The sequence below is a fragment of the Streptomyces sp. HUAS 15-9 genome (assembly GCF_025642155.1).
Lineage (GTDB): Bacteria > Actinomycetota > Actinomycetes > Streptomycetales > Streptomycetaceae > Streptomyces.
The window spans coordinates 3134835-3192505 of record NZ_CP106798.1 but is presented as its reverse complement, the minus strand read 5'-3'; the positions used below and the strand labels follow the sequence as shown (position 1 = coordinate 3192505).

Annotated in this window: 47 protein-coding genes, 1 tRNA gene and 2 pseudogenes (2 of these 50 cut by a window edge); 27 read left to right on the top strand and 23 right to left on the bottom strand. The window is 70.2% G+C overall.

The window, feature by feature from the left end; genetic code table 11:
- The 9 genes from eccCa to N8I87_RS14550 all read right to left on the bottom strand — a co-directional run.
- Positions 1–2940: the 5' portion of a type VII secretion protein EccCa gene (gene eccCa / locus N8I87_RS14590; protein ID WP_263208950.1), read on the bottom strand. Its footprint begins 1035 nt before the window's first position; only the first 2940 of its 3975 coding nucleotides appear in the window; it begins with the start codon at positions 2938–2940; its stop codon lies off the left edge, out of view.
- A 52-nt stretch (positions 2941–2992) separates the two neighbouring features.
- On the bottom strand, positions 2993–3781 hold the full coding sequence (locus tag N8I87_RS14585; protein WP_263208949.1) for a CpaE/TadZ family protein: 789 nt from the start codon (positions 3779–3781) through the stop codon (positions 2993–2995).
- 429 nt (positions 3782–4210) lie between these two features.
- Complete coding sequence (gene eccD / locus N8I87_RS14580; RefSeq protein WP_263216467.1) at positions 4211–5599, bottom strand: type VII secretion integral membrane protein EccD; 1389 nt, start codon at positions 5597–5599, stop codon at positions 4211–4213.
- A 16-nt stretch (positions 5600–5615) separates the two neighbouring features.
- Entirely contained in the window at positions 5616–5900 is a 285-nt protein-coding gene (locus N8I87_RS14575) for a hypothetical protein (protein WP_263208947.1), read from the bottom strand.
- Positions 5897–6643 carry an immunity 49 family protein gene (locus N8I87_RS14570; protein WP_263208946.1) on the bottom strand — a complete coding sequence of 249 codons (747 nt, stop codon included), beginning with the start codon at positions 6641–6643 and terminating at the stop codon, positions 5897–5899. The genes N8I87_RS14575 and N8I87_RS14570 overlap by 4 nt, the downstream gene beginning before the upstream one ends.
- Before the next feature lie 126 nt (positions 6644–6769).
- On the bottom strand, positions 6770–9382 hold the full coding sequence (locus N8I87_RS14565; RefSeq protein WP_263208944.1) for a hypothetical protein: 2613 nt from the start codon (positions 9380–9382) through the stop codon (positions 6770–6772).
- Entirely contained in the window at positions 9379–9780 is a 402-nt protein-coding gene (locus tag N8I87_RS14560; RefSeq protein ID WP_263208942.1) for a DUF6507 family protein, read from the bottom strand. The genes N8I87_RS14565 and N8I87_RS14560 overlap by 4 nt, the downstream gene beginning before the upstream one ends.
- Before the next feature lie 63 nt (positions 9781–9843).
- Positions 9844–10155, bottom strand: a complete 312-nt coding sequence (locus N8I87_RS14555) for a pore-forming ESAT-6 family protein (protein ID WP_263208941.1) — start codon at positions 10153–10155, stop codon at positions 9844–9846.
- A 34-nt stretch (positions 10156–10189) separates the two neighbouring features.
- Positions 10190–10522: a hypothetical protein gene (locus tag N8I87_RS14550; protein ID WP_263208939.1), complete on the bottom strand. Its 333-nt coding sequence runs from the start codon at positions 10520–10522 to the stop codon at positions 10190–10192.
- 354 nt (positions 10523–10876) lie between these two features.
- Between N8I87_RS14550 and N8I87_RS14545 the strand changes: the two genes are divergently transcribed.
- Positions 10877–11317, top strand: a complete 441-nt coding sequence (locus N8I87_RS14545; protein WP_263208938.1) for a hypothetical protein — start codon at positions 10877–10879, stop codon at positions 11315–11317.
- Between the two features lie 232 nt (positions 11318–11549).
- Here N8I87_RS14545 and N8I87_RS14540 read toward each other — a convergent pair.
- A pseudogene (locus tag N8I87_RS14540) lies at positions 11550–12453 on the bottom strand (ribokinase).
- A 673-nt stretch (positions 12454–13126) separates the two neighbouring features.
- Here N8I87_RS14540 and N8I87_RS14535 point away from each other — a divergent pair.
- Positions 13127–14366: pseudogene (locus tag N8I87_RS14535) on the top strand (IS110 family RNA-guided transposase).
- Here the strand turns inward: N8I87_RS14535 and N8I87_RS14530 are convergent.
- Positions 14290–15558, bottom strand: coding sequence for an RNA-guided endonuclease InsQ/TnpB family protein (locus tag N8I87_RS14530; RefSeq protein ID WP_263208937.1), 1269 nt, complete (start codon positions 15556–15558; stop codon positions 14290–14292). The pseudogene N8I87_RS14535 and the gene N8I87_RS14530 sit on opposite strands and share 77 nt — an antisense overlap.
- A gap of 38 nt (positions 15559–15596) precedes the next feature.
- Between N8I87_RS14530 and N8I87_RS14525 the strand changes: the two genes are divergently transcribed.
- From N8I87_RS14525 to N8I87_RS14515, 3 genes are all read left to right on the top strand, one after another.
- Positions 15597–15779 carry an Arc family DNA-binding protein gene (locus N8I87_RS14525; protein ID WP_263208936.1) on the top strand — a complete coding sequence of 61 codons (183 nt, stop codon included), beginning with the start codon at positions 15597–15599 and terminating at the stop codon, positions 15777–15779.
- 62 nt (positions 15780–15841) lie between these two features.
- A complete protein-coding gene (recD2, locus tag N8I87_RS14520; RefSeq protein WP_263208935.1) occupies positions 15842–18100 on the top strand; it encodes an SF1B family DNA helicase RecD2 in 2259 nt (752 codons plus the stop codon).
- A gap of 198 nt (positions 18101–18298) precedes the next feature.
- Positions 18299–19588: a citrate synthase gene (locus N8I87_RS14515; RefSeq protein ID WP_263208933.1), complete on the top strand. Its 1290-nt coding sequence runs from the start codon at positions 18299–18301 to the stop codon at positions 19586–19588.
- Between the two features lie 622 nt (positions 19589–20210).
- On the opposite strand, the gene N8I87_RS14510 is transcribed toward N8I87_RS14515, so the two are convergent.
- The 4 genes from N8I87_RS14510 to N8I87_RS14495 form a co-directional block, all read right to left on the bottom strand.
- Positions 20211–22541 carry a heavy metal translocating P-type ATPase gene (locus N8I87_RS14510; RefSeq protein WP_263208931.1) on the bottom strand — a complete coding sequence of 777 codons (2331 nt, stop codon included), beginning with the start codon at positions 22539–22541 and terminating at the stop codon, positions 20211–20213.
- Positions 22542–22655: 114 nt separating this feature from the next.
- On the bottom strand, positions 22656–22895 hold the full coding sequence (locus N8I87_RS14505; RefSeq protein ID WP_263208929.1) for a heavy-metal-associated domain-containing protein: 240 nt from the start codon (positions 22893–22895) through the stop codon (positions 22656–22658).
- Positions 22896–22968: 73 nt separating this feature from the next.
- On the bottom strand, positions 22969–23919 hold the full coding sequence (locus tag N8I87_RS14500; RefSeq protein WP_263208927.1) for a PrsW family intramembrane metalloprotease: 951 nt from the start codon (positions 23917–23919) through the stop codon (positions 22969–22971).
- A gap of 158 nt (positions 23920–24077) precedes the next feature.
- Positions 24078–24749, bottom strand: a complete 672-nt coding sequence (locus tag N8I87_RS14495; protein ID WP_263208925.1) for a TetR family transcriptional regulator — start codon at positions 24747–24749, stop codon at positions 24078–24080.
- Positions 24750–24909: 160 nt separating this feature from the next.
- On the opposite strand from N8I87_RS14495, the gene N8I87_RS14490 reads away from it, so the two are divergent.
- Together N8I87_RS14490 and N8I87_RS14485 are read left to right on the top strand one after the other, a co-directional pair.
- Positions 24910–27120: an MMPL family transporter gene (locus tag N8I87_RS14490; protein WP_263208924.1), complete on the top strand. Its 2211-nt coding sequence runs from the start codon at positions 24910–24912 to the stop codon at positions 27118–27120.
- Positions 27121–27151: 31 nt separating this feature from the next.
- Positions 27152–28195 carry a zinc-dependent alcohol dehydrogenase family protein gene (locus N8I87_RS14485; RefSeq protein WP_263208922.1) on the top strand — a complete coding sequence of 348 codons (1044 nt, stop codon included), beginning with the start codon at positions 27152–27154 and terminating at the stop codon, positions 28193–28195.
- A gap of 67 nt (positions 28196–28262) precedes the next feature.
- Here N8I87_RS14485 and N8I87_RS14480 read toward each other — a convergent pair whose 3' ends face one another.
- The gene (locus N8I87_RS14480) at positions 28263–28463 is read right to left on the bottom strand and encodes a helix-turn-helix transcriptional regulator (RefSeq protein ID WP_263208920.1); all 201 of its coding nucleotides are present in this window, start codon (positions 28461–28463) and stop codon (positions 28263–28265) included.
- A 307-nt stretch (positions 28464–28770) separates the two neighbouring features.
- Between N8I87_RS14480 and iolC the strand changes: the two genes are divergently transcribed.
- Genes iolC through mmsA form a run of 5 tightly spaced genes read left to right on the top strand, consistent with a single transcriptional unit; the run spans position 28771 to position 34911 of the window.
- Entirely contained in the window at positions 28771–29745 is a 975-nt protein-coding gene (gene iolC, locus N8I87_RS14475) for a 5-dehydro-2-deoxygluconokinase (RefSeq protein WP_263208918.1), read from the top strand.
- 59 nt (positions 29746–29804) lie between these two features.
- Positions 29805–30680, top strand: coding sequence for a Cgl0159 family (beta/alpha)8-fold protein (locus N8I87_RS14470; RefSeq protein ID WP_438829322.1), 876 nt, complete (start codon positions 29805–29807; stop codon positions 30678–30680).
- Positions 30681–30689: 9 nt separating this feature from the next.
- Positions 30690–31514 carry a 5-deoxy-glucuronate isomerase gene (iolB, locus tag N8I87_RS14465; protein ID WP_263208917.1) on the top strand — a complete coding sequence of 275 codons (825 nt, stop codon included), beginning with the start codon at positions 30690–30692 and terminating at the stop codon, positions 31512–31514.
- Positions 31511–33394: a 3D-(3,5/4)-trihydroxycyclohexane-1,2-dione acylhydrolase (decyclizing) gene (gene iolD / locus N8I87_RS14460; protein ID WP_263208915.1), complete on the top strand. Its 1884-nt coding sequence runs from the start codon at positions 31511–31513 to the stop codon at positions 33392–33394. Before iolB ends, iolD begins: the two co-directional genes overlap by 4 nt.
- A gap of 14 nt (positions 33395–33408) precedes the next feature.
- Entirely contained in the window at positions 33409–34911 is a 1503-nt protein-coding gene (gene mmsA, locus N8I87_RS14455) for a CoA-acylating methylmalonate-semialdehyde dehydrogenase (RefSeq protein ID WP_263208913.1), read from the top strand.
- 58 nt (positions 34912–34969) lie between these two features.
- Here the strand turns inward: mmsA and N8I87_RS14450 are convergent, their stop codons facing one another.
- Positions 34970–35821: an SCO4651 family lipoprotein gene (locus tag N8I87_RS14450; RefSeq protein WP_263208911.1), complete on the bottom strand. Its 852-nt coding sequence runs from the start codon at positions 35819–35821 to the stop codon at positions 34970–34972.
- A gap of 360 nt (positions 35822–36181) precedes the next feature.
- Here N8I87_RS14450 and N8I87_RS14445 point away from each other — a divergent pair, with 360 nt between their 5' ends.
- Entirely contained in the window at positions 36182–37582 is a 1401-nt protein-coding gene (locus N8I87_RS14445; protein ID WP_263208910.1) for an APC family permease, read from the top strand.
- Between the two features lie 7 nt (positions 37583–37589).
- Here the strand turns inward: N8I87_RS14445 and N8I87_RS14440 are convergent, their stop codons facing one another.
- A complete protein-coding gene (locus tag N8I87_RS14440) occupies positions 37590–38018 on the bottom strand; it encodes a GNAT family N-acetyltransferase (RefSeq protein WP_263208908.1) in 429 nt (142 codons plus the stop codon).
- 167 nt (positions 38019–38185) lie between these two features.
- Between N8I87_RS14440 and N8I87_RS14435 the strand changes: the two genes are divergently transcribed.
- The 4 genes from N8I87_RS14435 to N8I87_RS14420 all read left to right on the top strand — a co-directional run bounded on the left by N8I87_RS14435 (position 38186) and on the right by N8I87_RS14420 (position 45381).
- A complete protein-coding gene (locus tag N8I87_RS14435) occupies positions 38186–40789 on the top strand; it encodes a CocE/NonD family hydrolase (protein ID WP_263208906.1) in 2604 nt (867 codons plus the stop codon).
- Positions 40786–41658 (top strand): ABC transporter permease, encoded by an 873-nt coding sequence (locus N8I87_RS14430; protein WP_263208904.1) that lies wholly within the window; start codon positions 40786–40788, stop codon positions 41656–41658. Before N8I87_RS14435 ends, N8I87_RS14430 begins: the two co-directional genes overlap by 4 nt.
- A gap of 147 nt (positions 41659–41805) precedes the next feature.
- Positions 41806–43347 (top strand): vWA domain-containing protein, encoded by a 1542-nt coding sequence (locus N8I87_RS14425; protein ID WP_263208902.1) that lies wholly within the window; start codon positions 41806–41808, stop codon positions 43345–43347.
- A 114-nt stretch (positions 43348–43461) separates the two neighbouring features.
- Positions 43462–45381 (top strand): AMP-dependent synthetase/ligase, encoded by a 1920-nt coding sequence (locus N8I87_RS14420; protein WP_263208901.1) that lies wholly within the window; start codon positions 43462–43464, stop codon positions 45379–45381.
- Positions 45382–45438: 57 nt separating this feature from the next.
- Here N8I87_RS14420 and N8I87_RS14415 read toward each other — a convergent pair whose 3' ends face one another.
- Complete coding sequence (locus N8I87_RS14415; protein WP_263208899.1) at positions 45439–45846, bottom strand: rodlin; 408 nt, start codon at positions 45844–45846, stop codon at positions 45439–45441.
- A gap of 224 nt (positions 45847–46070) precedes the next feature.
- Complete coding sequence (locus N8I87_RS14410; protein ID WP_263208897.1) at positions 46071–46481, bottom strand: rodlin; 411 nt, start codon at positions 46479–46481, stop codon at positions 46071–46073.
- A gap of 221 nt (positions 46482–46702) precedes the next feature.
- Here N8I87_RS14410 and N8I87_RS14405 point away from each other — a divergent pair, with 221 nt between their 5' ends.
- The 7 genes from N8I87_RS14405 to N8I87_RS14365 all read left to right on the top strand — a co-directional run bounded on the left by N8I87_RS14405 (position 46703) and on the right by N8I87_RS14365 (position 51180).
- On the top strand, positions 46703–47113 hold the full coding sequence (locus N8I87_RS14405) for a rodlin (RefSeq protein WP_263208895.1): 411 nt from the start codon (positions 46703–46705) through the stop codon (positions 47111–47113).
- A gap of 209 nt (positions 47114–47322) precedes the next feature.
- Positions 47323–47550 carry a chaplin family protein gene (locus N8I87_RS14400; RefSeq protein ID WP_263208893.1) on the top strand — a complete coding sequence of 76 codons (228 nt, stop codon included), beginning with the start codon at positions 47323–47325 and terminating at the stop codon, positions 47548–47550.
- A 177-nt stretch (positions 47551–47727) separates the two neighbouring features.
- Complete coding sequence (locus N8I87_RS44010) at positions 47728–48810, top strand: chaplin (protein ID WP_411577227.1); 1083 nt, start codon at positions 47728–47730, stop codon at positions 48808–48810.
- 361 nt (positions 48811–49171) lie between these two features.
- Positions 49172–49411, top strand: a complete 240-nt coding sequence (locus tag N8I87_RS14380) for a chaplin (protein ID WP_263208891.1) — start codon at positions 49172–49174, stop codon at positions 49409–49411.
- Between the two features lie 213 nt (positions 49412–49624).
- Entirely contained in the window at positions 49625–49915 is a 291-nt protein-coding gene (locus N8I87_RS14375) for a hypothetical protein (RefSeq protein ID WP_263208889.1), read from the top strand.
- A 180-nt stretch (positions 49916–50095) separates the two neighbouring features.
- Entirely contained in the window at positions 50096–50596 is a 501-nt protein-coding gene (locus N8I87_RS14370; RefSeq protein ID WP_263208888.1) for a DUF5949 family protein, read from the top strand.
- Positions 50596–51180, top strand: a complete 585-nt coding sequence (locus tag N8I87_RS14365) for a vitamin K epoxide reductase family protein (protein ID WP_263208886.1) — start codon at positions 50596–50598, stop codon at positions 51178–51180. Before N8I87_RS14370 ends, N8I87_RS14365 begins: the two co-directional genes overlap by 1 nt.
- Positions 51181–51187: 7 nt before the next feature.
- Here the strand turns inward: N8I87_RS14365 and N8I87_RS14360 are convergent, their stop codons facing one another.
- Together N8I87_RS14360 and N8I87_RS14355 are read right to left on the bottom strand one after the other, a co-directional pair.
- Positions 51188–52147 carry a D-2-hydroxyacid dehydrogenase family protein gene (locus N8I87_RS14360; RefSeq protein WP_263208884.1) on the bottom strand — a complete coding sequence of 320 codons (960 nt, stop codon included), beginning with the start codon at positions 52145–52147 and terminating at the stop codon, positions 51188–51190.
- Positions 52148–52199: 52 nt separating this feature from the next.
- The gene (locus tag N8I87_RS14355; protein ID WP_263208882.1) at positions 52200–52916 is read right to left on the bottom strand and encodes a TetR/AcrR family transcriptional regulator; all 717 of its coding nucleotides are present in this window, start codon (positions 52914–52916) and stop codon (positions 52200–52202) included.
- Positions 52917–53161: 245 nt separating this feature from the next.
- On the opposite strand from N8I87_RS14355, the gene N8I87_RS14350 reads away from it, so the two are divergent.
- Positions 53162–53377, top strand: coding sequence for a hypothetical protein (locus N8I87_RS14350; RefSeq protein WP_263208881.1), 216 nt, complete (start codon positions 53162–53164; stop codon positions 53375–53377).
- Between the two features lie 278 nt (positions 53378–53655).
- Here N8I87_RS14350 and N8I87_RS14345 read toward each other — a convergent pair.
- Positions 53656–53728, bottom strand: a tRNA-Arg gene (locus tag N8I87_RS14345).
- Between the two features lie 320 nt (positions 53729–54048).
- Here N8I87_RS14345 and N8I87_RS14340 point away from each other — a divergent pair.
- Both N8I87_RS14340 and N8I87_RS14335 read left to right on the top strand, forming a co-directional pair.
- Positions 54049–55656 (top strand): dynamin family protein, encoded by a 1608-nt coding sequence (locus tag N8I87_RS14340; RefSeq protein ID WP_263208879.1) that lies wholly within the window; start codon positions 54049–54051, stop codon positions 55654–55656.
- A gap of 3 nt (positions 55657–55659) precedes the next feature.
- A protein-coding gene (locus N8I87_RS14335; protein WP_263208877.1) for a YfjP family GTPase crosses the window boundary here: on the top strand, positions 55660–57671 show its 5' portion. 76 nt of this gene lie beyond the right edge of the window; the window shows 2012 of its 2088 coding nt (coding positions 1–2012); it begins with the start codon at positions 55660–55662; its stop codon lies off the right edge, out of view.

Genomic DNA, 57671 nt, shown 5'->3' with positions numbered 1-57671 from the left:
CATGCCCGCCACGACGTGGATTCCGTAGCCGCCGCCCCGCTTGAGCAGGTCGGCCACCGCGTCGTCGAGGTCGGCGAACTCGTCCCGCAGGGCGCCGAATCCGTCGATCGCCAGGACGACGTCGGTGGCGCCCAGGCCGGGCAGCCGGCCCTGGGCCCGCAGCTGGCGCAGCTGGTCGACGGAGTCGATGCCGTGCTCGCGGAACAGTTCCTCACGCTCCGTCAGCATGGCCCGCACCTCGGCGACGGTGCGGGCGGCCCGCTCATGGTCTGCACGGCCGGCGATGCCGCCGACGTGCGGCAGCCCGGCGAGCGCCGACAGGCCGCCGCCGGCCAGGTCGAGGCCGTAGACGGCGACGTCGTCCGGCGTGTGGGTGACGGCGAGCGAGAGGACGAGCGTGCGCAGGAGCGTCGTCTTGCCCGACTGCGGCCCGCCGATCACCGCAGCGTGCCCGCCCGCCACCGTCAGGTCCAGCAGCCACCCGCCCTGCCACTGCCGGGCCGGGTCGTCCAGCACGCCGAGCGGCACGCGCATTCCGCCCGCCGCGCCCGCCAGGTGCAGCCCGCGCTCGGAAACCCGCACCGGCCCGGCGGCCGCGTCGAGGGTGACCGTGTCCGGCAGCGGGGGCAGCCAGATCCGGCGTACCGGGGGTGCGGCCGTGGTGAGCCGGCCGACCATGACCGACAGGACGGTGGGACCGGTCTCGCGTTTGACGGCGACGGGTTCCTCCGCATCGGCCTCGTCGTACTCCTGCGGTGTGTTGTACGCCGGGTAGGGCAGGGCCAGCGGTTCGCCGTCGTGTTCCTCGCGCAGGGCCGGACCCCGGTGGGCGCCGGAGACGTAACCGGCCTTGAACCTCTCGTACGTGGAGGTGTCCACCTTCAGGTAGCCGAAGCCCGGCAACGGCGGCAGATGGAAGGCGTCGGTGGTGTCGAGGACCGTACGGGACTCGTCTGCGGAGAAGGTGCGCAGACCCAGCCGGTACGACAGGTAGGTGTCGAGGCCCTTGAGCTTGCCTCCCTCGATGCGCTGGCTGGACAGCAGCAGATGGACGCCGATGGAGCGGCCGATGCGGCCTATGGACAGGAACAGGTCGATGAAGTCCGGCTTGGCGGTGATCAGTTCGCCGAACTCGTCGATGACGACGAAGAGGTGGGGAAGGGGCGCGAGGTCCGGGCGGCCGGTGGCGCGCAGGGCGGCGTAGTGTCCGATGTCGGCGACGCTCCCGGCGTCCTTGAGCACCTGTTGCCGGCGTTTGACCTCGCCGGCCAGGCTGGTGTGGACGCGTTCGACGAGCCCGGCCTGGTTCTCCAGGTTGGTGATCACGCCGGCCACGTGCGGGAGTTCGCCGAAGGGGGCGAAGGTGGCGCCGCCCTTGTAGTCGACGAGGACGAGTGCGAGGTCCTCGGGGGAGTGCGTGGCCGTCAGGGCGAGGACCAGAGTACGCAGCAGCTCACTCTTGCCGGAACCGGTGGCGCCGACGCACAGTCCGTGCGGGCCCATGCCGAGCTGTGAAGACTCCTTCAGATCGAGCAGCACCGGCTCGTGGCGGTCCGTCAAGCCGATGGGGACACGCAGGAAGTCCCGTTCGCCGTGAGGTGCCCACATCCGGTCCAGGTCGAGGTTGGCCGGGTCGTCGATGCCGAGCAGGCCCGGGAAGTCGACCGGTCCGGCGACCGGCATGCCCTCGGCGGCCGACTCCGCGGACAGCCGCAGCGGAGCCAGCATGCGGGCGATGCCCTCGGCCCCAGCCGCGGTCACGGGGTCGGCCGTGCCCACCGCCGTGCCGCCGTCCAGGTCGTCGACGACGATCCGGTCGCCGTCGACGGTGATGCGCACGCTCACCTGGTCGGGCTCGTGCACCTGCTGCTCCAGCAGATGCAGCACGGTGACGCCCATGTCCGCCAGGCCGACGGCCGAGTCCGGGCGGGGAAGCTCGTCGGCCGGTTCGCCGTATGCGTCGCTGACGACGAGCAGCCGGCCGGCCATCCGCAGCGCGTCCCGGTCGGCGAGCCCACGGCGCACCTCCGCCGCGTATGCGGCCCTCCGCCCCAGCTCGTGCCGGATCCGGGCGGCCAGCTGCGGCAGACTCGGCGCGATCCGGCGGGCGGCGACGGGACCGTCGTACTCCTGAGCGTCGAGGACATGGGGCAGCCACTTGGCCCACTCCCACTCCGCGAGCCGGTCACCGGGTACGGCGAGACCGAGGGCCACGTCGTCCGGAGCGTGCGTCACGGCGGTCTGCAGGAGAAGGGCCCGGGCGACGCACAGGACGCCCTCCCGGTCACCGACGAGGCTCACGTTCCCGGCGCGGTCCAGTGGCACGGTGAGCGGGAAGTCCGAGCCGGTTCCGAAACGGATCTGCAGCGCGCGGGCCTCGTTGAGCATGAAGGGATCCGGCGGCGTCAGCACCCCGCCCATGCTGCTCTGGCCGACTGCCACCTCCTGGACGGGGACCTCACCGGTGCCCAGCCGCGGATGCAGGAAGTCGGCGTCCTGACGGCGGCGCTCCCACAGCCGTGCCGGGTCTCTGACGATGTCGTATAGGGACTCGGGCGGCGGGTTCAACGCACGTGCCGCGAGCCGCTGTTCGCGTTCGCTCGCGCCCAGTTCATCGCGCAGCTTCTCCAGGTACTCCAGATACCGCTCCCGCTGTACCCGACGGGTGCGCTGTGCCTTCCCGCGCTGGGACAGGAACAGGGCCACCGCGCCGAGCAGCGCGAAGACGAGCACGACCGCGCCGAGCACCGCGAACTGACTGTTGCGGACGACCGTCATCATGATCACCGACCCCATGACACCGGCCATGGGGAGCAACGCCGTCGCCGCGTTGCCGAGCTTGCCCTCGGGCAGGTTGGGCGGTGCTTCGATCGTGCGCGGCCCGGCGGGAGCGAGCGGGCGTGTGCTGCGGGCGGGCCGGTGGACGAGCTGCTGGGTCACGGACCGGGCTTTCGGAGTCGGCGGGCAGGTCGGGCGGCAGTGCTGTGCGATGTCACCGGACCCTCACCGCCCTGTGCATCGCCTCCGCCGCCAGTCCGAGTGCCGCGTCCTGGGTGGCACGGCCGAGCAGATCCGTGCGGATGGGCCCGCCGCCGGCGAGATGACGGTCGTATGGCAGGACTACGACGGTGGCCCCCGTCTCCTTCAGATGCGCGGTGGCCGCCTTCACATCCAGGATCATGTCGGGCGAGTTCGCGGTGAGGGCGACCACCGTCGTCGCCAGGGCGGAATGCGGCAGCGTGGCCAGCCAGTCCAGGACCTGACGGGTTCCGTCGACGCCCTCCGCGGTCGTCGGCGCGACCACCACCCGGGCGTGCGCGGTGTCCATCGCGGTGCGGGCCACCTCGCCGGGCAGCGTCTCGCAGTCGACGACCGTCACGGCGAAGTAGCGCCGCAGCGCGAGGGTCACCGTGCGGTACGTCCGTACGTCCAAAGGGGCACCGACCCTTCCCTGGCTCGCGGGCAGCAGCCAGCCGCCCTCGGACACGGGCACCAAGTATCCGGTGATGTCGGTCAGTTGCATGGCCGGTGTCAGGATCCGGGCGAGGTCGCCGCATGACCAGCGGACGGTCTCCGCGCCCATCCGCACCGGCAGGGTGCCCAGCGCGGCGTCCGCCTCCAGGGCGAGCACCGGGTCGTGCCGGTAGTGGTTGAAGGTACGGCCGAGCAGCGCGGCGACAGTCGACTTGCCGACACCGCCGCGGATGGAGGTGACGGCGATGACCCGCCCAGTGGTCACCGGTTGCTGCAACTCCTTGGCGATCCGGGTCTGCTCGGTCACGTCCTGGGAGGTGGAGGAGGCGAGCCGGCGGAGGGTACGGCCGGTGCGGTGGGTGAGGGAGTCGCCGTGCTGGGGGCGGCCGAGGGCTATGGCGAGGCGGGGGTCGACGGTGGGGACGGATTCCGGGGTCGGGGTGGGGGCGACGGGGGCTGCTTAGGCGGCGTGGGGGCGGGGTGAGGAGTGGCCGCGGGCGGGGCCGGCCGGTGCTCGGGTCGTACGGGGTCCGTTGGCGCGGGTCCGAGCCGTACGGCGGTCTCCTGCGGAGGTTCGGGACTGGCGGAGTGAACGAGACGCAGGGCCGGCTCGCCGGTACGCGCCGACGTTCCCTGCTGTCCGCTCTGCCCCAACTGCCGCAGCACGTCGTACTGCCAGTCGCCGCCGCCCTGCCGTTCCTGCTCCTGTTCCCCCTGAGTCATGCCGTCCCGTCTCCTAAGCGAAGGTGCCGAGCAGACGCCCGTACACGCCGAAGACTCCGATGAGCAGCGGCAGCAGCGCGATGACGCCCACGGACTCGAGCAGGTCACCCGCCCGCCGCAGCCGTACCCGCACATGTTCGGCGGGCTGCACCACGAGCACGGCCAGCGGCAGCACGGCCAGCACCGCGAGCACGACCAGCGCCGGCCCCGCAGCGCCGGACCGCTCCACCCACACCCACAACAGCCTCACGGCCACCAGGGCGCCGCCCGCCAGCAACCCCACAACCTCGGCGATCAGCGGGAAAGCCCGGGCCCGCAGCATCATCACCACCGCCGTGACGACGGCGAGCGGCACGGTCCACACCGTGGGGGCACGCAAGGCCCACATCACCGCCAGCGCCGCCGACACGGTCACGGCGACCGTGGCGAGCACCAGCCCGCGATGCGCGGCGGCCAGGGCCGCGGACACCTGGTACCGGCTCACTGAGACCCCACCGGCCCGCCGGTCGTCGAGCCCGGCCAACCCGGAGGCCATGAGCGCGAGACGCGGCAGCAGGCCGAGCACCACGACGGACGCGACGGCGAGCACGGCTCCCACCCGGGCCTGCTGCCCGGCCATCCCCGCCCCCGACTGCACGGCGACGACACCCTCCCAGCCGAGCACGGTGACACCGACAGCCGCCGCACCGACCAGCCCACCGCGCCCCAACGCCGTGAACCACCCCAGCAGTACCAGCGTGACGACGCCCACCGAGGCCAGCGCTGCCACATGCGGTGCGGCGGACCAGCCGCGGCCGTCGGCGAGCGAGGACACCCCCATCATGCCCAGCACCCCGGCCGAGCAGAGGAGGGTGGCGACGAGCCCGCGCCGCTGCCGGGCCCGCCCGAGCAGGGCCCCGGCGAGAGCGGCGACGACGGCCACGGCGAGCAGCGCGCCCGCGACGACGGAAGGGTCGTAAGCGGTCCGCGCGAACAAGGCGGCAGCGCCGGCCCAACCCACGGTCGCAAGCCCGGCGGTGATGTGCCGGGATCCGGGCCCCCACCGCCAGGACCGGCCACCGAGATCCTCCGCAACCTCGTCACTCACGTCGTGCACGACGGGCGCGGACGGGGCATCCTCGGCCCGCACCAGCCGCAGCACGGCACCATCGCGGACGCCGGCGGCCTCAAGGGTGCTGCCGTGGTCGAGCGCGGACCCGTCCGGGGTCAGGAGATGCCGCAACTCGGGCCGCTCGCCCACCCGGTCGTCCAACAGCCGCAGGATCTCGGGCAACAACAGCCCGACCGGCTCCCGCGCAGGCAGTACGAGATCGATACGACGACGCTCCCCGACCAGGGTGACGCGACTCAGGACGACCGCGGTCCCACTGTCCGCCGTATGACTCAAGGCCCCCGCAGACATCACGTGTTCGAACCTATCACCGGGTGGAAGGGGAGTTGGTGGGCGTGGCAACCCCGGCCGAAGGCCCCACGGTGGCCTGCCCGTAGGGACTCTTCCCGATGACCCGATGCGACACGAACGACCACCCCACACACCCGGCACACAACACGGCGGCGATCACGACTCCGGCGAAGACCTTTCCCACCCGTTCGTCCACGGAACGACGTTGCCGCTGGGTCCCGAAGAGCAGGGCATCGCGAAGACGGCGACGCCGCACGGCGACGGACTCCAGCAACTGACTGTCGTAGTCCTGGGCTGTCACGTGGGGAACTCTCCGAGCCAGGCGCGGTTCAGCAACTCGCCGGGGATATAGTCGGATTCGACATCGATCGGAAAGCCGGCGTCGTAGGCCAGGCAGGCAATGGCGAGGGGGCCGAGCGCGACGTAGCCCTCGACGGTTCGCTCCCTCTCGTCCGTTGCGGTCCAGAACGCTTTGTGGAGTTCCAGGGCTTCGAGAAGGGCTTGGTTGAAGCCAGCGTGATCTTTGCGCAAGAACTGATGGAAGAGACTGATCGGCTGGTAAAGGATCTTGTCCAACAAGTCCCGGTCGGCGACCCGTGAGACCTCAGGAGAGGACGTCTGAATCGCGGCGATCAGCTTGCCACCCAGACCTGGACGCTCCAACCAGTACGTCTGGAGGGAGTCGATCCAGTGATAGACGTACTCGTCGTACTCGGTTCCTGATGCACGCAATGTGTCGATCGAGACGTTGCACAGCAGGGTCATGCGAGCCTGCTCACGGCACACAATGGACAGCCAGAACGCCGTGAGCCAGTTTCCCGCCTTGATGTAGGGCTGTGGACCGGTTGCCGGAATTGCCCGCGTCCGGTCATCGATTCGGCATTCGATGACTCCCTCGGTCTCCCTGGCTGCGGCGAACATCGCGGAACTCACTTGCATTGCCGTGACAACGGCCTCCCAGGTAGCCAACTCGGACGCATCCGGATTGACTGCCAAGCGCGCCTGAACATGAGTCATCGCCTTACTCAACGCAAGGTCGAACATGCGCGGTGACTGCTCAAGAGCCGAGACGGATCGGGCAACCCCTTCGCCCAACCTCAGTGCGTACGCCTGGTCGTCAGGTCCCGGGCGGCCGTGCCGAGTCACCCTCAATGTCACAGAACGCTCCCGTTACCCGATGTCGAACTTGTACATTTCGTAGCCAGCATACTCGGCGCCATCGACCTTCCCCTTGACGAGGATGTAATCGACCTTGCCGTGAGCCAGGGCATGTTCGAGTTCATCCGCCAACAAAACCTCACTGGGGTGCTCGCGGCCTCGAAGGCGCATCTCTTTTAGAATGTCTAAGAAGTACTCGCGGGTGCCCTGCATGGCCCTTCCGCCGCCATCCTCTGGAGGTATTCGGCGAGAGCCCAGATCTGTATTGGTCGTGGACTTTGCCTCGACAACGGCAAACCCACCGTCAGGACGACGCCAGACTTGATCGAACTGGTCGTTGCCGTTGGCTGGTCCGTACAGCGTCTCCTTAGTGGAGTTCGGGTACAGCTCGGAGATAACTTGGTGCTCGGCGACCGCCTCGCCAAAGGCTTCTGCCGCTTTGGTGCGTTCGTGCATCGCGGCCTTGTATTCGTTGCCGACATCTCGCAGTGCGAAATCGTCTGCCGATCCTCGGAGGAGATCCCGATGCCGTTCGGCACTGCCGGAATAGTCGATCGAGCTCCTTCGGTGGGCAGCCTCGTCGTCCAATGTCCGAAGAGTGTCGTCGTTCCGTACCTCATGTCGTCCACGCGTCACCTCGGAGCCAGCAACGTGCTTGTGCGGGATGGGCGGCGGGGCATCCGAGGCAGCCGTCTTGATCTTCGTAGCGGGGTCCACGTCCAGCTGTACCGGTACGAACCCGCTCTCGTCCTTGATTGTCGTGTTCAGCCGCCGGCCGTCGATCATGTAGTACTTCTTGAAGTACCCGGGCTCGTGATTGGCGCGGTAGACCTGGATCTCCTTGATCTGATCCGGGGTGAGAGTGCCCCTGGGGCCGTAGGGGGTGTCACCGTCCCGCATGAAGCTGGGGCGTGCAGGACTCACCTGCCGGGCTGAGGCATTCGGATCCGGCTCGTGTACGCCGTCCGCTCCGCCGTCGAGCGTGTCGTCGCCGGTCCGCCCGAGATCGTCTGGGCTGTCGCCTCCGTGTCCGCCGGCTCCAGCAGCGGCATGGCCGTTCTCGGCAGATCCAGACGCGGACCTCGGCGCCACTGAGTCGGCAGCATGTGAGGTCCCGGGGCTCCCGGACGTGTCGCCGGCGTGCCCGGAGGCATTCCCGCCGGTGTGTGCGGTCGTATCGCCTCCGACACGCGCCGCCGAATCCCCGCCGACATGTGCCGCCGCACCGTCCCCGGCTCCCACCAGCGCCGCATCCCCATGCGGCAGGCTCCGCTCCAGCATTGCCCGGTCCGCCGCCGACAGCTCCACCTTCGCCGCCGCGTGCGTGCCGTCCGCCCTGATCACGGACCCGTCGTCCAGGTTCAGACGCGTCCCGTCAGGCCACTCGATGTGGTTGCCGACCACGACCGGGACATCGTCGGCGGTCCTCAGTACGCTGCCGTCCGGCTGGACCTTCCCCGCCCCCGAGAGGACGTCCGTGTAGGCGCCCGCCTTGAAGTTCTTCAGGCTTCCGAAAAGGTCCGCCACCTTCACCGTGCCGAACCTCGCCGCCTTCCCGACGTACGTCATCGGGTCGACCCACCGCCCCGTCTTGCCGAGCGCGCCGATCGTCCGGGCGACGGCGCCACTCTTCGTCGCCGAGCCCGCGCCGCCGGTGAAGATGGTCGTGAGCGCGTTGAAGGTGACCGCACCGCCGGCCCGGGCCGGGTTCTTGCCCCACTGGTCGTAGGCGACCAGCGCCTTGCCGGTCTCGGTCACCGTCTGGCGGGACTCCCGCAGGTAGGAGGGGAGTTTGTCGTCGGGGGCCGCCCAGTACGCCGTCCCGAGCGGGGTGAGCGTGATGGCGATACCGGTCGCGAGCTTGCTCAGATGTGTCCAGGCCTCGCCCATCGCGTCAAGTCCGTCGAAGCCGACCAGCGTGCCGAGCCCGCGGATGGTGCCCCACACGCCGTCGACGAAGAAGCCCTTGCCGAACTCGACGATCTGGTGACCCAGCCAGTCCAGACCATGCCGTTCCTTCTCGACCGTCCTGCCCCAGGGCAGGTCGTCGGACTGGTCGAGGAGGTCCTTGGTGAAGCCGTAGGTGGATGTACCTCGCTTGACGAGACGTTCCTGCGCGCCATCCTCGACAATCAGCGTCGTGCCGTGCACCAGCGCCGTGATCTTGTTGTGGCAGGTGCGCTCGGCCTGCCAGAAGGCCATTTGGGTGACATTGACGTCGTAGAAGAGGTCGTTGTTGAGCTGGACCTTGTCGTTGTCCTCGAGCCAATGGTCGTCGCCCGCGATGTCCGCACGGAAGTTCTCGGCGCGCGCCCTCAGGCTCTTGAGCTTGGCCACCAGCGGCTGGATCTCCGCCTCGTACGCGCTCAGCGCCGCGCCCACCTTCTCCAGGTCGTCAGCGAACTTGTCCGCCTTGGCCGCCACGGGAGCGGTCGTGGCGAACAGTTGCTCCGCCTCCGGTGCCGAGTAACAGGCCGACAGCCCCTGGAACTTGCCGTGCACGTCCGCCCCGGCGAACCGGAAGGCGGACGCCTCCGCGGTCAGCAGCAGAGCGTCGGTGCTGAGTTGTTCCAGGTCGCCGATGAAGACGGGTATGCCCTCGGGGTCGATGAGGTCCGGGCTCACTGACCCCCCTGAGATCCCTTGGCCTGTCCCTTACTCCCGGGCAGGTCGGGCACTGGCTCCTTGAGCGCGGCAGCCTGCGCCTGCGCGGCCATCTCCTGGTTCCCCTTGACGTATTCGTTGGTGGCGGTGGCCGCCCCGTTGATGGAGTTCGACGTCCGCATCGCCACGTACATCAGGTCCTTCTGGTACGCCTGGAGGAACTCACCCAGCGCCGCCGCGACCGGTCCCTGAATCCCGCACTGCACCTGGTTGCCGGGCACGATGGTGCCGGACGAGCTCGCAGCGCTCGTCATGGTCTCCCCGAGCGCCTTACCGGTGTTGGAGAGCCCCTCGGCCGCCTTTCCGGTCTCGTTGAGTACGTGCTGGACGCCCGAGGGCGAGATGTCCCACGTCGGCATGTCGAACCCCCGTTGAATTCACGCAGTTGTCGCTGTCATCGCATCGCCGTGACAAGCCCGCGGTCAGCCGATGTTGTCGACAGCCGCCCGTGCCTTCGCCACTGTCGACTGGGCGGTGCCGTCGTTCTCCTCGAGCGTGCTGCGGACGAGGTGGATGATGTTGCGGACCTCGGTCGCGGCGTGGTTCCAGCGGACCTCCTTGCCGTGGTACTCGTCCGAGACCCCGTCGGCCTGGAAGTCCGCCATGGCGGCCTTGACCGCGCGGTCCCGGTCGCCCAGCACGCGCTCCAGTTGGCCGATGATGCCCTGCAGACTGCCCTGCACCTCGCTGGAGGCGCCGGTGTCGTAGGAGAGGCGGTCCTGGTTCTGACCCATCGTCACAATCCCCCTGTCGTAGTGGCTCTGATGCCTATCGCGCGCCGAAGCGGGCCGCGTCGAAGTTGGCCGCGCCCATGTTCTTGTTGGCGTTGTCATGCGTCTCCACGTCACCGCTGCCGAAGGCGGTGTCCATGCCGCTCTGACCCCCCAGGATCGCGCCGAGCGAGCTGTTGAGCGCGTTGGTGATCTCGTCCGCCCGGGACTTGAACGAGTCGAAGGCGACCTTGCCGGACCCGTTGAACTTCCCCTCCAACGGCTCCGCCGCCTGGATCAGCCAGCGGATCAGCGTGCCCAGGTCGTCACTGGAACCGACCGTGCTCTTGCCGAGCTCCGACAGGGTCGTCGATCCCATGTCGAACTTCACGTGTCCACCCCCGTGCATCACGTCAGAATCAAAAGCCTGTTTGGATATCTTGCAACGCAAGTGATCGCAGCGGCAACGTACTTGGTCCCGATGTGACGCGATCCGGACAACGTCGGAACGTGATCGCGATGGCGGACGGGGCGTCATGGAGCGCCGGTAGGCGACCGGTTGGGCTTGGGGTCACACGCAGGGTGATCGCGTTGCGGATCACAGTGGAAGCAGTGGAAAAGGTCGGGGGCGCGCACGCGAACGATCAGGACGAGGGCGAGAATCGCGTGGGCGAGAGCATCCCATGATGGGATCTCTGGACGTCGCTTCTTCGCGACAGGAAACAGAGCTGAAGGAACGGGGAACATGCGAAGCGCTTTCACGGCTACGGCAGTACTGATTGCAGCCACGCTGCTGACCGGGTGCGGCAGCGACACCGCGGGCGATGCCGGTGCCAAGGGTGGCAAGGCGGCGGAGTCCCGGAGCGCATCGCCGACAGCGGCAGCGGACGGGGAGAAGCACACCGTGACGCTGGAGGTCCCCGGTTCGGGCTCCACGAGGATCATGTACAACCTGAACAGCAACGCCTTCGAGACGCATCAGCTGCCATGGACGAAGACCGAGACGATTGAACTCACCGGGGCCGAGCAGACGGTGGGCTACCTCGTGTCAGTCAGTCCCGGACCGGTCCAGGCCGGCGGCGGAATGCTGAAGATGGCCGCCTGCGTGATCAAGGTCGACGGCAAGCGGGTCGCCGACAACAACGGCGGCAAGAGTTCCAAGCCCTGCGAGTACTTGGTCAAGTAGAACAGGGCAGGATCGGCAGACCCCGCAGCAGACGCAGCTGACAAAAAATCTTGAAGATGTCGTACAACCCTTCTCCCACCTGCCGTGTCGTACCTGTCATCAGGACTTCTGGAGGGGGATCCGGGGGGATCGCGGGGGTTCTGATACGGAGGGGAAGAGCCGAGGGGGCCTGGTCGACGGATCGGGCCCCCTCGAAGCTGTCCGAGGCTTGCTGAAGCTTTTCGGCGGCTCTTCAGAGCCTTGCGACCCCTTCTGCCGTCGGGAACGACTCCTGTGCGCCCCGCTTCGTTACGGCGGCGGCTCCGACGCGGGTCGCATAGGCCGCCGCCTCCGTGGGGGACGCGCCCGTCCCGAGCCGCCAGGCCAGGGCCGCGGTGAACGCGTCGCCCGCGCCGGTGGTGTCCACGGCGGCCACCTTCACGGACGGGACGCGCGTCATGCCCCGGGCGTCGGCCACCAGCGCGCCCTGTGCGCCCAGCGTCACGACCACCGACCGCGGGCCCTTCGCCAGCAGCAGCCGCGCCCAGTCCTCGGGCTTCTCGCTCACGCAGGCGTCCCCCAGGACGACCCTCGCCTCGTGCTCGTTCAGGATCAGTGGGTCGCAGGCGGCCAGCACCTCGATCGGGAGGGGGGCGCGGCGGGGAGGGGTTCAGGACGAAGCGGCTGTCGGGGGCGAGGCTGAGTACGACCTCCACGACCGTTTCAAGAGGGATCTCCAGCTGTGCCGACACCACCCTGGAGGCGTGGAAGAGGCTCCCTGCGGCCCGTATGTCCGTCGGCGTCAGGCGGCCGTTGGCACCCGGTGACACCACGATGCTGTTGTCCCCGGACGGGTCCACCGTGATCAGCGCGACCCCGGTCGGCGCGCCGCCGACCAGCACCCCCACCGTGTCGACACGGGCCGCCCGCTGCGACTCCAGGAGCAGCCGGCCGTGGGCGTCGTCCCCGACCCGGGCCAGCAGGGCCGTACGGGCCCCGAGCCGGGCGGCCGCGACCGCCTGGTTGGCGCCCTTGCCACCGGGGTGGACGGCCAGGTCGCCGCCGAGCACCGTCTCTCCGGCACCGGGACGCCGTTCGACACCTGTCACCAGGTCGGCGTTGGCCGATCCCACGACCAGGAGGTCGTAGTCGTACATGTGAGGACTCCTGCTCGACTGGTTGGGCTGTGCCGGTTGCCCGTGGGCTTCCCGGGCTGTCACAGGCCCCCTTTGACATCCTCGCCGCCCTGAAGGACGGCGATTCCCGCCTACCGCGCCGTTGAAGGCTGCGGTGTCGGGTGGGTTCCCAATGGGCAGCAGTTGGAGCCGGAGAAGCCTCGTCCTGACCCAGGTGGATGAACCCTGAAATCGAGAGTGGCTCGATGGTTCTGACTCCGATCGATGGCGGGAGGGACGGGTTGTACTCGTCGTGGGTTCCCGGGGCCAGGACCCCTTGAATGCAGAGTCGAGCCGCCGCTTCTCCCGCCGTCCCGGTCACGTTGCCGGACACCGGCGTCAGCACGATGCCCTCCGTTGATCCGGGCTTGAGCCCCTGAAAAAGACCGGCGGGTGCTGGCGCTCGTGGTCGGCAACGTGACCGATCACATGATCAGACCGTTGACGTTCATGGTCCGAGCCGCTCGCAGGGATCACCTCTGACCTGTTCAGGAGCCATCGAGCTCTTCTCAAGACTGAGGACCCTGCAGGTCGCTGGGGTCACGAACGGCTAATCGGATGACGGGCCATCGAGCCCTGCCATTAGGGAGACGCGTGCCCCGCACGGCTGTGACCAGCCAAAATACGCGACTCACCCGAGAGGACGTGAACCGTATTGAGCGTGTTCTGCGGCATCGACTGGGCCAGCGACCACCACGACGTCGTCCTGGTCGACAACGCCGGATCCTTACTGGACAAGGCCCGTATCGACGACAACGCCGACGGCCTGGCCCACCTCCTGCAGATGCTTACCGAGCACGGCGACAGCGCCGAAGCTCCCATTCCGGTGGCCATCGAGACCTCCCGCGGGCTGCTGGTCGCCTGCCTGCGCGCGACCGGCCGCCCCATCTACGCGATCAACCCGCTGGCCGCAGCACGCTACCGCGACCGGCATGCGGTCTCCCGCAAGAAGTCCGACCACCTCGACGCCGTGGTACTCGCGAACATCCTGCGCACCGACGCCGCCGCCCACCGCCAGCTGCCGGCCGACTCCGAGCTCGCCCAGGCAATCGCGGTCCTCGCCCGCGCTCAGCAGGACGCCGTGTGGGACCGCACCCAGGCCGCCAACAAGCTCACCTCGCACCTCCGCGCGTACTTCCCCGGCTTCCTCGCCTCCGTCGGCGTGCGCCGCGAGGGCGTCTGCCACCCCATCGCCCGCGTCCTGCTTGCGGCCGCCCCCACCCCGGCCAGGCCGCCCAGCTGACCCGCGCCCAGTTGCGGTCGTTGCTGAAGAAGGCCGGTCGCAAGAACACCATCGATGCAGAGGCAGAGCGTCTCCAGACCGCGCTGCGCGCCCGCAGATGCGCCAGCTCCCGCTGGTCGAAGAGGCCATGGGCCGCCAGACCCTCGCCCTGCTGCGGCAGCTGGATGCCGCCTGCGCCAGCGCCGACGACCTCGCCGAGGCCGCGATGGAGTCTTTTAAGCAGCACCCGGACGCCGAGATCATCACCGGCTTCCCAGGGCTCAGCGCGCTCAGCGGCGCCCGGGTGTTCGCCGAGATCGGCGACGACCGATCCCGCTTCGCCGACGCGAAAAGCCTCAAGGCTTACGCCGGTTCGGCCCCGATCACCAGGGCCTCCGGCAAGAGCGTGGCCGTCCTTGCCCGCCGGGTCAAGAACCAGCGACTGGCCGGTGTCGGCTACGTGTGGGCCTTCGCCGCCATGGCCCACTCAGACGGCGCCAGAGCCCACTACGACCGCCGCCGCAAGGCCGGAGACCGCCACACCGCCGCTCAGCGCAACCTTTTCAACCGCATGCTCGGCTGCCTCCACCACTGCCTCACCCACCGCGTCCACTACAGCGAAACGGTGGCCTTCGCCGCCCCATCAGACACTCAACTAGCGGATGCCGCTTGACAGTTCTTCCGCATCGGATGTCTGCTTCGCCGCGCGGTGCCGGGACGAGTCCCGGTCTTACCTGCGCTTCACGGGCTGACACGACCAGTCCGGCCGCCTTGGCGACGTTGACCGCCGAGTTGATGTCCCGGTCCAGGACCGCCCCGCATGCCCTGCACGTCCACACACGGACGTGCAGGGGCTTGGGGCCGTCCTTGACGCCGCACACGGAGCACACCTGAGAGGTCGGCTCGAAGCGGCCGATACGGACGAACGTCCGGCCGTGCCGTGCGGCCTTGTACTCCAGCATGCTCACGAACGCCGACCATCCGGCGTCGTGGATCGACTTGGCCAGGCGCGTGCGGGCGAGTCCCTTCACCGCCAGGTCCTCCACCGCGACCGCTTGGTTCTCGCGGATCAGCTTCGTGGAGAGCTGGTGATGGAACTCGCGGCGCGCATCGGCCACCCGCGCGTACTCGCGAGCGACACGGACCCTGGCCTTGTCCCGGTTCTTGGAGCCCTTCTGTTTGCGGGACAGGTCCCGCTGCGCCTTCTTTAGCCGCTTCTCAGCCCGGCGCAGGAAGCGCGGGCTGTCGATCTTCGTGCCGTCGGAGAGGACCGCGAAGTGCCCAAGTCCGAGGTCGATACCCAACTCGGACGTCGCCACCGGCAGCACCTCAAACGGCCCGGTCTCCACAACGAACGAGGCGAAGTACCGGCTCGCGCTGTCCTTGACCACGGTCACCGTGGACGGGGTAGACGGCAGCGTGCGCGACCACTTCACCTTGAGATCGCCGATCTTCGGCAGGCGTAGCTTCTGCCCCGGCGTGATGGACCAGCGGGCGTTCGCGGTGAACCGGACGGTCTGCCGGGTGTCCCTCCTGGACTTGTACCGGGGTGCCCCCATGCGCGGGCGCTTGCCCTTCAGCCCGTCAAAGAAGTTCCGGTACGCGGTGTCCAGATCCCTCAGGGACTGCTGAAGGACGACCGCCGACACCTCGCCGAGCCAGGCCCGCTCCGGGGTGTTCTTCGCCTCGGTGATGAGCAGCTTCGACAACTCGCCGGTCTTCGGGAACGGCGTGCCCTCGCCGCGGGCGGTCTCCCGAGCGCGAAGCGCGTCGTTGTAGACCACCCGCGCACACCCGAACGCCCTCGCCAACGCCGTGCGCTGACCGGTGCTCGGATACAGGCGGAAGCTGTACCGAAGCTGCATGGTCCACATCATACCAATCATGGCGCTAGAGTGGCGCCATGATCCGTTTCTCTCTCCGTATCCCAGACGACCTTCACACGTGGCTCGTGGAACAGGGCAGGCGCGAGCATCGGTCCCTGAACTCTGAAGTTGTTCATCTACTTGAGGCCGCCCGCACCGCCGCGCCCGCCGAGGTGGACAGTGCAGATCCGTGCACACAGCCGAGGTCAGAGCAGCCTTGAGATTCGCTTCGCCACCGGACCGAAGCCCGGTGCACTGCGCATAGACCCGGTAGCGTCGGATCATGTCCAATCAGGCGGGGGTTTCCCAGTCGGGGGATCGGCGGTCGGCCACGCTGGAAGGTGTGCTCGAGCGGATCACGTATGCCAATGAGGAGAACGGCTACACGGTCGCCCGGGTCGACACCGGCAGAGGTGCCGGTGATCTCCTCACGGTCGTCGGCGCGCTGCTCGGTGCTCAGGTCGGCGAGTCCCTGCGCATGGAGGGCCGCTGGGGCTCTCATCCCCAGTACGGCAAGCAGTTCACCGTCGAGAACTACACGACGGTGCTGCCGGCCACGATCCAGGGCATCCGGCGCTACCTCGGATCCGGGCTGGTCAAGGGCATCGGACCGGTCTTCGCCGACCGCATCACGCAGCACTTCGGGATGGACACCCTGCGGATCATCGAGGAGGAGCCCAAGCGGCTGATCGAGGTCCCCGGCCTGGGGCCCAAGCGGACCAGGAAGATCGCCGACGCCTGGGAGGAGCAGAAGGCGATCAAGGAGGTCATGCTCTTCCTGCAGACGGTGGAGGTCTCGACGTCCATCGCGGTGCGCATCTACAAGAAGTACGGCGACGCCTCGATCTCGGTCGTGAAGAACCAGCCGTACCGGCTGGCCGCCGACGTCTGGGGCATCGGTTTCCTCACCGCCGACAAGATCGCCCAGTCCGTCGGGATTCCCCATGACAGTCCGGAGCGGGTCAAGGCCGGGCTGCAGTACGCGCTCTCGCAATCCGCCGACCAGGGGAACTGCTATCTGCCCGAGGAGCGGCTCATCGCCGACGCGGTGAAGCTGCTGCAGGTCGACACCGGGCTGGTCATCGAGTGCCTCGCCGAGCTGGCGGAGCCGCCCGAGGACGGGTCCGACCCCGGTGTCGTACGGGAGAAGGTCCCGGGTCCGGACGGCGGGGAGCCGGTCACCGCCGTCTACCTCGTCCCCTTCCACCGCGCCGAACTCTCCCTCGCCGCCCAGCTGCTGCGCCTGCTGCGCACCGACGAGGACCGGATGCCCGGCTTCCGGGACGTGACGTGGGACAAGGCGCTGGGCTGGCTGAAGTCCCGCACCGGCGCCGAGCTCGCCCCGGAGCAGGAGGCCGCCGTCAAGCTGGCGCTGACCGAGAAGGTCGCCGTCCTGACCGGCGGGCCCGGCTGTGGCAAGTCCTTCACGGTCCGCTCGATCGTGGAGCTGGCCCGCGCCAAGAAGGCCAGGGTCGTGCTCGCCGCGCCCACCGGCCGGGCCGCCAAGCGCCTGGCCGAGCTGACCGGAGCCGAGGCGTCCACCGTCCACCGGCTCCTCGAGCTCAAGCCGGGCGGCGACGCGGCGTACGACAAGGACCGCCCGCTGGAGGCCGACCTGGTGGTGGTGGACGAGGCCTCCATGCTGGACCTGCTGCTCGCCAACAAGCTGGTCAAGGCGGTGGCTCCGGGGGCCCATCTGCTGTTCGTGGGGGACGTGGACCAGCTGCCCAGCGTGGGCGCGGGCGAGGTGCTGAGGGATCTGCTGGCCGACCGCGGCCCGATCCCGGCGGTCCGCCTGACCAGGGTTTTTCGCCAGGCGCAACAGTCGGGGGTGGTGACCAACGCGCACCGGATCAACGCGGGGCAGCATCCGCTCACCGACGGGATGAAGGACTTCTTCCTGTTCGTCGAGGACGAGACGGAGGAGGCGGGGCGGCTCACCGTGGATGTGGCGGCCCGGCGCATTCCGGCGAAGTTCGGGCTCGACCCGCGCCGGGACGTCCAGGTCCTGGCGCCGATGCACCGCGGCCCAGCGGGCGCCGGCACGCTCAACGGCCTGTTGCAGCAGGCCATCACGCCCGGGCGCCCCGACCTGCCCGAGAAGCGGTTCGGCGGCCGGGTCTTCCGTGTCGGCGACAAGGTCACCCAGATTCGCAACAATTACGAGAAGGGCAAGAACGGTGTCTTCAACGGCACCGTGGGCGTGGTCACCTCGCTCGACCCGGTCGACCAGCGCCTCACGGTGCTGACGGACGAGGACGAGGAGGTTCCGTACGAATTCGACGAGCTGGACGAGCTGGCGCACGCGTACGCGGTGACCATCCACCGCTCGCAGGGCAGTGAGTATCCGGCGGTGGTGATCCCGGTCACCACGGGCGCCTGGATGATGCTGCAGCGCAACCTGCTCTACACGGCGGTCACCCGGGCGAAGAAGCTGGTCGTCCTCGTCGGTTCACGCAAGGCGATCGGCCAGGCGGTGCGCACGGTGTCGGCCGGGCGACGTTGTACGGCACTGGACTATCGGCTCGATCTCAAAAAATGATCGATCAAACGAGTCGCGAAGGTCACAGAGCACTTCCAGATGGCGAAACAACCGGGCAGGATGAGCAGGTTGGCGGCACTGAGTGCCGTCAGTGAGCCCAATGGTCGACCCCCAGTGCACTCTCCTGAGCCAAATGGGGGATGGTAGAGACAGTCAGGGCACCTCGAAGAAGAGGCACTACGTCGGGTGAGGGAAGACGTGAGCGACAACTCTGTAGTACTGCGGTACGGCGATGGCGAGTACACCTACCCGGTGATCGACAGCACCGTCGGTGACAAGGGCTTCGACATCGGGAAGCTCCGCGCCCAGACCGGTCTGGTGACTCTGGACAGCGGCTACGGCAACACCGCCGCCTACAAATCCGCGATCACCTACCTCGACGGCGAGGGGGGCATCCTCCGGTACCGCGGCTACCCGATCGAGCAGCTGGCCGAGCGCTCCACGTTCCTCGAGGTGGCGTACCTGCTGATCCACGGTGAGCTGCCGACCGTCGACGAGCTCACCGTCTTCAAGAACGACATCACGCAGCACACCCTGCTGCACGAGGACGTCAAGAACTTCTACAAGGGCTTCCCGCGCGACGCCCACCCGATGGCGATGCTGTCGTCGGTCGTCTCGGCGCTGTCCACGTTCTACCAGGACAGCCACAACCCGTTCGACGAGAAGCAGCGCAACCTCTCGACGATCCGTCTGCTTGCCAAGCTCCCGACGATCGCGGCCTACGCGTACAAGAAGTCGATCGGTCACCCGTTCGTCTACCCGCGCAACGACCTCGGCTACGTCGAGAACTTCCTCCGCATGACCTTCTCGGTCCCCGCGCAGGACTACGACCTGGACCCGGTCGTCGTCTCCGCGCTCGACAAGCTGCTGATCCTGCACGCGGACCACGAGCAGAACTGTTCGACGTCGACGGTCCGCCTGGTCGGCTCGTCGCAGGCGAACATGTTCGCGTCGATCTCGGCCGGCATCTCCGCCCTGTGGGGCCCGCTGCACGGCGGCGCCAACCAGTCCGTCCTGGAGATGCTGGAGGGCATCCAGGCGTCCGGCGGCGATGTCGACTCCTTCATCCGCAAGGTGAAGAACAAGGAGGACGGCGTTCGTCTGATGGGCTTCGGCCACCGGGTCTACAAGAACTTCGACCCGCGCGCGAAGATCATCAAGGCGGCGGCGCACGACGTCCTCTCGGCCCTCGGCAAGTCCGACGAGCTGCTGGACATCGCGCTGAAGCTGGAGGAGCACGCGCTCTCCGACGACTACTTCGTCTCGCGCAGCCTCTACCCGAACGTCGACTTCTACACCGGCCTGATCTACCGGGCCATGGGCTTCCCGACCGAGATGTTCACGGTCCTGTTCGCCCTCGGCCGGCTGCCGGGCTGGATCGCCCAGTGGCACGAGATGATCAAGGAGCCGGGCTCCCGCATCGGCCGCCCGCGCCAGATCTACACGGGCGTGGTGGAGCGCGACTTCATCCCGGTCGAGGAGCGCTGACAGCTGCCGGTGGGGGCGCCGGGTTGCTGGTGCCCCTGTCACGGTGGAGCGAGCCGTAAAACACGGTGGAGCGAGCCGTAAGAAGCAAGAGAGAAGGCGCCCTGGAGCGTCGGTCCCCCCACGGGCCGACGACCAGGGCGCCTTCCCATGTCCCGGTACGGATTCCCCCCACGGGATCCGGCCGGGCGTTTGCGAGGACAGCGCCTGAATCGCTGGTTGAGCACAACGAGCAGAACTCGCCGTACTCGGTCGTGCTCCAGTGATGCGGTGCGATCTGCCGGGACCCGTACCGATCGGGAGGGCCGCTCAAAGCTTCCCGAAGTACGCGCCCCGGCAACGCAATTCTGAGGAAGTCCCCCAAGACATCCCCAGATGCCGTCCAACGCCCCCCAAGACGCTGTCCGACATCGTCAACTTAGACCTTCGAACCCCTTCGATGGTTACGTTCACATCACTGTGATCTGCGTCTCTTGCATATGTCCGTTAGATACGCAAGAGCCCCGATACGACGATCGAAGCCCAAGCGTAAGGATGATGCGCGAGCCTTGTGAAGAGCTTATGTGAGGCGCGCGTTGGTCTCTAGGGGGACTCTTACTTCGACTTGGCCGTACCGTCGGTAACTTCAGCGGAACGTACGGAGCCGGAGGCTGTTCGTCACCACGAACACCGACGAGAAGGCCATCGCCGCCCCCGCGATCATCGGGTTCAGCAGCCCGGCCGCGGCCAGCGGCAGCGCGGCGACGTTGTAGCCGAACGCCCACACCAGGTTGCCCTTGATCGTGGCCAGTGTCCGCCGCGACAGCCGGATGGCGTCCGCGGCCACCCGCAGATCCCCCCGCACCAGCGTGAGGTCGCCCGCCTCGATCGCCGCGTCCGTACCGGTCCCCATCGCCAGACCCAGATCGGCGGTGGCGAGCGCGGCCGCGTCGTTGACGCCGTCACCCACCATGGCGACCGTCCGCCCCTCGCCCTGCAGCCGTCGTACGACCGCCACCTTGTCCTCGGGCAGCACCTCGGCGATCACCTCGTCGATGCCCACGGCACGCGCGACCGTCTCGGCCACCGCCCGGTTGTCCCCGGTGAGCAGCACCGGAGTGAGCCCGAGCGCGCGCAGTTCGCGCACCGCCTCGGCGCTGGTCTGCTTGACCGCGTCGGCGACGGCGAGGACGCCGCGCGCCGTGCCGTCCCAGCCGACCACGACGGCCGTACGGCCGCCCTTCTCGGCCTCGTCCCGGGCGTGGGCCACGTCCTCCGGGAGCGCCTCGAAAAGGCGGCCCACGGCCACCTCACGGCCCGCCACGCGCCCGCGTACGCCCCGCCCGGGGACGTTCTCGAAGTGCTCGACGTCCGGCAGCGTCCCGATGCGCTTCTCGGCGCCCGCCGCGACCGCCCGGGCGACCGGGTGCTCGGAGGCGTGCTCCAGGGCGCCCGCGAGCCGCAGTAGCTCCTTCTCGTCGGTGCCCTCGGCGGCGTACACCTCCTGGAGGGTCATCCGGCCGGTGGTGACCGTGCCGGTCTTGTCCAGGACGACGGTGTCGACGCGGCGGGTGGACTCCAGGACCTCCGGGCCCTTGATCAGGATGCCGAGCTGGGCGCCCCGGCCGGTGCCGACCATCAGCGCGGTCGGCGTGGCCAGACCCAGCGCGCACGGGCAGGCGATGATCAGTACGGCGACGGCGGCGGTGAAGGCGGCCACGCTGTCCCCGGTGACACCGAGCCACACACCGAACGTACCCAGCGCGATGAGGATGACCACCGGCACGAACACCGCCGAGACCCGGTCGGCCAGCCGCTGCACCTCCGCCTTGCCGTTCTGCGCGTCCTCCACCAGCTTCGCCATCCGGGAGAGCTGGGTGTCCGCGCCGACCCGGGTCGCCTCGACGACCAGCCGGCCCCCGGCGTTGACCGTCGCGCCCGTCACGGTCGAGCCGGGCGACACGTCCACCGGCACCGACTCGCCGGTCAGCATGGCGGTGTCGACCGCGGACACGCCCTCGACCACGGTGCCGTCGGTGGCGATCTTCTCGCCGGGCCGTACGACGAACCGGTCGCCGACCGCCAGGGAGGCCACCGGAACCCGCACCTCACGGCCGCCCGCCCGTCTCCCGCCACCGCCCTCAACCGAGAGCGCTCCGCGCTCGCCCCCCTCGTATCGCAGGACGGCGACGTCCTTGGCGCCGAGCTCCATCAGCGCCCGCAGCGCGGCCCCGGCGCGCCGCTTGGAGCGCGCCTCCAGATAGCGGCCGAGCAGGATCAGCGCGACGACTCCGGCGGCGACCTCGAGGTAGATGGTGGACGCGCCGTCCATGCGGGAGACGGTGAACCGGAACTCGTCGTGCATGCCCGCCATGCCCGCGTCGCCGAAGAACAGCGCCCACAGCGACCAGCCGAACGCGGCCAGCGTGCCGACCGAGACGAGGGTGTCCATGGTGGCGGCGCCGTGCCGGGCGTTGGTCCACGCGGCCCGGTGGAAGGGCAGTCCGCCCCAGACGACGACCGGGGCCGCGAGGGTGAGCGAGAGCCACTGCCAGTTGTCGAACTGCAGCGCCGGGATCATGGCCAGCAGCACCACCGGGGCGGCGAGCAGGGCGGAGACCAGCAGACGGTGACGCAGGGCGGTGAGTTCGGGGTCCGCCTCGGGCGCTTCCGCGTTCTCGGGCGCGGCCTCGGGTTCGGGGCGCGGCGGTGGGGGCTCCTCGGCCGTGTACCCCGTCTTCACCACGGTGGCGATCAGATCGGCGACCTGCACGCCCTCGGCGTACGAGACCTTCGCCTTCTCCGTCGCGTAGTTCACCGTGGCGGTGACCCCGTCCATCCGGTTGAGCTTCTTCTCGACCCGGGCGGCGCACGAGGCGCAGGTCATCCCGCCGATGACGAGCTCGACCTCGGCGGTCCCGGTGTGTATCGGCGTATCCGTGGTGCTGCTGGTCGTGTCTGTGGTGCTGCTGGTCATGTCCGGACTCCAGACATCGGACCGGACCGTACGGAAGCCAGTATCAGCTGGTCGGTACGGCCCGGTCGGAGGCGAAAGGTTTCGGGCCCCGCTCGCTGTGCCGGGCCCGGAGGGTCAGGCCTTGCGGACGAGCTCGAAGCCGGCCTCGTCGACGGCGGCGCGGACGGCCTCCTCGTCGAGCGGGGCGGCGGAGACCACGGTGACCTCGCCGGTGGAGGCGACGGCCTTCACCGATTCGACGCCGGGGATCTCGGAGATCTCACTGGAGACGGAGCCCTCGCAGTGTCCGCAGCTCATCCCGCTCACCTTGTAGACGGTGGTGACGGAGCCCGGGGTGTCGGTCTGGGTGGTCATGTCGTTGCTCCTCGTCGAGGCGTGTGAGGCCGGTGGGACCCACGATGAGGCCCTCATTCCTCACACTATACCCCTAGGGGGTACCTCTCCAAGAGCTGTCCCGGCGTGCCAGCGAGCACACCCAGCCGATGCCCAGCAGCGACACGAGCGCCAGACCGCCGATCGAGAAGAGCGCGAAGAGGTGGTCCCGCACCTCGGTGGGCGCGGGAAGGTATCCCTGGGCGAGCGGCTGCCGGTCCGGTCCGGTGCCCACCAGATGGGCCACGAACCAGGCCGCCGCGCCGTGCGTGGCGTCCCACAGGGCGTGCAGCAGACAGACGCCGGCGTAGGTGGCGACGACCGGGGAGACGAGCTGGAAGCGGCCGTTCGGACGGCGGTGGGAGAGCAGTACGGCACCCGTGATCGCCGTCCACAGGCCGTACCCGAAGGGTGTCAGCACCCCGCGCAGGAGTTCGGTCTCGAGCAGTGCCCGCAGATCGACGCCGTCGGCGGAGACGGCCGCGTCGAAGGCGTAGCCGACGCTCTCCAGCGCCGCGAAGCCGAGGCCGACGGTCGCGCCGAGCACCATCCCGGCCCGGGTGCCGCGGATCCCGGGCTGCCGGCGCAGCACGAACACCAGCGCGCCGAGCTTCGCCGCCTCCTCGATCAGCCCGACGCCGACGAACATCGACAGGGAGGGGTGGAGTAGGTGGTACTCCGTCACCGACGCGCCCAGCACGCCGAGCGCGCCGCCGGCCAGGAGGCAGCCGAGGACCGCGCTGACCCCCAGGTCGCGGCTGTGCCGCTCGTAGGCCCAGAGCGTGAAGGTGACGGGGACGAGGAAGCCGCCGAGCAGGATCAGGGTGGGCAGGAGCGCGGAGTTCCTCGTCGCGTACGTCACCAGCGCGGTCAGCACCCACAGACCGAGCCCGCCGCCCAGGCAGCGCCGCCACAGACCGGCGCGGATGCGGGGGTAGGGCGGTGGGGGCTGCTTCGGGCCGGGGATGCGGGCGCGGGGCGCGCCGGGCGGCGGAGAGTGGGTCACGGCAAGTCCCCTCGTGCTCCTGCTGACTGAGGCGATTCATCCGCACCTTAAGCAGATGTGCCTTGTGCCGCAGTCCGAGGGGAACGCGGTGAATACGGCTGTCCGGTGGGATGTATGCCTTGTCGCGGTCCGGGGCGCGTGGTCTGCCCGGGTGTGCCCTACGTCGCCGTCCGGCCGCCGCCGCTGACGCCGAGTCGGCTGCCGACCAGGGGCTCCAGGTAGCGGATGAGGACGTTCTTCACTTCCTGGATGTACGCCTCGCGCTCCGCGCCCTCATGGGTGAGGACCAGCTCCAGGCCCGCCTTGTAGATGCCGAGGCAGATCTGCGCCGTGCGCGTGACGTCGGCCGGGGGTGTGTCCGGGAGGTACGAGGACAGCAGCTCTTCGATGCGGGCGACGAGAGTGGAGTGCAGCGCGTCGTGTTCCTCGGCGATCCGGCCGGGGATGTCGGGGCCGTGCATGAGCGCGAAGAACACGGGGTGCTCGGTGTTGAAGGCCATGAAGCGGTCGACGGCCGCGGAGACGGCCTCCGCCAGCGGGGTGTCGGGGTCGACCGGCGCGAGCGCCTCGCCGTACGTCTCCCGCATCTCGTGCATCAGCCGGTCGCCCAGTTCGATCGCGATCGCTTCCTTGTTCGGGAAGAACTGGTAGAGCGTGCCCGGCGAGACGCGTGCCTCGCGGGCGATGGCGTTGGTGCTGGAGGCCGTGTAGCCGGTCGTGCAGAAGACGGAGGCCGCGGCCTCCAGCAACTGGGCGATGCGCCGCTCGCCGCGGGCCTGGCGGCGGCGCGGCTGCTCCTTGCCCTGTTCCTTCCCCGGCTTATCGGGCACGGCTTATCCCCAGCTTCCGAGCGTGATTGACAAACGCGAGTGATCGCTCGCATTCTTGGTAAACGCGAGCGATGTCTCGTGTTTGTCAGTCTATGGCAATGACCGATCCATGCTGCCTGTCTGCGTACAGCACGGGTCACGGTGAAGGGGACACCGCACGATGACCGAAGTCAACAGGCCACCCCGGGTCGGCGGGTGGACCCGCTTCGTGACCGCCCGGCCGCGGCTGTCGCTGCTCGCGGCGCTGGTGCTCACCGTGCTCGCGGTGCTGGCCGGCAGCGGCGTCGCCGACCGCCTCGGCAGCGGCGGCTGGGAGGACCCGAACGCCGAGTCCACCTACGCGACCAAGGCGCTGGAGCGCGAGTTCCCCGACTCCCAGCCCAACCTCCTGCTCCTTGTCGACTCCGGCCGGGCCTCGGTCGACGACCCGGCGGTCGCCGCCCAGGCCCGCACCCTCGTCGAGCGTCTGTCCGGTGAGAAGGGCGTCGTGGGCGTCGGCTCCTACTGGCAGGCCGATCCCTCGGCGGCTCCGGCCCTGCGCGCGAAGGACGGCCACGAGGCGCTGATAGCCGCCCGCATCACGGGCGACGAGAAGGCGATGGGGGACACCCTGGACCGCATCGCGCCCCACTACCGAGGGGCGCACGGTCCGGTGAAGGTCAAGGTCGGCGGCATCGTCGCCGTGCGGCACGAGATGCAGACGATCATCAAGGAGGACCTGGCCCGGGCCGAGCTGATCGCCCTTCCGGTGACGCTCCTGCTGCTGGTGATGGTCTTCGGCAGCGCCGTCGCGGCCCTGCTGCCGCTGGGCATCGGCATCGTGGCCATCCTGGGGACGAACGCGGTGCTGCGCGGTCTGACGGAGCTCACCGACGTCTCCGTCTTCGCGCTGAACCTCACCACCGCCCTGGGCCTCGGCCTCGCCATCGACTACGCACTCTTCATCGTCCGCCGTTTCCGCGAGGAACTGTCCACGGGGGCCGAGCCGTTGACGGCCGTCGGCACCACCCTGCGCACGGCGGGGCGCACGGTGCTCTTCTCCGCGCTCACGGTCGCGGTGTCCCTGGCGGCGATGCTGCTCTTCCCGCAGTACTTCCTGCGCTCCTTCGCCTACGCGGGCATAGCCGTCGTGCTGCTGGCCGCCGCGGCCGCCCTGATCCTGCTCCCCGCCGCGCTGATGCTGCTCGGCCACCGGGTGAACTCCCTCGACCTGCGCCGTCTGTTCCGCCGCGGCCGGGAGCCGAAGGTCTCCGGCGAGGAGGGCACGGCCTGGTCGCGCACCGCGACGCTGGTCATGCGCCGCGCCCCGTTCTTCGCCGTCGGCACCACGGCGCTCCTGATCCTCCTCGGACTGCCCTTCCTGGGCGTGAAGTTCGGCACGGCGGACGACCGCCAGCTGCCGTCGGGCGCCGAGTCCCACGTCGTGCAGCAGCACATCCGGGACGGCTTCCCCGGCAGCCCCGGCGGCGGACTCGAGGTGCTGGCCGAGGGGAAGGCGACCAAGGCGCAGTACGCCGCCTACGCACAGCGCGTCTCCGCCCTGCCGGAGGTGGCACGGGTCGACGGCCCGCTGGTGAGGGGCGACTCGGCGTACTTCACGGTGCTGCCGAAGGGCGAGGCCGTGGACGACGAGGCCCAGAGCCTGGTGGGCGACCTGCGCACGATGGACGCCCCGTTCGACACCGAGGTGACCGGCACGGCCGCCGTCCTGGTCGACTCCAAGCACGCGATAGCCGAACGCCTGCCGTGGGCGGCCGCGTTCATCGCGATCGTCACCCTGTTCCTGGTCTTCCTGCTCACCGGCAGCGTGCTGATACCTCTCCAGGCGGTGGTGCTCAACGCGCTCAGCCTGACGGCGATGTTCGGCGCGGTGGTCTGGGTCTTCCAGGACGGCCATCTCTCCGGCCCGCTCGGCTTCACCAGCCCCGGCTCCATCGAGACGACCCTGCCGGTCCTGATGTTCTGTGTGGCCTTCGGTCTCTCCATGGACTACGGCGTGTTCCTGCTCTCCCGCATCAAGGAGGAGCACGACCGCACGGGCGACCACAACGAGGCGGTGCGGCACGGGTTGCAGCGCACGGGCGGGCTGATCACCGCGGCGGCGGTCATCCTGGCCGTGGTGATGGTCGCGATCGGCACCTCCCGGGTGACCAACACCAAGATGCTCGGCCTGGGCATCGCGCTCGCCGTGGTGATGGACGCGATGGTCGTCCGCAGCCTGCTGGTCCCGGCGATCATGCGCCTGACCGGCCGTGCCACCTGGTGGGCGCCGGGTCCGCTGCGCCGCTTCCACGAGCGGTTCGGGCTGAGCGAGGGAGAGCCGGCCGCGGCCGCCGAGGCGGACGAGGAGAAGGAGAGCGCGACGGTGTGAACGGCGGGGGTGGTCTGCGAAGCTGTGGCACATGAGAGCCGTGGTGTTCGAGCAGTACGGGGAGCCGGCCGAGGTGCGCGAGGTGCCCGACCCGGAGCCCGCCGAGCACGGGGTCGTGGTCCGGGTCGAGGCGACCGGACTGTGCCGAAGTGACTGGCACGGCTGGATGGGACACGACCCGGACATCCGGCTCCCGCACGTGCCGGGGCACGAACTCGCCGGTGTTGTTGAGGCGGTGGGCCCCCGGGTGACCGGATGGCGCTCCGGCGACCGGGTCACCGTGCCCTTCGTCTGCGCCTGCGGCAGCTGCCCCTCCTGCGCTGCGGGCGACCAGCAGGTGTGCGAGCGGCAGACCCAGCCGGGCTTCCACCACTGGGGCTCCTACGCCCAGTACGTGGCACTCGACCACGCCGATGTGAATCTGGTCGCGGTCCCGGATGGCATGTCCTTCGCCACCGCGGCCTCCCTGGGCTGCCGCTTCGCGACCGCCTTCCGCGCGGTGGTCCAGCAGGGCCGGGTGTCGGCGGGGGAGTGGGTCGCGGTGCACGGCTGCGGGGGTGTGGGCCTGTCGGCGGTGATGATCGCCGCGGCGTCGGGCGCCCGGGTGGTCGCCGTCGACGTCTCCCCCCAAGTCCTGGACCTGGCGCGGAAGTTCGGCGCGGCGGAGTGCGTGGACGCGACGCGTGTGCCGGACACGGCGGCAGCCGTCCTCGACCTGACCGGAGGCGGTGCCCACCTCTCGCTCGACGCGCTCGGCTCCCCGTCCACCTGCGCCGCCTCGGTGAACGGTCTGCGCCGCCGCGGCCGCCATGTCCAGGTCGGCCTCCTGCCCTCCCTGGACGGTACGACCCCGGTCCCCATGGCCCGCGCGATCGCCCTGGAGCTCGAACTCCTCGGCAGCCACGGCATGGCCGCGCACACCTACCCGGCGATGCTGGAGCTGGTCCGCGCGGGAGTCCTGCGCCCCGACCTGCTGGTCACCTCGACGATCCCACTGGACGCGGCCCCGGCCGCACTCGCGGCGATGGGCACGGCACCGGGCGCGGGCGTCACGGTCGTCGAACCCTGGAGCTGAGCCGGCCGGGGTGCCCGTGTCGCCCGTGTCCCACGCCAGGGCGGGACACCGGGCGCGACGGGCGCCTTCAGGCCTGTCTGCGGCCGCGGTTGCCGGGCCGTGAGGCGACCCAGGCCCGCACGGTGTCGGCGTACCAGTAGGGCTTGCCGCCCTCCACATGGTCGGGCGGGGGCAGCAGCCCGTGTTTGCGGTAGGACCGCACGGTGTCGGGCTGCACGCGGATGTGGGCCGCGATCTCCTTGTAGGACCAGAGCCGTCGGTCGGTCATGAGCTGCACCTCCGTACGCGCACCGCGGGGGCGGCCGGGGACGGCCGTCGGGGGAGCCGGGCGCTTCGCTGGCGATCACCAAGCCTGTGCACGGTGAACGACGCAGAGTGAGCAACGGGCAACGCCTGTCGGCCGAGTGTGACCGAGGACCCGCGTAGACGTGACGTATGTGACACGCGGGAGGTGTTTGTGACACGGCCGTGGCAAAGCCACCCACCGACACTGGTCCGAATGTCCGGACAAACCATTGACAGGGCTCCGGGTACAGGACTACAAACCGGGGGAGAGCCGTGACGAAGGGAAACCGATGGCGTACGACCTGATCACCATGGGGCGGATCGGAGTGGATCTCTATCCGCTGCAGACAGGTGTTCCACTCGCCCAGGTGTCGTCCTTCGGCAAGTTCCTCGGCGGGTCTGCCACCAACGTCGCCGTCGCCGCGGCCCGGCTGGGCCGGAACACCGCCGTCATCACCCGCACCGGCGACGACGCCTTCGGCGCCTATCTGCACGAGGCCCTGCGCGGCTTCGGAGTCGACGACCGCTGGGTCACCCCGGTCCCCGGACTGCCCACGCCGGTCACCTTCTGCGAGGTCTTCCCGCCGGACGACTTCCCGCTCTACTTCTACCGGCAGCCCAAGGCGCCCGACCTGGAGATCGACGCCCATGAGCTGGACCTCGACGCCATCCGCGAGGCGGGCATCTTCTGGGTCACCGGTACGGGACTGAGCGAGGAACCAAGCCGCACGGCGACACTGGCGGCCCTCGCGCACCGGGCCAAGTCCGGTACGACGGTCTTCGACCTCGACTGGCGCCCCATGTTCTGGCGCGACGACATCAGCGGCTCCCGCCGCGGGCCGGACGGCGCCCGCCCCTTCTACGCCGAGGCGCTGCGCCACACCACGGTCGCCGTCGGCAACCTGGACGAGGTGGAGGTCGCCACCGGCGTGCGCGAGCCGCACGCCGCCGCCCGCGCGCTCCTCGACGCCGGTGTCGAACTCGCCGTCGTCAAGCAGGGACCGAAGGGCGTCCTCGCCGTGAACCGGGAGGGCGAGTCCGCCGAGGTCCCGCCGCTCCCGGTCAGCGTCCTCAACGGACTCGGCGCCGGTGACGCCTTCGGCGGCTCGCTCTGCCACGGCCTGCTGGCCGACTGGGACCTGGAGAAGATCATGCGGCACGCCAACGCGGCCGGCGCGATCGTCGCCTCCCGCCTGGAGTGCTCCTCCGCGATGCCCACCCCGGACGAGGTGGCCGCCGCGCTCGAGGCGGGAGCGGTGCGGTGAGGGCCGGCAAGGTGGGCGGCGCCCACCACGAGGGCGGGGAGGGCATCGGGCACGCGCGCGTGGACGTCTCCGCGCTGGTCCACACCCGCACCCACCACCCCGAGGCGATCGCCGAGGCCGCCGTCCGCCGCACCCGCAGGCCGCTGCTGAACGAGGACGGCCGGCTGATGATCGTCGCCGCCGACCACCCGGCCCGCGGCGCCCTCGGTGTCGGCGACCGAACACTGGCCATGGCCAACCGCGCCGACCTGCTCGAACGCCTCTGCCTCGCGCTGTCGCGGCCCGGCGTCGACGGCGTGCTCGCCACCGCCGACATCCTCGACGACCTGCTGCTGCTCGGCGCCCTCGACCACAAGGTCGTCATGGGCTCGATGAACCGCGGCGGACTGCAGGGCGCGTCCTTCGAGTTGGACGACCGCTTCACCGGCCACCGCCCCGAGGACATCCAGCGGCTGGGCTTCGACGCGGGCAAGCTGCTGCTGCGCATCGACTACGACGACCCGGGCTCCCTGACCACCCTGGAGTCCACAGCCCGGGCCATCGACGACATGGCCGCCCGGCGGCTCCCGGTCTTCGTCGAGCCGTTCATCAGCCGCCGCACCCCCGACGGGAAGGTGACGAACGACCTGTCCGCCGAGGCGGTCACCAAGTCCATCGCCATCGCCTCGGGCCTGGGCGGCAGCTCGGCCTACACCTGGCTGAAGGTGCCGGTCACCGACAACCCCGACGACATGGCCCGGGTCATGGAGACCTCCACGCTCCCCGCGGTACTGCTGGGCGGCGAGGTCGGGGACGACCAGGAGGCGGCGTACGAGAAGTGGCGCGGCGCCCTCCAACTGCCCACCGTGCGGGGCCTGGTGGTGGGACGTTCACTGCTGTACCCGGCGGACGGCGACGTGGCCGCCGCCGTGGACACCGCCGTAGGACTGCTGTGAGGGGGCCGTATGACCAGCAATGACCTGCACCTGAGCAAGGGCTCGACCGCGGGCGCCCAGTATGTCGTCGACATCGACCCCAAACGGGCCGGATGGACGTACAGCAGTCTGCGGATCATCGAGCTGGAGCCCGGCGGCACGCATATCTTCACCACCGGTGACAGCGAGTGGATCGTGCTTCCGCTGGAAGGCGGATGTACCGTCCGAACAGAGGGGAACGAGTTCCAACTCCTGGGCAGGGACAGCGTGTTCGGCGGAGCCTCCGACTTCGCCTACGCCCCCCGTGACGCCCGGGTCCAGATCGCCTCCGGCGCGGGAGGCCGCTTCGCCCTGGCAGGAGCGAAGTGCGAGCGACGACTCCCCGCCCGCTACGGCCCCGCGCCGGAGGTCCCCGTCGAGGTGCGCGGCAGCGGAAACTGCTCGCGCCGCGTCCGCAACTTCGCCTCCGCCGACTCCTTCGACTGCGACCGGCTGATCGCCGTCGAGGTGATCACACCCGGCGGCAACTGGTCCTCGTACCCGCCGCACAAGCACGACGAACACCGGCCCGGCGAGGAGTCGGAGCTGGAGGAGATCTACTACTTCGAGATCGACGGCCCGAACGGTTTCGGCTATCAGCGGGTGTTCCCCTCCCGTGAGGGCGGAACCGATGTCCTCGCCGAGGTCCGCTCCGGCGATGCCGTCCTCGTCCCCGACGGATGGCACGGACCGTCGATCGCCCAGCCCGGGCACGACATGTACTACCTGAACGTCATGTCCGGTCCGGGTGAGACACGGGAGTGGCGGATCTGCTTCCACCCGGCCCACCTGGAAAGCACAGAGGGTTACCGATGACCTCAACGACCAGGCTCACGGTCGCGCAGGCGCTGGTCCGCTTCCTGACCGCGCAGTACACGGAGCGGGACGGCGTACGGCACCGGCTGATCGACGCCACCTGGGGCATCTTCGGCCACGGCAACGTCGCCGGAATCGGCCAGGCGCTCATCGAGTACGGCGGTGACATGCCGTACCACCAGGGCCGCAACGAGCAGGCCATGGTGCACGCGGCGGTCGGCTACGCACGCCAGTCCAACCGTCTGTCCACGCACGCGGTGACGAGCTCCATCGGCCCCGGCGCCACCAACCTCGTGACCGGCGCCGCCCTGGCCACCATCAATCACCTCCCCGTCCTGCTCCTGCCCGGTGACGTCTTCGCCACCCGCCCCGCCGACCCGGTCCTGCAGCAGCTCGAAGTCCCGTACGCGGGCGACGTGTCGGTCAATGACTGTCTGCGCCCGGTGTCGAGGTACTTCGATCGGATCACCCGGCCCGAGGCCCTGATCCCGGCCGCCCTCCAGGCCATGCGGGTGCTGGCCGACCCGGTCGGGACCGGCGCCGTCACCCTCGCCCTCCCGCAGGACGTGCAGGCGGAGGCGTACGACTGGCCGGACGCGTTCTTCGCCGAGCGCGTGTGGACCGTACGGCGGCCGGGCCCCGACCCGGTCGAACTCGCCGAGGCCGTGCGGGTGATCCGGGCGGCGCGCCGGCCGCTGGTGATCGCGGGCGGCGGTGTCCACCACAGCCGTGCCGAGGACGCCCTCGCCGAGTTCGCCGCGGCCACCCGCATCCCGGTCGCCTCCACCCAGGCAGGCAAGGGCTCCCTGCGCTGGGACCACCCCCAGGACGTCGGCGGCGTCGGCCACACCGGCACCGCGACCGCCGACGAACTCGCCCGCACCGCCGACCTGGTGATCGGCGTGGGCACCCGCTACACCGACTTCACCACCGCCTCCGGCACCCTCTTCGCCCACCCGGACGTGCGCTTCCTCAACCTCAACATCGCGCCCTTCGACGGCCACAAGCTCTCCGGCATGCCCCTGATCGCGGACGCCCGCAGCGGCCTGGAGGAGCTGACCGAGGCGCTGGAGCTGCACGCCCACCGGGTGTCCGACGCGTACGCCACCGAGTACACCGAGGACAAGGAGCGCTGGGAGCAGCGCGTCGACGCCTGCTACGAGGCCGAGGAGCCCGACGTACGGCCGACGCAGCCGCAGGTGCTGGGCGCGCTGGACGGGACGGTCGACGAGACGGACGTGATCATCAACGCGGCCGGCTCGCTCCCCGGCGACCTGCACAAGCTGTGGCGGGCGCGGTCGAGGGACCAGTACCACCTGGAGTACGGCTACTCCTGCATGGGCTACGAGATCCCGGCCGCGATCGGTGTCAAGCTCGCCGCCCCCGACCGGCCCGTATGGGCGCTGGTCGGCGACGGGACGTATCTGATGATGCCGACGGAGATCGTGACCGCCGTGCAGGAGGGCGTCGCGATCAAGCTGCTGCTCGTGCAGAACCACGGGTACGCTTCGATCGGCGGGCTGTCCGAGACGGTGGGCGGCGAGCGGTTCGGCACCGCCTACCGCTTCCGGGCCCAGGACGGCACCTACACGGGCGCCCCGCTGCCCGTCGACCTGGCCGCCAACGCGGCCAGCCTCGGCATGCGTGTGCTGCGCGCGAAGACCGTCGGTGACCTGCGTACGGCGCTCGCCGAGGCGCGGGCCGCCGACACTCCCACTTGTGTCTACGTGGAGACCGAAACCGCAGACACTGTGTCGGGCGCGCCTCCGGCGCAGGCCTGGTGGGATGTTCCTGTGGCCGAGACCGCGACCCGATCCTCCGCGGTCAAGGCACGTGAGCTGTACGAACGGCACGTCTCTACCCGACGCCGCCATCTGTGAAGGAGTAACCGGGCATGACGAAGATCGTCAACCACTGGATCGGCGGTAAGACCGTCGAAGGCGCGTCGGGTTCGTACGGGCCGGTCACGGACCCGGCGACCGGCGCGGTCACCACCAAGGTCGCGTTCGCCTCCGTGGACGAGGTCGACGCGGCGGTGGCCGCCGCCAAGGACGCCTACGCCACCTGGGGCCAGTCCTCGCTGGCCCAGCGCACCTCGATCCTGTTCAAGTTCCGTGCGCTGCTCGACGCCCACCGCGACGAGATCGCCGAGCTGATCACCGCCGAGCACGGCAAGGTGCACAGCGACGCCCTCGGCGAGGTGGCCCGCGGCCTGGAGATCGTCGAGCTGGCCTGCGGCATCAGCGTGCAGCTGAAGGGCGAGCTGTCGACGCAGGTCGCCACCCGTGTGGACGTGGCCTCGATCCGGCAGCCGCTGGGTGTCGTCGCGGGCATCACGCCGTTCAACTTCCCGGCGATGGTGCCGATGTGGATGTTCCCGATCGCGATCGCGTGCGGCAACACCTTCGTGCTGAAGCCGTCCGAGAAGGACCCGTCGGCGTCCATCAGGATCGCCGAGCTGCTGGCCGAGGCCGGTCTGCCGGACGGCGTCTTCAATGTCGTGCACGGTGACAAGACGGCCGTGGACCGCCTGCTTGAGCACCCGGACGTCAAGGCCGTCTCCTTCGTCGGCTCGACCCCGATCGCCCGCTACATCCACACCACCGCCTCCGCCAACGGCAAGCGTGTGCAGGCCCTGGGCGGCGCCAAGAACCACATGCTGGTGCTGCCGGACGCCGACCTGGACGCGGCCGCCGACGCCGTCGTCTCGGCCGCCTACGGCTCCGCCGGCGAGCGCTGCATGGCCATCTCTACGGTCGTCGCGGTCGGTTCCATCGGCGACGCGCTGGTGGAGAAGATCCGCGAGCGCGCCGAGAAGATCAAGATCGGCCCCGGCAACGACCCGGCCTCCGAGATGGGCCCGCTGATCACCAAGGTCCACCGCGACAAGGTGGCCTCCTATGTGGAGGGCGCCGCGGCCGAGGGCGCCGAGGTGGTCCTGGACGGCACCGGTTACACCGTGGACGGTTTCGAGGACGGCCACTGGCTCGGCATCTCGCTGCTCGACAAGGTGCCCACCAGCGCCAAGGCCTACCAGGACGAGATCTTCGGCCCGGTGCTGTGCGTGCTGCGCGTCGACACCTACGAGGAGGGCGTGGCCCTCATCAACGCCTCGCCGTTCGGCAACGGCACCGCGATCTTCACCCGGGACGGCGGCGCGGCCCGTCGCTTCCAGCTGGAGATCGAGGCCGGCATGGTCGGCGTGAACGTGCCGATCCCGGTGCCGGTGGGCTACCACTCCTTCGGTGGCTGGAAGGACTCGCTCTTCGGCGACCACCACATCTACGGCAACGACGGCACGCACTTCTACACCCGCGGCAAGGTCGTCACCACGCGCTGGCCCGACCCGGCCGACGCCCCGGCGGGCGTGGACCTGGGCTTCCCGCGCAACCACTGAGCCGGTACGGCGTGCCCCGTCCTCCCGCGCGGGAGGACGGGGCACGCCGTACCCGGGCTCAGCCCTGCTGCTTCTGCTGTTGCTGCTGCTTGACCAGCTCGGTGAGGTCACCGGTCTGCGCGGCGGGCGGGGCCTTGACCGTGGCCGTCTTGCCGAACTTCTCGAAGTCCATGGTGACGGTCGCGGAGCCGAACGTCTGCTTCATGCGGACCGGCAGGTCCTTGCCGTTGACCCAGATGTCCATGGTCATCGAGCCGTTGGCGCCGGTCATCTGGCTGAGCATGTTGTCCTGGTCGCCGTAGACGTCCTTGAGCTTGCCCATCTGGTTCGCCTTCACCACGGCGTGGTAGTGCGTCGTGCTCTGTCCGTCGACGGTCTGCTTGCCGAGGTCGTCGACGTCGCTGGCGTACTTCAGGGCCTTCATGGAGGCCACCGGGCTGCCGCCGCCGGTGCCGCCGGCCATCGCCTGGCCGCCCTTCTCGCCGAACACGGCCGAGCCGTCGATCTTCATCCACTCCTTGCCCTTGAGCGGGCCGGAGGGCTGCGGGTCGATGTCGTAGTAGTACGCGCCGTCCACGAAGAGCGTGCGGACCGTCGGCGAGCTCGTCAGCGTCTGCATCTGGGCGGCCTTGGTGTCCATCTTGACGTCGAAGGCGAAACCGTCGCCCCAGGAGTACGTGCCGTTCATGGCGATCGGGCCCGTACCCGTGCCCAGGTCGGTGCTCATCTTCACCTCGGCCGAGCCCAGGTTCTGCGTCCGGTCCGTGGCCCGCGCCAGTGCCGCCATCGCCTTGTCGGCGTTGTCCACGGCCTTGGCCGCCGACTTCGCGCCCTCGGTGCCGCACGCGGAGGTCGCCAGCAGCGCCGCCGCCGTACACCCCACCCAGGCCACGGTGTGCTTCAGCTTCATGGTTCCCCACCCCTGAATTTGCTGTGTGCTGTTTGTGATTCCTTGACTCTAGCGGGCCCCACCGACAGTCGTGCGACCGCTTTACGGCGTCCGTATAGCGGACGCTGCTACTTTTTTTGCCGTTCGTCCTGCGATTCTCGTATGGGCCACAGGTGCCGAATTGCCTGCACCTTGCTGCTGTTTACGTGATCCAAGAGCCTGTTGATCTTCGAATTTCGTAGGTAAACACCCATTGACGCGCCGGTTTTCGTCGGGGTTCCATCAGCGCCGGGAGCGACAGAAGGACGTAAGACGCGAGCCGCCGGAGGCGATAACGCTCCCGCCCCCACCACCACCGCACGAGTCGATCGGAACCGCCGCATGACCGACACGCTCCGCCCCGTCGAGACCGCCGTCCTGGACGGGAGCTCGGACGCCCCTCAGAAGCTCAAGCGTTCCATCGGAGTGGTCGGCGGCACCCTGCTGACCCTGTCGTGCGTGACGCCCGCCTCCACGCTCTTCGTGGTGGTCCCGGACCTGTTCGGCTCGCTCGGCACCGCGACGGCCCTGACGATCGCCATCGGCTCCCTCCTCTGTATCGCCGTGGCGTTCTGCTACTCGGAGCTGGGCACCCTCATCCCCAGCGCCGGCGGCGAGTACGCCATGGTCTCGACGATGGCCGGACGCCTGGCGGGCTGGCTGGTCTTCGTGCTGTCCCTGCTGGTCGTGATGATCGTCCCGCCGGTGATCGCGATGGGCACGGCCGACTACCTGGCGCCGATCGTGCACCTCGACCCGGCGATGACCGGCGCCGGCGTCATGCTCCTCGCCACCCTCGCCGGCCTGCTCGACCTGCGGGCCAATGCCTGGATCACCGGTGTCTTCCTGGTCCTGGAGGTCATCGCCGCCGGTGTCGTCGCCATGCTCGGCTTCACCCACGGCCACCGCGGCCTCGGCAGCCTCACCTCGATGCAGGTCGCGGGCGGCAACGGACACACGGACACCGTGACGGCCATGCTGGTCATCTCCGGCCTGGCGATCGCCCTCTTCGTCACCCAGGGCTTCTCGACCGCCGTCTACCTCTCCGAGGAGCTGGAGCACCCGCGCCGCAACGTCGCCCGCACCGTCCTGGCCACCCTCGCCATCTCCACCGTGATCATCCTGGTCCCGGTCGTCGCCATCACCATGGGCGCCTCCGACATCAAGGAGCTGACCGGCGGCGACATCAGCACCATGGTCACCGCCTGGTCCAACTCGGCCGTCGGCACCTTCGTCAGCCTCTGCGTGGCCCTCGCGATCATCAACGCGGGCATCGTCATGGTCATCCAGAACTCCCGCGTCCTGTTCGCCTCCGCCCGCGACAAGGCCTGGCCCGAGCCGGTCAACAACGTCTTCTCCAAGCTCGGCCGCTTCGGCTCCCCCTGGGTCGCCACGCTCGCGGTGGGCGTGCCCGGCGCGCTGCTCTGCTTCGTCAACCTGGACACGCTCTACGGCGTCACGGGCGTCTCGGTGACCGGCATGTACCTGCTTGTCGCGGTCGCCGCCCTGCTCGCCCGCCGCGGCCACCACAAGCACACGCCCGCCTGGCGCATGCCGCTGTGGCCCGTGATGCCGGTCCTGCTGATCGTCGTCCTGGCGGACATCCTCACCCAGCAGGAGACCACCTACCTGCTGTGGACCGGCGGCATCACCGCCGTCGCCACCCTCTACTGGGTCTTCTACCTCCGCCCGCGCGGCGAGACCCGCTGGCTGGTGTCGATCCCGGAGGACGCGCAGCCGTAACTCCGGCTCAGCCGAAGTCCCAGGTCACCACCGAGCACGTACCGTCGTCCTTGCCGCCCGCACTGCGATAGGCGGCAAGGGCGATGTCGTTCCCGGCGTCGACCAGGACCCACATGCCGTAGCAGCCCAGCTCCCGGGCCAGCGCGGTGAGCCGGCCGACCAGCGCACGCCCGATGCCCCGGCGCCGGTACGGCTCCGCGACCGCGAGTTCGTACAGGAACATCTCGGTGCCCTTGTCCGGGTGGATGGTCTCCACGCCGCTGACGAAGCCGACGGGGGCGGTCCCGCCGTTCCCGCCGTCCTCTTCATACGCGAGGAACAGATGGTGTCCGGCGGCGGTCAGGAAACGCTCGGCCCACTCCGTGCGGACCGGATGGTCGAACAGATGCTCGGCCGCGGCGACTTCGGCGACCGTGGTGGCACGACGGATGTCCATGCGCCTTCGTACCACGACCGAAGTACGCCGGAGGAGCCCTCTACTCCCGCAGGAGGGCAGGGGGTTCAACCCGGTGGCCGCATCGGTTGTCGGCGGCGGCCCGTACCGTTGACTCATGGATCTTCGAGTGCCCGGATTCCGGGGCTGCTTCGGGGCCGCGGCGGCTGATGGCCGCCGCGGCCGTCGTCGTCGTGCTCGCCGGCGCCGGTACGTGGACGGCGGTCGCCTCCGACGACCCGCCCCCGGTGCGCCGGGCCGACCGGGTCGTCACGACCGGCGACGGGGTGCGCATCGACACCTCGTACTTCACCTCCGCCACCGCCGTCCGCCGCCCGGCCGTCCTGCTGGGGCACGGCTTCGGCGGCAGCAAGGACGACGTACGGCAGGAGGCCGAGGACCTCGCCCGGGACGGATACGCGGTGCTGACCTGGTCCGCGCGCGGCTTCGGCAGATCGACCGGGAAGATCGGGCTGAACGACCCCGAGGGCGAGGTCGCCGACGTCTCCCGGCTCATCGACTGGCTGGCGAAGCAGCCCCAGGTGCGGCTCGACAAGAGCGGCGACCCGCGCGTGGGCGTGGCCGGCGGCTCGTACGGCGGAGCCATCTCCCTGCTCGCCGCCGGGCACGACGACCGGGTGGACGCCATCGCCCCGGCGATCACCTACTGGAACCTCGCGGACGCCCTGTTCCCGGACGGTGTGTTCAAGAAGCTCTGGGCCGGGATCTTCTTCAACTCCGGCGGCGGCTGCGACCGGTTCGAGCCCGCGCTGTGCCGGATGTACGACCGGGTCGCCGAGTCGGGCAGGCCGGACGCCGCCGCGCGCAGACTGCTGGAGGAGCGCTCGCCGTCCGCCGTCGCCGACCGCATCAAGGTGCCCACGCTCCTGGTGCAGGGCCAGACCGACTCGCTCTTCACGCTCGCCCAGTCCGACGCGGCCGAGAAGGCGATCCGCGCGAACGGCGCCCCGGTCGACGTCGACTGGATCGCGGGCGGGCACGACGGCGGTGACCTGGAGTCCAGCCGGGTGCAGACGCGGGTGACCGCCTGGTTCGACCGCTACCTCAAGGGCGACAAGAAGGCCGACACCGGCCCCGCCTTCCGGATCACCCGCACCGGAGGCGTGGACTCCACCGACGGCGCCGCCCAGCTGCGCGGCGCGAGCGCCGACGCCTACCCCGGCCTGGAGAACGACCGGCGGGCCATCGCCATGCGCGGCGGCGAGCAGCGCTTCGACAACCCGGCCGGAGCCAGCCCGCCCGCCGTCTCCGCCCTGCCCGGCATCGGCGGCAGCGGTGGCGGCGGCCTCGCCCAGCTGTCCGCCCTCGGCGTCGGCGTCTCCCTCGACTTCCCCGGCCAGTACGCGAAGTTCGACTCCGCGCCCGTCACTTCGGACCTGCGGATCACCGGCTCGCCGACGGTCACCGTCCATGTGACGTCGACCGGTGACGACGCCGTCCTGTTCGGCAAGGTGTACGACGTGGGGCCCGGCGGCACCCAGCAGGTGCTGCCCTCCCAGCTGGTCACGCCCCTGCGCGTCGAGGGCGCCAAGTCGGGCAAGGACGTCACGGTCACGCTCCCGGCGATCGACCACGAGGTGCAGAAGGGCCACCGGCTGCGCCTGGTGTTCGCCTCCACGGACCTCGGCTACGCCTCCCCGGCGGCCCCGGCCACCTACACCGTCTCCCTGAAGGGAGACCTGAGCGTGCCCACCGCCCCGGCCGTCACGACCGCGGCCGCCGCGCTGCCCTCCTGGGTGTGGTGGCTGCCGCCGGCCGGCGCGCTGCTCGCCCTCGCCCTGCTGGTCACCGGCCGCCGCCGTACGGCGGTCCCCGCGCCCGACCCCGCTCTGGCCGAAGTCCCGCTCCAGATAACGGACCTGAGCAAGCGGTACGCGAAGTCGGCGGACCGGTACGCGGTGCGGGAACTGTCCTTCCGCGTCGAGAAGGGCCAGGTGCTGGGTCTGCTCGGGCCGAACGGCGCGGGCAAGACGACGACCCTGCGCATGCTGATGGGCCTGATCAAGCCGGACGGCGGCGAGATACGGGTCTTCGGGCACGCGATCCGGCCGGGCGCGCCGGTGCTGTCCCGGGTGGGCGCCTTCGTGGAGGGTGCGGGATTCCTGCCGCACCTCTCGGGCCGCGAGAACCTGGAGCTGTACTGGCGGGCGACCGGCCGCCCGGCCGAGGACGCGCACCTGGAGGAGGCCCTGGAGATCGCGGGCCTCGGTGACGCGCTCGCCCGCGCGGTGCGCACCTACTCGCAGGGCATGCGCCAGCGCCTCGCCATCGCCCAGGCCATGCTCGGCCTGCCCGACCTGCTCATCCTCGACGAGCCCACCAACGGCCTCGACCCGCCGCAGATCCGCGAGATGCGCGAGGTGATGATCCGCTACGCGGCCGCGGGACGCACGGTGATCGTCTCCAGCCACCTCCTGGCCGAGGTCGAGCAGTCCTGCACGCACCTGGTGGTGATGGACCGCGGCCGGCTCGTCCAGGCCGGCCCGGTGGGGGAGATCATCGGCTCCGGCGACACGCTGCTCGTCGGCACCGCCGTGCCCGTGGAGGAGCCCGTCGTCGAGAAGGTGTCCGCGCTGTCCGGCGTCGCCTCCGCGGTCCGCACCGAGGACGGACTCCTCGTCCGCCTGGAGCCCGGCGGAAGCGCGCGGCGGCTGGTCGCCGAACTCGTACGGCTCGATGTGCCCGTCGAGTCGGTCGGTCCCCACCGCCGCCTCGAGGACGCCTTCCTCACCCTGATCGGAGGTTCCGAGTGAGCACGCTCACCGAGCACACCGAGCCCGTCGAGGTGGCCTTCGGCTACCGGGCCGGGCGCACGCTGCCGCTGCGGGTGGAGCTGGTCCGCCAGCTCAAGCGGCGCCGCACACTGATCATGGGCGGGATCCTCGCCGTGCTGCCGTTCGTGCTGGTCATCGCCTTCGCGATCGGCGGTGACCCGGGCAGCCGCAACGGCCAGGTCACGCTGATGGACACGGCCACCGCCTCGGGCGCCAACTTCGCCGCGGTGAACCTGTTCGTCTCGGCGGGCTTCCTGCTGGTGATCCCGGTCGCGCTGTTCTGCGGGGACACGGTCGCCTCGGAGGCGAGCTGGTCCTCCCTGCGGTATCTGCTCGCCGCGCCCGTGCCGCGGGGCCGCCTGCTGTTCTCCAAGCTCGTCGTGGCGCTCGGGCTCAGCCTGGCCGCGATGGTGCTGCTGCCGGTCGTGGCACTCGCGGTCGGCACGGCCGCCTACGGCTGGGGGCCACTGGAGATCCCCACCGGCGGCGCGCTCGACTCGGGCACCGCCGCCCAGCGTCTGGTGGTGGTCGTGGCGTATGTGTTTGTGTCCCAACTGGTCACCGCGGGGCTGGCGTTCTGGCTGTCGACCAAGACGGACGCCCCGCTGGGCGCGGTCGGCGGCGCGGTCGGCCTGACCATCGTCGGCAACGTCCTGGACGCCGTCACCGCCCTCGGCCACTGGCGCGACTTCCTGCCCGCGCACTGGCAGTTCGCCTGGGCCGACGCCGTACAGCCGCGACCCGAGTGGTCCGGCATGATCCAGGGCACCGCGATTTCCATAACGTACGCGCTCGTGCTGTTCGCCCTGGCCTTCCGGGGTTTCGCCCGCAAGGACGTGGTCTCCTAGGTCACCGGAGGATCACCCACCGGTCTCGGCGGCCGTGTTCCGTGGCCGCTTCGAGACGCATCCGCAACGCTCCGTACCGCACGTTCCCGCCCGCCGCGCCGTCACAGTCACAGATGTCGACGTCAACGGGCACAGGGGGCAGACGAGATGGAGTGGCACAGGACACGGCGGACACGGAGTGTGCTGATCGCCCTCGCGGCGGCGGGCGGGCTGCTGCTCACCGGCTGCTCGGGCGGCAGCGCCAACGGTTCCCACAGCGAGGCGGACAGGGGCGGTTCGAAGAACGGCGGGGTTCCGGCCCCGGCCCCGGCTCCCGCGCAGAGCCAGGGCTCGCGGAAGGCACAGGGCGACGAGTGGACCACCCCCTCGGCCGACTACCTGTCCACCTTCGCCCTGGACGTGGACACCGCCTCCTACGGCTATGCGCGCCGCATGCTCGCCGACGGGCAGCGGCCCGACCCGGCGACGATCCGTCCGGAGGAGTTCGTCAACAGCTTCCGTCAGGACTACCGGCGCCCGGACGGCAACGGCTTCTCCGTCACGGTCGACGGCGCCCGCACCGACAAGCCGAACTGGTCCCTGGTCAGGGTCGGCCTCGCCACGCGCACTGCCGGGCAGAGCGGTGAACGTCCGCCCGCCGCCCTGACGTTCGTCGTCGATGTCTCCGGCTCCATGGACGAACCGGGCCGGCTGGACCTCGCCAGGCAGTCCCTCGACACGATGACGGACCGGCTGCGCGACGACGACTCCGTCGCGATCGTCACCTTCAGCTCACAGGCCGAGACCGTGCTGCCGATGACCCGGCTCGGCGGCCACCGCGGCGAGATCCACGACGCGATCGACGGTCTGGAGGCGCTGTCCTCCACCGACCTCGGCGCGGGCGTCGAGACCGGGTACGCCACCGCCGTCGAGGGCCTGCGCGAGGGCGCCACCAACCGGGTCGTCCTCGTCTCCGACGCGCTCGCCAACACCGGCGACACCGACCCGGACTCCATCCTCGAACGCATCTCCACCGCCCGGCGCGAGCACGGCATCACCCTCTTCGGCGTCGGCGTCGGCAGCGACTACGGCGACGCCCTGATGGAACGCCTCGCCGACAAGGGCGACGGGCACACCGTGTATGTGTCCGACACCGAGGACGCCCGCAAGGTGTTCTGCGAGCAGCTTCCGCAGAACATCGAGCTCACCGCCCGCGACGCCAAGGCCCAGGTCGCCTTCGACCCGCACACGGTCGCCGAGTTCCGCCTGGTCGGCTACGACGACCGCAGGGTCGCCGACGACGACTTCCGCAACGACCACGTCGACGGCGGCGAGGTCGGCCCCGGCCACACCGTCACCGTCCTGTACGCCGTCCGCACCAAGCCGGGCACCGACGGCCATCTCGCCACGGCCACCGTCCGCTGGCTCGATCCCGGCACCCGCGACCCGCACGAGGAGTCCGGCGAACTGGAGACCGGGGCCCTGCGGGACTCCGTCTGGAGCGCGAGCCCCCGCTTCCAGGTCACCGCGGTGGCCGCCTACTTCGCCGATGCCCTGCGCGAAGGGGACGACCGCTGGACCACGCTGCCCGGCGACCCCGGCCTCGGCGAACTCCACGGCCACGCCGTCCAATTGGCCCGTACGACGGAGGACGAGGCGGTTCGGCAGCTCGCCCAAGCCATCCAGGAGGCCGGACGCGGACTGGACTAGCGCCCGCCTCCCGGTGCTGCCGGACCCATTGACCTATGCTTACGCGTGAGTAAGTTGACCACCCGGTAAGTGCGTTCGGCAGCAGGGCAGCCAACAGCCGCGACGGGAGCCGTCATGGGCGTACGCAGGGACTTGAAGCGGGCACGGCGGCGCACCGATCTGGCGGCGCGCATCCGGGTCGAGACCGTCAGGGACGAGCACGGCGTCGTACGCGAGGCCCGCACCCCGGCGCTCGCGGCGGCCACGACGACCGGCTCCACCGCCGACCTGCCCTTCACCAACGCGGCCGAGGCCCCGGGCGCCGTGGTCCTGCGCCGTCGTGAGAGCGGCGTCTGGCGCCCGGTCACGGCGGCCGACTTCGCCCGCGACGTCATGGACGCGGCCAAGGGACTGATCGCGGCGGGCCTCGAACCGGGCGGCCGGGTCGCCGTCATGTCCCGCACCCGCTACGAGTGGACCGTCCTGGACTTCGCCATCTGGGCGGCCGGCGGCCAGACCGTCCCGATCTACGCGACCTCCTCCGCCGAGCAGGTGGAGTGGATCGTGCGCGACTCCGGCGCCCGGTACGTCGTCGCCGAGACGGCCGAGAACGCGGCCACCGTCGCCACCGGCACCGCCGGCCACCCCGAACCCCCGCGCGTCTGGCGGCTCGACGCGGACGCCCTGGCCGAACTCACCACCCTCGGCCGGGACATCGCCGACGAGGAGGTCGCCAAGCGCCGCGGCGCCCTGACCCCCGACACCGTGGCCACGGTCTGCTACACCTCCGGCACCACCGGAGAACCCAAGGGCTGTGTCCTCACCCATGCCAATCTGCACGCCGAGGCCGCCAACACGGTCGAACTGCTCCACCCCGTCTTCCAGGCGGTCACCGGACAGACCGCCTCCACCCTGCTCTTCCTGCCGCTCGCCCACATCATGGGCCGCACCCTGCAGATCGCCTGTCTGATGGCCCGTATCGAGATCGGCCACTTCCCCAGTGTCAGGCCCGACGAACTCCGCCCGGCGCTGCGGGAGTTCCGCCCCACCTTCCTGGTCGGGGTGCCGTACCTCTTCGAGAAGATCCACGACACCGGGCGCGCGACCGCCGAGCGGATCGGCCGGGGCGCGTCCTTCGACCGCGCCGACCGGATCGCCGTCCGCTTCGGGGAGGCGTATCTGCGCAGGTTCCTGGGCACCGGCAAGGGCCCCGGCCCCGGCCTGTACGCCGCCTGGGCGCTGTACGACCTGCTGGTCTACCGCCGTGTCCGCAAGGAGCTCGGCGGCCGCCTGCGGTACGCCATCAGCGGCGGCTCCCCGCTCGACCGCAACCTCAACCTCTTCTTCTCCGCGGCCGGAATCATCGTCTACGAGGGCTACGGCCTCACCGAGACCACCGCCGCCGCCACCATCGTGCCCCCGCTGGGGCCCCGCCCCGGCACGGTCGGCCAGCCGGTGCCCGGTGCGGCCGTCCGTATCGCCGACGACGGCGAGGTGCTGATCAAGGGCGGGCTGGTCTTCGGGGCGTACTGGAACAACCCGGCCGCGACCGAGGCGGCGCTGCGCGAGGGCTGGTTCGCCACCGGCGACCTCGGCTCCCTCGACGACGACGGCTACCTCACCATCACCGGCCGCAAGAAGGACATCCTCGTCACCTCCGGCGGCAAGAACGTCTCCCCGGCCGTCCTGGAGGACCGGCTGCGCAGCCGCTCCCCGGTCGGCCAGTGCCTGGTCGTCGGCGACAACCGCCCCTTCGTCGCCGCCCTGATCACCCTCGACCCCGAGGCGGTCGCCCACTGGCTGTCCGTACGGAAGCTGCCCGTGGACACCCCGCTGTCCGAGCTGGTCCGGGACCCACGGCTGCGTGCCGATGTGCAAAAGGCCGTCGACTACGCCAACGAGGCCGTCTCGCGCGCCGAGTCCATCCGGGCCTTCGCCCTGGTCGAGGGGGAGTTCAGCGAGGACAACGGGTTGCTGACGCCGTCGCTCAAGGTCAAGCGGCACGCGGTGACGGCGGCGTACGGGGAGCAGATCGAGGCGATCTACCACCCGTGACACGCGAACGGCGGGTCACCGGAAGTATCCGGTGACCCGCCGAGGCGGAGGGCAGGCTCAGCCGTTGCTGGTGCCGTTGCCGGACAGGGCCGAGATGTCGTCCAGGACGTGCGACAGCGGCTCGTCGCCCTTGGCCTGGGTCGAGTTCTCGACGCACTGCTGGTTCTGCGGGGAGGAAAGGACGTTGACGTCCTGAACCGCGACGGGGATGGCACCGACCAGGGAACCCGCGTTCACCTTGGCGGGCAGACCGACGCAGGGCTTGTTCAGCGATCCCTGGACCAGCGACAGCTGCGGGCTCATGTCACCGGCGGTGGTCGAGTTGCCGAACATCGACGTGGCGTCGGTGCCGCTGGCGGACGTGGTGCCGTTGTCGTTGCCGATGGCGAGCGCCTGGGGGGCGGCCGCGCCCGCGAGACCGGCGACGGAGGCGGCGACAGCCGCGGTTGCCCACAGCTTCTTCATGTTCGTTCCCTTCGAAAAAGCGGACTCCGGGGAGGAGCTGCGTGATCGTCAACTGTTCGGAGTGGTTGAGGTTGCGGGGGCTGCTCCGATCGGCCCAGCTCAGTCCGATCATGGGAAAAGGCACCCCCGTGTCCCCTGGGCGTGACGCAACGTAAGGCAGCGGGCCGCCGAAAACTCGGCGGCCCGCTGGTGACAACCCGGAAGGGGGTCCGGGAAGCGTCCGATCAGCTGTTGCCCGTGCCGTTGGCGGACAGCGCCGAGATGTCGTCCAGGATGTGCGACAGCGGCTCGTCGCCCTTGGCCTGGGTCGAGTTCTCGACGCACTGCTGGTTCTGCGGGGACGACAGGACGTTGAGGTCCTGAACCGCGACCGGGATGACGCCGACGACCGAGCCGACGTTCGCCTTGGCGGGCAGACCGATGCAGGGCTTGTTGAGCGAGCCCTGGACGAGCGCCATCTGGGGGCTCATGTTTCCGTACGTGGCCGAGTTGCCGAACGACTGGGCGGCCCCGACGCCGCTGGCGGAGGTGGTGCCCGTGTCGTTGCCGGTCGCGAGCGCGGGTGAGGCGGCGGCGGCCGAGGCACCCACGACGGAAGCGGCGACCGCTGCGGAGGCCAGAACCTTCTTGATCACTTGCAGTTCCCTTCTGGAGAAACCCCGTCCACCGGAGCGCCCTGCTTCAACTGGCGCCCGGTCGCATGGTTGCTGCAATTCACTCGGTCGGCCCAAACGAATTCCATGCGCCAAACAGGTCCGTTCGGGTGACGGGCCGCAACCATTCACGGCGCTCCCGGTTGAAGTGGACGCAGGAACATGCGTCTTGGCGAGGAGCCAGGACAGGAAAGGAAAGCGAAATGCTCAAGAAGGCAATGGCCGCGGCGGCTGTCGCCGCATCCGTCGTCGGTGCGTCGGCGGCAGCGGCTCCCGAGGCGCTTGCCACCGGCAACGACACGGGCACCACCTCCGCCAGCGGCGTCGGCGCCACGGAGTCGTTCGGCAACTCGGCCACCGGCGGCGCCATGAGCCCGCAGCTGTCGGCGGTCCAGGGTTCGCTGAACAAGCTCTGTGTCGGCCTGCCGGCCAAGGCCAACGCGGGCTCGCTCGTCGGCCTCGTCCCGGTCGCCGTCCAGGACATCAATGTCCTGGCGGCGCCGCAGAACCAGCAGTGCGCCGAGAACTCGACGCAGGCCAAGGGCGACGAGGCGCTGTCGCACATCGCGGACGACATCGCGGCGCTGTCCGCCAACGGCACCGGCAACAGCTGAGAATTTCCCGCCGCCCAGGAAGAGCGTTTTATCTACGCTTTGTCAATTCTGTAAGGGCGTTAGGGTGAATTCCTGGGTGCCGCGCGTTCCGCAGTTTCTTCGACCGTCTATCCCTCGTTCTACAGCCTGTCGGTCATGGTGCGAGCCGTACACGTCGTGCTCGCTCGGTTTCGGCCGTCATAGGCATGACCGCAGAGAAGGGAAAGTTCATGAAGAAGACCACTGCCTTCGCCGTCGGCATCGTCCTGGCTCTCGGTGCGGCCGTCCCGGCGTTCGCCGACTCAGGCGCCTCCGGCTCGGCCACCGGGAGCCCGGGCGTCCTGTCCGGCAACGTCATCCAGGTCCCCGTGCACATCCCGGTCAACGTGTGCGGCAACTCGCTGAACGTCGTCGGTCTGCTGAACCCGGCGTCGGGCAACGCCTGCAGCAACCAGTGACGACGTAACGCATCGCGCAGGCCACCCGGCCGCGTCACGGCCGGCCTCGGACAGTTCGACCCCTCGATCTCCCGATCTTTCGATCCCTTGATCCTTGGGTTCACTCGCTCCGAGGCCGGTCCCCCAATTCTTCAAGCAGGAAGATCAACGAGATTGCGACAGACCCTGAGTAAGGGAATGGTCGCGGCTGCCGCCGCGACGAGCATCGTGTCCCTGTGCGGCGGCGTCGCGCTGGCCGACACGGGTGCGAGCGGGTCCGCCAAGGACTCACCCGGAGTCGCGTCCGGCAACACCGTCCAGGTACCGGTTCATGTGCCGGTGAACGCGTGCGGCAACTCCGTTGACGTCGTCGGCGCGTTGAACCCGGCGTTCGGCAACTCTTGCGCGAACACCTCGGGTTCCGGCACGGTCGGCACCACCGGCGCGTCGGCGTCCGGCTCCACGGCCAACTCGCCCGGAGTCGCGTCCGGCAACACCGTCCAGGCGCCGGTTCATGTGCCGGTGAACGCGTGCGGCAACTCCGTTGATGTCGCCAGCCTGTTGAACCCGGCGTTCGGCAACTCTTGCGCGAACACCTCGGGCTCCGGCAGCGCCACCACCGGCGCGTCGGCGTCCGGCACCTCGACGGACTCGCCCGGAGTCGGCTCCGGCAACACCGCGCAGGTGCCGGTGGACGTACCGGTGAACGTGTGCGGTGACTCCGCGAACGTGATCGGCGTACTCAACCCCGTCTTCGGGAACGGCTGCGCCAACACCGGCACTCCGCCGGGCAGGACCAGTACGCCGGTGACTCCGCCGAGCACGACGACACCGCCGGTCACCCCGCCGGGGACGACCACGCCGCCCGTGACCCCGCCGAGGACGACGCCGCCGGTCACCCCGCCGGGGACGACCACGCCACCGGTGACTCCGCCGGTGACGCCCCCGGTGACGCCACCGGTCACGCCTCCCGTGACGCCGCCGGTGACGCCACCGGTCACGCCTCCCGTGACGCCGCCGGTGACGCCCCCGGGCACGACGCCCGTGACTCCGCCGCGTACGACGACGCCGGTGGCCCCGCCCCGTACCGTGACTCCGCCGCGTACCGCCACGCCGGCGGCGACGCCTCTCACCACCCCCAGCGGTGATGACCAGGCAGCGCCGCCCCAGCTGGCGCGCACCGGTACGGAGGCCACGCTCGCCGCCTCCGCCGCCAGCCTGGCGCTGGTCATGGGCGGGACGATCCTGTACCGGCGAGGCCGAGCCACGTCCCGTCGGTAGTTCTCCGGGTGCCGGGCCGCCAACGCCCGGCACCCGTGTTCTTCAGCGCGCGCCCGCTTCGGCGCCGTACCTCGCGCACGTGCGTGCGGGCCGTGAAGGCCGCCGCCGTGCGCGCAGTGTTCGTGCTTGCTTGTCATGCGCAGGTGGAGCACGCGTCGGCGCGGCGGGTGTTGCCCCGCAACTCCGGCCGCTATCCGTACTAATTCCAAAGAAAACAGGCGACTGTGTCTGATTCGTGAAGATGGTGACTCACTTCTCGGATCACTCCTTTGGGGGCACAACTCGCAGGAGCGCCACGCGTTGACACAACGCCGGGCATCCCCGTCCGGATGTTTGTCTCGACCCCAAGGAGCACCTCTCCATGTCGCGTATCGCGAAGGGCCTGGTTCTGACCACCGCCGCTGCCGCTGCCGTTGCCGGCGGTGCTGGCATCGCCGCTGCCGACAGTGGCGCGCAAGGCACCGCCAGCAACTCGCCGGGCGTGCTGTCGGGCAATGTCGTCCAGGTTCCGGTCCACGTGCCGGTCAACGTCTGCGGCAACACCGTTGACGTGGTCGCCCTGCTGAACCCTTCGTTCGGCAACGCCTGCACCAACGGCTGACGTCGCAGCACACCCCTTCGGCCGGCCGTCCGTCCGCGGTTTCCCCGCGGGAGGGCGGTCGGCTTGCGTCTGCCCGCACCGGGGCGCCGACGGCCGTACTCCGGCGGAGATTTCGTATCCCTTCCGGGTACGGGGTTTCCGCCCCGCCCGGAACTCGTTGCACACGGCGTCGGACTCACCCGAGGTGACTTGAGTCGCCGAGAAAGGAACACGATGAAGTCCCTGAAGGCTGCCGCTGTCGTTGCCGGTTCCCTGGCCCTCACCGGCGCCGCTGCGCCCGCGTTCGCCCACAGCACCGCCGACCTCACGCCCACCAGCCTCAACGGCGGCGTGAACACGCTCACCAAGGGTCCGCTCGAGCTGAACGACGTGATGCCGCTGCAGCATCAGTCGGACGCCCTCGACAGCGAGAACAAAGGCTCTGCGCTCAACGCGGTGAAGGGTGTGACCGGTGCCCTCAACCAGCACAGCCCGCTGCTGGGCGGTCTGCCGCTGCAGAGCTGACCCGCACGTGGGACGTTCGAGGGGCGTCGAGGGATGTCGAGGGACGTTGACGGACGTTGGAGAAAAGACGAGGGACGTCAAGAGGCGACGTCCCTCGTTCGTGTGGAGGCCCCCAGCGGTATCCGCCGGTCGGGTGATGACGCGCCGGGCCGCCCGCCGACCCGTGGATAAGGTCGCGCGGTGACCTCAACCTCAAGCGCAACGCGCCCCTTCCGCGTCGCCGACGTCGGCACCCTCGTCGTACTCCCCTGGAGCGGACCGGGCCCCGACGGAACCGACATGCCGTACCTGCTGGCCTACTCCCTCGGGGACGCACAGGGCGGCCCGGCGGCGACCGCGGCGGCGATCGAGCGGCTGCTGGCGCTCAACGGCCTGCGGGCCGACGGGGACCTGGTCGACGCCGCCGAGAAGTCCGGCCTGCCGGTGACCCTGCTCGTCGAGGCCGGTCAGGCCGTGCTCACCACGCCGCAGTTCAGGGCCCAGTGCGCAGCGCCGCCGGAGTGGCTCGCGGCGGTGGCCCGACGCGGCCACGCCCACCTCGTGTTCACCACCCGCCCGTGGCCCGGGGCCCGTCCCGGTGAGCCGGTCGCCCCGGAGGCGCTGATCGCGTTCGCGGGCGCCGAGGAGACCCTGAACGCCGCCGCGCACGTCCTCCTGCCGGCCCGCAGCCTGCGCGGCTGATGCGGCGGACGGCGGGCACCGGCCGCGCCTTCGCGCTGATGCTGGTGCTCACGGGGGCGGCCGGGCTGCTGGCCTCCTGGATCATCACCATCGACAAGTTCAAACTGCTGGAGAACCCGGCCTTCGTCCCGGGGTGCAGCCTGAACCCGGTGGTCGCCTGCGGCAATGTGATGAAGAGCGACCAGGCCGCGGCCTTCGGCTTCCCCAACCCGATGCTGGGCCTGGTGGCCTACGGCATCGTGATCTGTGTCGGCATGAGCCTGCTGGCCGGGGCCGCGTTCCCCGGCTGGTACTGGCTGACCTTCGAGGCCGGGTGCCTGTTCGGCATCGGTTTCGTGTCGTGGCTGCAGTTCGAGTCGCTGTACCGGATCAACGCGCTGTGCCTGTGGTGCTGTCTGGCCTGGGTCGCCACGATCATCATGTTCTGGTACGTGACGTCCTTCAACGTGCTCAACGGCTTCCTGCCCGCACCGGAGGCGTTGAAGGCATTCCTCGCCGAGTTCACCTGGGTGCTGCCGCTGCTGCACATCGGCATCGTCGGCATGCTGATCCTCACCCGCTGGTGGGACTTCTGGACGAGCTGACCCCGGCTCAGGGCAGCCGTCGTACCGGCGAACCCGCCAGGTACGCGCGGATGTTCTCGACCGCCTGGCCGTAGTAGGCGGCGTAGTTGTCCCTCGAGACATAGCCGAGGTGGGGAGTGGCCAGGAGGCGGGGCGCGGTGCGCATCGGGTGGTCGGCGGGCAGGGGCTCGATGTCGAAGACGTCGACGGCGGCGCCGGCGATACGGCCCGAGTTGAGCGCGGCCAGCAGCGCGTCCTGGTCGACGATCGCCGAGCGAGAGGTGTTGACCAGGTAGGCGGTCGGCTTCAGCAGGGCGAGTTCGGCCGGACCCAGCAGACCGCGGGTGCGGTCGCCGAGGGCCAGATGGACGGAGACGAAGTCGCTGGTGGCCAGGAGGTCCTCCAGTGAGGGGGCCAGGTCGACGCCCACCTCGTCGGCGCGCTCCTCTGTGAGGTTCTGGCTCCAGGCGCTGACCCGCATGCCGAAGGCGAGCCCGACCTGTGCCACCTTGCTGCCGATCTTGCCGAGCCCGAGCAGCCCGAGCCGCCGACCGTGCAGGTCGGCACCGACGGTGGACTGCCAAGGGCCGCCCGAGCGAAGCGAGTTGCTCTCCTCGACGATGCCGCGGGCGAGCCCGAGCAGCAGCGCCCAGGTCAGTTCGACGGGCGGGGTCGAGGAACTCGTCGTGCCGCACACCGTGACGCCGTGCGCCTCGGCGGCGGCGTAGTCGATGACGCTGTTGCGCATCCCGGAGGCGACGAGCAGCCGCAGCCGGGGCAGCCGGGTGATGAGCGAGCCCGGGAACGGCACGCGCTCGCGCAGGGTGACCACGATGTCGAAGTCGGAGAGCTGTGCCGCGAGGCCGTCCTCATCGACGATGTGCTCGCGCAGCGAGACGACCTCCACTTCCCCCTCAAGTACCGACCAGTCGGCCGACCCGATGGCCACACCCTGGAAGTCGTCCAGCACCGCACAGCGAAGTCGCACGTCGCCTCACCCTCCTCGCCGGCGACTGTACCCGGCGGGCCCTGCGTGGCGATCAGTGCAGCAAACCGGGTACGGCGTTGGAGGTGCCGGCGATCGAAGGGACCCCGGCCGTGCTGCCCTCGCCGCGCAGCCGGGCCTCCAGGCCGTCGAGGACGGTGTCGAGGCCGAAGGCGAAGCTCTGGCCGATCAGTTCGGCGGCGTCGATCCCGCGCAGCGCCTCCGTGCGCTCGCGCAGCCGGGGATACCGGGCGGCGATCTCGTCCGCCCGTACCGCGAGGTCGGGGGCCGCGGCCATGGCCCTGGCCGCGGCGGCCTGGGCGGCGTCGAACAGAGCGAAGCCCGCCACGAAGGTGAATGCGGTGTTCACGGCCCAGTCGAGGTCGCGTCCCCTGAACCCGGCCGCCTCGTAGACGGCGTACGAGTGGTTCTGGAAGCGGGCCATCCCGGGGCCGTGCACGACGTACGTGCTGATCGCCGGTATCAGCCAGGGGTGGCGCTTGACCATCGCGTACGTGTCCTGGACCAGCGCGCGTGCGGCCGTCCGCCAGCCGGTCTCGACGGGGTCGAGCAGCTCGATCTCACCCCAGACCCGGTCGGCGGCGAGCACGACCAGGTTCTCCTTGCTGCCGACGTGCCAGTACATGGCCGTAGCGGCCGAGTCCAGCCGCTTGCCGAGGCGCCGCATGCTCAGGCCCTCGATTCCCGCGCCGTCGAGGAGCTCGATCGCGACTTCGACGATTTGATCGCGATTCAAGGTTTCCCGCGGCATGGAGTCAGCGTAGCCGACGGACTTGAACAGTGTTCGAGTCTGTGCTGCACACCGTGCAAGTACCGTGAAACGATCACATGCGTTCGGCCTTCTTCTCGGCCGTTCTCGCCATCCAGGACTGGCAACCCCATTGAGCGAGCCCGCCCACGGCGAGAGAGCGGTGGCCGGAGACGGAGGCGGTCGGCGGTTGGTGGAACCGGCAGAACAACCCCGAGATCGACCTGGTCGGCGCCGACCGTGAACCCGTGGCGGGCACGGTGCACTTCATCGGCACCATCAAGTGGATGGAGTCCCAGCCGTTCGGTCGACGTGAATACGACGCCCAGGTTCGGGATGTGCTCGCGGTGCCCGGCGCCGGGCCGGACACCCCGCTGGTTGCGGTGTCCCGCAGCGGGGTGGCCGACGATCTGCCTCTCGCGGCCCACTGGGGGCCTGAAGATCTGGTCCGCGCCTGGCAGTAGCCGGGAGACAGGTCCGGGGCGCGTGGCTGAGGATGCCCACTGTCCATCCCTCAGGCACGGTTCGGGCGGCGGCAGATCGAGGACGCCGATCGCCTGCCATGGCTACCAGGTTGAGGTGATCCGGGCCGCGCTTCGATGGCTCGTCGAACATCCCGACCATGACCGGTGGGGCATGCGGTGTGCGCGCCCTACGAGGCGCACACGACCTGTCGCTCTACCAGCACGGAAGCGCGCTCCTGACCTGCGGTAACGTCCAGACAGGGCCGATCGCGGGTCGGCGCCCCCGGCAGGACTCGAACCTGCGGCCAAGCGCTTAGAAGGCGCCTGCTCTATCCACTGAGCTACGGGGGCCGGTGTGGTGGCCTCGTACGTGCTGCCCGGGTGCGGGCTGATCCGTGACGTTGCCGGGGACAAGGATAGAGCTCCTGGATCCCTGTCCCTGTTGCTTCGCCTCCGTGGCTCAATGTGGAGGTTCGGTGAAGCGGTCCTGATAATCGCAGGCAGGTACGAATCGTGCACCGCTTTTGGCGTCTCGCGCACCGGGTGTTGTGCACTCGTTATGCCTGGACTGTGCCCGCGTCCCGGTCATCCCTTCCGTCCGATGTGTCCCGTCGGCGCGCAGACATGTCTATATGCTTCAGAATTCCCCCAAAATTGGGCATTCTTCGCATGTGGTGACCTTGGACGTACGGCCTCAGCTGCTCGACACACTCTCCGCCCTGCGCGACCGTGTCGCCGCCGCACGCTTCCCGCTGCCTCTGGCGGGGGCCCCACGCGCGCGTGCCAACCGCGACGAACTGCTCGCACAGCTCGACGACTATTTGGTGCCCCGATTGAGAGAACCCGAAGCGCCCTTGCTGGCCGTTGTCGGCGGATCCACGGGGGCCGGCAAGTCGACCCTCGTCAACTCCCTCGTGGGGCGGCGGGTCAGCGAGGCGGGTGTGCTGCGGCCGACGACCCGGACACCTGTACTGGTGTGCCATCCGGAGGACCATCACTGGTTCAGCGGCATGCGGGTGCTGCCCGACCTCACGCGCGTGTGGGTGCCCCAGCAGGAACCGGGGGACGACCTGCTCCTCCCGGGTGAGGACCCCGCGCGGGTGCTGCGGATCGAAACCGCCGACAGCCTCCCGGCCGGGCTCGCCCTGCTCGACGCGCCCGACGTCGACTCCCTCGTCGCCGAGAACCGCGTCCTCGCCGCCGAACTGATCTGCGCCGCCGACATCTGGGTCATGGTGACCACGGCCGCCCGGTACGCCGACGCCGTGCCCTGGCATCTGCTGCGCACCGCCAAGGAGTACGACGTCACCTTGGTGACCGTCCTGGACCGGGTGCCGCACCAGGTCGTCGCCGAGGTCTCCCGCCAGTACGGTGCCCTGCTCACCAAGGCCGGTCTCGGCCACGTACCCCGGTTCACCGTGCCTGAGCTGCCCGAATCGGCCTGGGGCGGCGGACTGCTGCCGGCCACCGCCGTGGCCCCGCTGCGGACCTGGCTCGTCCAGATGGCACAGGATCCCGGCGCCCGGCAACACGCCCTGGCGCGTACGGCGTACGGGGTCCTCGAGTCGCTGAAGGCCCGGCTGCCCGAGCTGGCCAGCGCCACCGCCGCCCAGTACGCGGCCGCGCTGCGCCTCACCTCCGCCGTCGACGCGGCCTACGACAGCGAGCACACGCGCGTGCGGGGGCGGTTGCAGTCCGGTGCCGTACTCGCCGGGGGCGCCCTGAAGCGCTGGCGCGCCTTTCCCCTCGACTGCACCGCGAGCGAGCTGCTCGACGCCCTGCTGGAGAGCCTGGCGGCGTTGCTCCTGTGCGCCGTCACCGCCGCCGACGAGCGCGTCGACCAGTCCTGGCGGCGGGAGCCGGCCGCGGACGCGCCCGGGCTCGTGGAGCGGGACCCGTCCCTGGAGAGCGCCGAGCACCGCATCGGCCTGGCCGTACGGCGCTGGCGGCGCGAACTCGAGGAGTACGCCGAGGACGAGGTCCGCAAGATCGAACGGAGCCTCGCGCCCGAGACCGAGATCGTCGCCGCCCTGGCCGCCACCGCGCTGCTGGGCGCACACCGGGCCCGGACCGCGGGTGAGGGACTCGCCGAGCGGATCGGCGTCCACGGTGCGATGCGGCTGCGCGAACGCGCCGGACGGCTGCTCAACGAACATCTGGACCGGGTCATGCACATCGAACGCGAGCGCCGCCTCGCCCCGCTGGACGCCCTTGACGTCCACGCCGAATCACAGGCCGAACTCATCGCCGCGCTGTCCGTACTGCAGAAGGAGAGGTGACCGGTGACCGCCGTCACTGACCAGGACCACACGGACCACCCGGAACATCCTGAACGCAGGGAGCACGCAGAGCACACGGATCGCATCGAGAACGCCGGTCACACCAATCACACCGGTCACGCCGAGAACGCGGCATCGAGCACCGAGGACACCGAGGCCGCCATGTCCACCAACAGCACCAACGCCACCACCAACACCAGGAACGTCAACAACACCAAGAACACCAAGGAACGCGACCACGCCCTCCGCAAAGAGGCCACCTCCGCCGCAGCGGGCGCCAACAACGCCCCCGAAGCCGATCGCTCGACCACGCCGCAGCACGCGCGCGTGGGGGACGGCCACGGCGCCCCGCCCGCCTCCAACTCCTCCGTCCGGCCCGCCACCGACACCCCGGAAGCCTGGGACGACGGCCTCATCGCACGGCGTGTCACCGAGGCCGCCACCGAACCGGCGCCCCTCGTCGAGACCCGTCACCCCGGCACACAGCCGGTGGCCTCCCTGGCGTACGACGGCCCGCTCCGCTCCCGTCTGGACGCCCTGGGCGAACTGGTCGGTCTCTCCCGTACCCGCCTCGACAGCCGGACCCTCGCCGAGGCGGGCCGGGTCCTCGACGAGGCGGCGGCGCGCCGCAAGCTCTCCGGAGAGCACACCGTCGTCGCGATCGCGGGCGCCACCGGCAGCGGCAAATCGCAGCTGTTCAACGCGCTCGCGGGCGTGGCCATTTCGGAGACCGGAGTACGGCGGCCGACCACCGCCGCCCCCATCACCTGCAGCTGGAGTGACGGCGCGGCGAGCCTCATCGACCGCCTGGGCATCCCCGGACGACTGCGCCGGCGCCCGGTGCAGAGCCCGGAGGCGGAGGCACAGTTGCGCGGGCTCGTCCTGGTCGACCTGCCCGATCACGACTCGGCGGCCGTACAGCACCGCGAGCAGGTGGACCGCGTCCTGAAGCTCGTCGACGCCGTCATCTGGGTCGTCGACCCGGAGAAGTACGCCGACGCCATGCTCCACGAGCGCTATCTGCGGCCCATGGCCGGCCACTCCGAGGTCATGATCATCGCGCTCAACCAGATCGACCGGCTGCCCGGCGAGGCCACCGCCCAGGTCCTCTGCGACCTGCGGCGGCTGCTCGACGAGGACGGGATCGCCCTGGGGGAGCACGGCGAACCGGGCGCGACCGTGCTCGCGCTGTCCGCGCTCACCGGGGACGGCGTCGGCGAACTGCGGGAGGTGCTCGGTCAGTTCGTGTCGCAGCGCCGGGTCGCGGCCCGTCGTATCGCGGCCGATCTGGACTCGGCCGCGGACCGGCTGCTGCCCGTCTACGCCACCGGGCGCCGTACGGGGCTGAGCGAGGAGGCGCGGGACGAGTTCTCCGCCCGGCTCGCGGAGGCGGTCGGCGCCACCGCCGCGGGCGAGGCCGCCGAACGTGCCTGGCTGCGCAACGCCAACCGGGCCTGTGGCACGCCCTGGCTCCGGCTGTGGCGCTGGTACCAGGGCCGCGGCGAGCCCTCCACCGGGCAGCTGACCCTGCGTACGCAGGCCGACGAGGAGGCGACGGCACGGCAGCGCGTCGAGCAGGCGGTCCGTACGGTGTCGGAGCGGGCCTCGGCCGGGCTGCCGGCGCCCTGGGCGCAGGCGGTGCGCGAGGCGGCGGTACGGGGGTCCCAGGGCCTGCCCGAGGCGCTGGACGACCTGGCGGCGCGGGCCGGCCTGCCGCCGGGGCGACCGCCGCGGCCGGGCTGGTGGCCGGCGGCCGTGCTGGCCCAGGCGTCCATGACGATCCTTCAGGTCATCGGCGGGCTGTGGCTGGTGGGCCAGATCGCCGGGCTCTTGGCGCCGAACCTCGCGGTGCCGGTGCTGCTGATGCTGGCGGGCATCGTCGGCGGGCCGCTCGTGGAGTGGGGCTGCCGGATGGCGGCGCGCGGGCCCGCACGGCGGTACGGCCAGGAGGCGGAGCGGCGATTGCGGGAGGCGGCCGCGGGCTGCGGCCGGGCCAGGGTGCTCGATCCACTGGC

Coding starts and splice junctions, on each gene's coding strand:
- eccD (WP_263216467.1), bottom strand. CDS start 5,599: ATGTCTGCGGGGGCCTTGAGTCATACGGCGGACAGTGGGACCGCGGTC.
- N8I87_RS14570 (WP_263208946.1), bottom strand. CDS start 6,643: ATGTTCGACCTTGCGTTGAGTAAGGCGATGACTCATGTTCAGGCGCGC.
- N8I87_RS14560 (WP_263208942.1), bottom strand. CDS start 9,780: ATGCCGACGTGGGACATCTCGCCCTCGGGCGTCCAGCACGTACTCAAC.
- N8I87_RS14555 (WP_263208941.1), bottom strand. CDS start 10,155: ATGGGTCAGAACCAGGACCGCCTCTCCTACGACACCGGCGCCTCCAGC.
- N8I87_RS14545 (WP_263208938.1), top strand. CDS start 10,877: ATGCGAAGCGCTTTCACGGCTACGGCAGTACTGATTGCAGCCACGCTG.
- N8I87_RS14530 (WP_263208937.1), bottom strand. CDS start 15,558: ATGCAGCTTCGGTACAGCTTCCGCCTGTATCCGAGCACCGGTCAGCGC.
- N8I87_RS14525 (WP_263208936.1), top strand. CDS start 15,597: ATGATCCGTTTCTCTCTCCGTATCCCAGACGACCTTCACACGTGGCTC.
- recD2 (WP_263208935.1), top strand. CDS start 15,842: ATGTCCAATCAGGCGGGGGTTTCCCAGTCGGGGGATCGGCGGTCGGCC.
- N8I87_RS14510 (WP_263208931.1), bottom strand. CDS start 22,541: ATGACCAGCAGCACCACAGACACGACCAGCAGCACCACGGATACGCCG.
- N8I87_RS14505 (WP_263208929.1), bottom strand. CDS start 22,895: ATGACCACCCAGACCGACACCCCGGGCTCCGTCACCACCGTCTACAAG.
- N8I87_RS14490 (WP_263208924.1), top strand. CDS start 24,910: ATGACCGAAGTCAACAGGCCACCCCGGGTCGGCGGGTGGACCCGCTTC.
- N8I87_RS14485 (WP_263208922.1), top strand. CDS start 27,152: ATGAGAGCCGTGGTGTTCGAGCAGTACGGGGAGCCGGCCGAGGTGCGC.
- N8I87_RS14480 (WP_263208920.1), bottom strand. CDS start 28,463: ATGACCGACCGACGGCTCTGGTCCTACAAGGAGATCGCGGCCCACATC.
- iolC (WP_263208918.1), top strand. CDS start 28,771: ATGGCGTACGACCTGATCACCATGGGGCGGATCGGAGTGGATCTCTAT.
- iolB (WP_263208917.1), top strand. CDS start 30,690: ATGACCAGCAATGACCTGCACCTGAGCAAGGGCTCGACCGCGGGCGCC.
- iolD (WP_263208915.1), top strand. CDS start 31,511: ATGACCTCAACGACCAGGCTCACGGTCGCGCAGGCGCTGGTCCGCTTC.
- mmsA (WP_263208913.1), top strand. CDS start 33,409: ATGACGAAGATCGTCAACCACTGGATCGGCGGTAAGACCGTCGAAGGC.
- N8I87_RS14450 (WP_263208911.1), bottom strand. CDS start 35,821: ATGAAGCTGAAGCACACCGTGGCCTGGGTGGGGTGTACGGCGGCGGCG.
- N8I87_RS14445 (WP_263208910.1), top strand. CDS start 36,182: ATGACCGACACGCTCCGCCCCGTCGAGACCGCCGTCCTGGACGGGAGC.
- N8I87_RS14440 (WP_263208908.1), bottom strand. CDS start 38,018: ATGGACATCCGTCGTGCCACCACGGTCGCCGAAGTCGCCGCGGCCGAG.
- N8I87_RS14435 (WP_263208906.1), top strand. CDS start 38,186: ATGGCCGCCGCGGCCGTCGTCGTCGTGCTCGCCGGCGCCGGTACGTGG.
- N8I87_RS14425 (WP_263208902.1), top strand. CDS start 41,806: ATGGAGTGGCACAGGACACGGCGGACACGGAGTGTGCTGATCGCCCTC.
- N8I87_RS14420 (WP_263208901.1), top strand. CDS start 43,462: ATGGGCGTACGCAGGGACTTGAAGCGGGCACGGCGGCGCACCGATCTG.
- N8I87_RS14415 (WP_263208899.1), bottom strand. CDS start 45,846: ATGAAGAAGCTGTGGGCAACCGCGGCTGTCGCCGCCTCCGTCGCCGGT.
- N8I87_RS14405 (WP_263208895.1), top strand. CDS start 46,703: ATGCTCAAGAAGGCAATGGCCGCGGCGGCTGTCGCCGCATCCGTCGTC.
- N8I87_RS14400 (WP_263208893.1), top strand. CDS start 47,323: ATGAAGAAGACCACTGCCTTCGCCGTCGGCATCGTCCTGGCTCTCGGT.
- N8I87_RS44010 (WP_411577227.1), top strand. CDS start 47,728: ATGGTCGCGGCTGCCGCCGCGACGAGCATCGTGTCCCTGTGCGGCGGC.
- N8I87_RS14380 (WP_263208891.1), top strand. CDS start 49,172: ATGTCGCGTATCGCGAAGGGCCTGGTTCTGACCACCGCCGCTGCCGCT.
- N8I87_RS14375 (WP_263208889.1), top strand. CDS start 49,625: ATGAAGTCCCTGAAGGCTGCCGCTGTCGTTGCCGGTTCCCTGGCCCTC.
- N8I87_RS14365 (WP_263208886.1), top strand. CDS start 50,596: ATGCGGCGGACGGCGGGCACCGGCCGCGCCTTCGCGCTGATGCTGGTG.
- N8I87_RS14355 (WP_263208882.1), bottom strand. CDS start 52,916: ATGCCGCGGGAAACCTTGAATCGCGATCAAATCGTCGAAGTCGCGATC.